This is a genomic window from Microbulbifer mixtoriginis (SeqCode) (assembly GCF_052466865.1).
In genome coordinates, this window is the sequence record NZ_CP174293.1 from 4,003,544 (window position 1) to 4,061,214 (window position 57,671).

The 57,671-nt window shown below is 50.4% G+C and carries 57 protein-coding genes, 3 tRNA genes and 1 pseudogene (2 of these 61 running past the window's edge); 26 read left to right on the forward strand and 35 right to left on the reverse strand.

The features are described 5' to 3' along the window. Positions 1-38, forward strand: the end of a protein-coding gene (gene yjgA / locus ACJJJA_RS18080; protein ID WP_444902961.1) for a ribosome biogenesis factor YjgA. The gene continues 472 nt to the left of window position 1, outside the view; the window shows 38 of its 510 coding nt (coding positions 473-510); its start codon lies beyond the left edge, outside the window; its stop codon occupies positions 36-38. Positions 39-188: 150 nt separating this feature from the next. On the opposite strand, the gene msrB is transcribed toward yjgA, so the two are convergent. The 7 genes from msrB to ACJJJA_RS18115 form a co-directional block, all read right to left on the reverse strand. Then, positions 189-722: a peptide-methionine (R)-S-oxide reductase MsrB gene (msrB, locus tag ACJJJA_RS18085; RefSeq protein ID WP_444886972.1), complete on the reverse strand. Its 534-nt coding sequence runs from the start codon at positions 720-722 to the stop codon at positions 189-191. Between the two features lie 106 nt (positions 723-828). Beyond that, on the reverse strand, positions 829-5,100 hold the full coding sequence (locus ACJJJA_RS18090; protein ID WP_444902962.1) for a YhdP family protein: 4,272 nt from the start codon (positions 5,098-5,100) through the stop codon (positions 829-831). Between the two features lie 78 nt (positions 5,101-5,178). Further along, positions 5,179-6,666 (reverse strand): ribonuclease G, encoded by a 1,488-nt coding sequence (gene rng / locus ACJJJA_RS18095; RefSeq protein ID WP_444886974.1) that lies wholly within the window; start codon positions 6,664-6,666, stop codon positions 5,179-5,181. Then, a complete protein-coding gene (locus ACJJJA_RS18100; RefSeq protein WP_444884023.1) occupies positions 6,663-7,274 on the reverse strand; it encodes a Maf family protein in 612 nt (203 codons plus the stop codon). Before ACJJJA_RS18100 ends, rng begins: the two co-directional genes overlap by 4 nt. Positions 7,275-7,370: 96 nt before the next feature. Next, the gene (gene mreD / locus ACJJJA_RS18105) at positions 7,371-7,850 is read right to left on the reverse strand and encodes a rod shape-determining protein MreD (protein ID WP_252083011.1); all 480 of its coding nucleotides are present in this window, start codon (positions 7,848-7,850) and stop codon (positions 7,371-7,373) included. After that, on the reverse strand, positions 7,837-8,679 hold the full coding sequence (gene mreC, locus ACJJJA_RS18110; RefSeq protein ID WP_444884021.1) for a rod shape-determining protein MreC: 843 nt from the start codon (positions 8,677-8,679) through the stop codon (positions 7,837-7,839). The genes mreD and mreC overlap by 14 nt, the downstream gene beginning before the upstream one ends. A 129-nt stretch (positions 8,680-8,808) precedes the next feature. After that, entirely contained in the window at positions 8,809-9,843 is a 1,035-nt protein-coding gene (locus tag ACJJJA_RS18115) for a rod shape-determining protein (RefSeq protein WP_020412569.1), read from the reverse strand. Positions 9,844-10,198: 355 nt separating this feature from the next. Between ACJJJA_RS18115 and gatC the strand changes: the two genes are divergently transcribed. The 6 genes from gatC (at position 10,199) to ACJJJA_RS18145 (ending at position 15,948) form a co-directional block, all read left to right on the forward strand. Beyond that, the gene (gene gatC, locus ACJJJA_RS18120; protein WP_444884020.1) at positions 10,199-10,486 is read left to right on the forward strand and encodes an Asp-tRNA(Asn)/Glu-tRNA(Gln) amidotransferase subunit GatC; all 288 of its coding nucleotides are present in this window, start codon (positions 10,199-10,201) and stop codon (positions 10,484-10,486) included. 71 nt (positions 10,487-10,557) lie between these two features. Further along, entirely contained in the window at positions 10,558-12,003 is a 1,446-nt protein-coding gene (gatA, locus tag ACJJJA_RS18125; protein WP_444902963.1) for an Asp-tRNA(Asn)/Glu-tRNA(Gln) amidotransferase subunit GatA, read from the forward strand. An 11-nt stretch (positions 12,004-12,014) separates the two neighbouring features. Further along, a complete protein-coding gene (gatB, locus tag ACJJJA_RS18130) occupies positions 12,015-13,466 on the forward strand; it encodes an Asp-tRNA(Asn)/Glu-tRNA(Gln) amidotransferase subunit GatB (RefSeq protein ID WP_444902964.1) in 1,452 nt (483 codons plus the stop codon). 64 nt (positions 13,467-13,530) lie between these two features. Next, positions 13,531-13,830, forward strand: coding sequence for a PA4642 family protein (locus tag ACJJJA_RS18135; RefSeq protein WP_252083016.1), 300 nt, complete (start codon positions 13,531-13,533; stop codon positions 13,828-13,830). 32 nt (positions 13,831-13,862) lie between these two features. Then, positions 13,863-14,696 carry a sulfate transporter CysZ gene (cysZ, locus tag ACJJJA_RS18140; RefSeq protein WP_252083017.1) on the forward strand — a complete coding sequence of 278 codons (834 nt, stop codon included), beginning with the start codon at positions 13,863-13,865 and terminating at the stop codon, positions 14,694-14,696. 160 nt (positions 14,697-14,856) lie between these two features. Beyond that, positions 14,857-15,948 (forward strand): glycosyltransferase family 4 protein, encoded by a 1,092-nt coding sequence (locus tag ACJJJA_RS18145; protein WP_444902965.1) that lies wholly within the window; start codon positions 14,857-14,859, stop codon positions 15,946-15,948. Positions 15,949-15,985: 37 nt separating this feature from the next. Here the strand turns inward: ACJJJA_RS18145 and ACJJJA_RS18150 are convergent, their stop codons facing one another. The 3 genes from ACJJJA_RS18150 to ACJJJA_RS18160 all read right to left on the reverse strand — a co-directional run bounded on the left by ACJJJA_RS18150 (position 15,986) and on the right by ACJJJA_RS18160 (position 19,581). Continuing rightward, positions 15,986-17,116 (reverse strand): hypothetical protein, encoded by a 1,131-nt coding sequence (locus ACJJJA_RS18150; protein WP_444902966.1) that lies wholly within the window; start codon positions 17,114-17,116, stop codon positions 15,986-15,988. Between the two features lie 265 nt (positions 17,117-17,381). Beyond that, entirely contained in the window at positions 17,382-18,914 is a 1,533-nt protein-coding gene (gene rhlB / locus ACJJJA_RS18155) for an ATP-dependent RNA helicase RhlB (RefSeq protein WP_444902967.1), read from the reverse strand. 49 nt (positions 18,915-18,963) lie between these two features. Further along, positions 18,964-19,581 (reverse strand): HvfX family Cu-binding RiPP maturation protein, encoded by a 618-nt coding sequence (locus tag ACJJJA_RS18160; RefSeq protein ID WP_252083021.1) that lies wholly within the window; start codon positions 19,579-19,581, stop codon positions 18,964-18,966. A 126-nt stretch (positions 19,582-19,707) separates the two neighbouring features. Here ACJJJA_RS18160 and ACJJJA_RS18165 point away from each other — a divergent pair, with 126 nt between their 5' ends. The 3 genes from ACJJJA_RS18165 to ACJJJA_RS18175 all read left to right on the forward strand — a co-directional run bounded on the left by ACJJJA_RS18165 (position 19,708) and on the right by ACJJJA_RS18175 (position 23,618). Beyond that, entirely contained in the window at positions 19,708-20,421 is a 714-nt protein-coding gene (locus ACJJJA_RS18165; RefSeq protein WP_444900045.1) for an alpha/beta fold hydrolase, read from the forward strand. 216 nt (positions 20,422-20,637) lie between these two features. Continuing rightward, a complete protein-coding gene (locus ACJJJA_RS18170; RefSeq protein ID WP_252083023.1) occupies positions 20,638-22,029 on the forward strand; it encodes an MATE family efflux transporter in 1,392 nt (463 codons plus the stop codon). Between the two features lie 86 nt (positions 22,030-22,115). After that, positions 22,116-23,618, forward strand: coding sequence for a succinylglutamate desuccinylase/aspartoacylase family protein (locus ACJJJA_RS18175; RefSeq protein ID WP_444886983.1), 1,503 nt, complete (start codon positions 22,116-22,118; stop codon positions 23,616-23,618). Positions 23,619-23,622: 4 nt separating this feature from the next. Here ACJJJA_RS18175 and ACJJJA_RS18180 read toward each other — a convergent pair whose 3' ends face one another. From ACJJJA_RS18180 to hemA, 4 genes are read right to left on the reverse strand one after another with little or no spacing between them, the layout of a single operon-like run. Then, positions 23,623-24,528, reverse strand: a complete 906-nt coding sequence (locus ACJJJA_RS18180) for a cation diffusion facilitator family transporter (RefSeq protein ID WP_444886984.1) — start codon at positions 24,526-24,528, stop codon at positions 23,623-23,625. 39 nt (positions 24,529-24,567) lie between these two features. Next, positions 24,568-25,398 carry a peptide chain release factor N(5)-glutamine methyltransferase gene (gene prmC, locus ACJJJA_RS18185; protein ID WP_444902968.1) on the reverse strand — a complete coding sequence of 277 codons (831 nt, stop codon included), beginning with the start codon at positions 25,396-25,398 and terminating at the stop codon, positions 24,568-24,570. A 38-nt stretch (positions 25,399-25,436) separates the two neighbouring features. Next, the gene (gene prfA / locus ACJJJA_RS18190) at positions 25,437-26,519 is read right to left on the reverse strand and encodes a peptide chain release factor 1 (RefSeq protein ID WP_252083027.1); all 1,083 of its coding nucleotides are present in this window, start codon (positions 26,517-26,519) and stop codon (positions 25,437-25,439) included. After that, on the reverse strand, positions 26,516-27,793 hold the full coding sequence (gene hemA, locus ACJJJA_RS18195; protein WP_444884013.1) for a glutamyl-tRNA reductase: 1,278 nt from the start codon (positions 27,791-27,793) through the stop codon (positions 26,516-26,518). The genes prfA and hemA overlap by 4 nt, the downstream gene beginning before the upstream one ends. 234 nt (positions 27,794-28,027) lie before the next feature. Between hemA and ACJJJA_RS18200 the strand changes: the two genes are divergently transcribed. The 11 genes from ACJJJA_RS18200 (at position 28,028) to ACJJJA_RS18250 (ending at position 36,813) form a co-directional block, all read left to right on the forward strand. Next, on the forward strand, positions 28,028-29,836 hold the full coding sequence (locus ACJJJA_RS18200; RefSeq protein WP_444886986.1) for a tetratricopeptide repeat protein: 1,809 nt from the start codon (positions 28,028-28,030) through the stop codon (positions 29,834-29,836). Next, a complete protein-coding gene (gene lolB, locus ACJJJA_RS18205) occupies positions 29,820-30,458 on the forward strand; it encodes a lipoprotein insertase outer membrane protein LolB (RefSeq protein WP_252083030.1) in 639 nt (212 codons plus the stop codon). Before ACJJJA_RS18200 ends, lolB begins: the two co-directional genes overlap by 17 nt. A 64-nt stretch (positions 30,459-30,522) precedes the next feature. Beyond that, complete coding sequence (gene ispE / locus ACJJJA_RS18210) at positions 30,523-31,425, forward strand: 4-(cytidine 5'-diphospho)-2-C-methyl-D-erythritol kinase (protein WP_444886987.1); 903 nt, start codon at positions 30,523-30,525, stop codon at positions 31,423-31,425. A 10-nt stretch (positions 31,426-31,435) separates the two neighbouring features. Continuing rightward, positions 31,436-31,510, forward strand: a tRNA-Gln gene (locus ACJJJA_RS18215). Positions 31,511-31,873: 363 nt separating this feature from the next. After that, positions 31,874-32,803 (forward strand): ribose-phosphate pyrophosphokinase, encoded by a 930-nt coding sequence (locus ACJJJA_RS18220; RefSeq protein ID WP_286037025.1) that lies wholly within the window; start codon positions 31,874-31,876, stop codon positions 32,801-32,803. Positions 32,804-32,993: 190 nt separating this feature from the next. After that, entirely contained in the window at positions 32,994-33,617 is a 624-nt protein-coding gene (locus ACJJJA_RS18225) for a 50S ribosomal protein L25/general stress protein Ctc (RefSeq protein ID WP_252083033.1), read from the forward strand. 5 nt (positions 33,618-33,622) lie between these two features. Then, positions 33,623-34,219: an aminoacyl-tRNA hydrolase gene (gene pth, locus ACJJJA_RS18230; RefSeq protein ID WP_444884009.1), complete on the forward strand. Its 597-nt coding sequence runs from the start codon at positions 33,623-33,625 to the stop codon at positions 34,217-34,219. Between the two features lie 203 nt (positions 34,220-34,422). After that, the gene (ychF, locus tag ACJJJA_RS18235; RefSeq protein ID WP_252083035.1) at positions 34,423-35,514 is read left to right on the forward strand and encodes a redox-regulated ATPase YchF; all 1,092 of its coding nucleotides are present in this window, start codon (positions 34,423-34,425) and stop codon (positions 35,512-35,514) included. 63 nt (positions 35,515-35,577) lie between these two features. Beyond that, positions 35,578-36,531: a DMT family transporter gene (locus tag ACJJJA_RS18240; RefSeq protein WP_444902969.1), complete on the forward strand. Its 954-nt coding sequence runs from the start codon at positions 35,578-35,580 to the stop codon at positions 36,529-36,531. Between the two features lie 91 nt (positions 36,532-36,622). After that, positions 36,623-36,699 (forward strand) — tRNA-Met (locus ACJJJA_RS18245). Positions 36,700-36,738: 39 nt separating this feature from the next. Further along, positions 36,739-36,813 (forward strand) — tRNA-Gln (locus ACJJJA_RS18250). A 138-nt stretch (positions 36,814-36,951) separates the two neighbouring features. Here the strand turns inward: ACJJJA_RS18250 and ACJJJA_RS18255 are convergent. The 5 genes from ACJJJA_RS18255 to ACJJJA_RS18275 all read right to left on the reverse strand — a co-directional run bounded on the left by ACJJJA_RS18255 (position 36,952) and on the right by ACJJJA_RS18275 (position 42,849). After that, a complete protein-coding gene (locus ACJJJA_RS18255) occupies positions 36,952-38,019 on the reverse strand; it encodes a sulfite exporter TauE/SafE family protein (protein WP_444902970.1) in 1,068 nt (355 codons plus the stop codon). A 151-nt stretch (positions 38,020-38,170) separates the two neighbouring features. Beyond that, complete coding sequence (locus tag ACJJJA_RS18260) at positions 38,171-38,878, reverse strand: SapC family protein (protein ID WP_444884007.1); 708 nt, start codon at positions 38,876-38,878, stop codon at positions 38,171-38,173. A 414-nt stretch (positions 38,879-39,292) separates the two neighbouring features. Beyond that, complete coding sequence (locus tag ACJJJA_RS18265) at positions 39,293-40,675, reverse strand: S41 family peptidase (RefSeq protein ID WP_444902971.1); 1,383 nt, start codon at positions 40,673-40,675, stop codon at positions 39,293-39,295. A 126-nt stretch (positions 40,676-40,801) separates the two neighbouring features. Then, the gene (locus tag ACJJJA_RS18270; protein ID WP_444902972.1) at positions 40,802-41,614 is read right to left on the reverse strand and encodes an alpha/beta fold hydrolase; all 813 of its coding nucleotides are present in this window, start codon (positions 41,612-41,614) and stop codon (positions 40,802-40,804) included. 53 nt (positions 41,615-41,667) lie between these two features. Then, positions 41,668-42,849, reverse strand: a complete 1,182-nt coding sequence (locus ACJJJA_RS18275) for an MFS transporter (protein WP_444886992.1) — start codon at positions 42,847-42,849, stop codon at positions 41,668-41,670. Between the two features lie 406 nt (positions 42,850-43,255). On the opposite strand from ACJJJA_RS18275, the gene ACJJJA_RS18280 reads away from it, so the two are divergent. Next, positions 43,256-44,275: a Vgb family protein gene (locus ACJJJA_RS18280; protein ID WP_444902973.1), complete on the forward strand. Its 1,020-nt coding sequence runs from the start codon at positions 43,256-43,258 to the stop codon at positions 44,273-44,275. A gap of 988 nt (positions 44,276-45,263) precedes the next feature. Here the strand turns inward: ACJJJA_RS18280 and ACJJJA_RS18285 are convergent. Next, positions 45,264-46,013 (reverse strand): zinc metalloprotease, encoded by a 750-nt coding sequence (locus ACJJJA_RS18285; protein ID WP_252083044.1) that lies wholly within the window; start codon positions 46,011-46,013, stop codon positions 45,264-45,266. Positions 46,014-46,041: 28 nt separating this feature from the next. Between ACJJJA_RS18285 and ACJJJA_RS18290 the strand changes: the two genes are divergently transcribed. Continuing rightward, the gene (locus tag ACJJJA_RS18290; RefSeq protein ID WP_252083045.1) at positions 46,042-46,188 is read left to right on the forward strand and encodes a hypothetical protein; all 147 of its coding nucleotides are present in this window, start codon (positions 46,042-46,044) and stop codon (positions 46,186-46,188) included. Between the two features lie 737 nt (positions 46,189-46,925). On the opposite strand, the gene ACJJJA_RS18295 is transcribed toward ACJJJA_RS18290, so the two are convergent. The 7 genes from ACJJJA_RS18295 to ACJJJA_RS18325 all read right to left on the reverse strand — a co-directional run bounded on the left by ACJJJA_RS18295 (position 46,926) and on the right by ACJJJA_RS18325 (position 51,367). Continuing rightward, positions 46,926-47,243 carry a hypothetical protein gene (locus ACJJJA_RS18295; protein ID WP_444902974.1) on the reverse strand — a complete coding sequence of 106 codons (318 nt, stop codon included), beginning with the start codon at positions 47,241-47,243 and terminating at the stop codon, positions 46,926-46,928. A gap of 1 nt (position 47,244) precedes the next feature. Further along, positions 47,245-48,099, reverse strand: a complete 855-nt coding sequence (locus ACJJJA_RS18300) for a zeta toxin family protein (RefSeq protein ID WP_444902975.1) — start codon at positions 48,097-48,099, stop codon at positions 47,245-47,247. Between the two features lie 209 nt (positions 48,100-48,308). Beyond that, positions 48,309-48,485 (reverse strand): RHS repeat-associated core domain-containing protein, encoded by a 177-nt coding sequence (locus ACJJJA_RS18305; RefSeq protein ID WP_444902976.1) that lies wholly within the window; start codon positions 48,483-48,485, stop codon positions 48,309-48,311. A 55-nt stretch (positions 48,486-48,540) separates the two neighbouring features. Beyond that, a complete protein-coding gene (locus tag ACJJJA_RS18310) occupies positions 48,541-49,005 on the reverse strand; it encodes a hypothetical protein (RefSeq protein WP_444902977.1) in 465 nt (154 codons plus the stop codon). Positions 49,006-49,586: 581 nt separating this feature from the next. Continuing rightward, a complete protein-coding gene (tnpA, locus tag ACJJJA_RS18315; RefSeq protein ID WP_444902978.1) occupies positions 49,587-50,021 on the reverse strand; it encodes an IS200/IS605 family transposase in 435 nt (144 codons plus the stop codon). Between the two features lie 220 nt (positions 50,022-50,241). Next, positions 50,242-50,544, reverse strand: coding sequence for an ADP-ribosylglycohydrolase family protein (locus tag ACJJJA_RS18320; protein WP_444905262.1), 303 nt, complete (start codon positions 50,542-50,544; stop codon positions 50,242-50,244). Positions 50,545-50,689: 145 nt separating this feature from the next. Then, positions 50,690-51,367 (reverse strand): ADP-ribosylglycohydrolase family protein, encoded by a 678-nt coding sequence (locus ACJJJA_RS18325; RefSeq protein WP_507021854.1) that lies wholly within the window; start codon positions 51,365-51,367, stop codon positions 50,690-50,692. A gap of 120 nt (positions 51,368-51,487) precedes the next feature. Here ACJJJA_RS18325 and ACJJJA_RS18330 point away from each other — a divergent pair, with 120 nt between their 5' ends. Further along, positions 51,488-51,694 carry a hypothetical protein gene (locus ACJJJA_RS18330; protein ID WP_444902979.1) on the forward strand — a complete coding sequence of 69 codons (207 nt, stop codon included), beginning with the start codon at positions 51,488-51,490 and terminating at the stop codon, positions 51,692-51,694. A gap of 447 nt (positions 51,695-52,141) precedes the next feature. On the opposite strand, the gene ACJJJA_RS18335 is transcribed toward ACJJJA_RS18330, so the two are convergent. The 3 genes and pseudogenes from ACJJJA_RS18335 to ACJJJA_RS18345 form a co-directional block, all read right to left on the reverse strand. Continuing rightward, positions 52,142-52,816: a pentapeptide repeat-containing protein gene (locus tag ACJJJA_RS18335; RefSeq protein WP_444902980.1), complete on the reverse strand. Its 675-nt coding sequence runs from the start codon at positions 52,814-52,816 to the stop codon at positions 52,142-52,144. 248 nt (positions 52,817-53,064) lie between these two features. Then, on the reverse strand, positions 53,065-53,472 hold the full coding sequence (locus tag ACJJJA_RS18340; protein WP_444902981.1) for a hypothetical protein: 408 nt from the start codon (positions 53,470-53,472) through the stop codon (positions 53,065-53,067). Positions 53,473-53,529: 57 nt separating this feature from the next. Continuing rightward, positions 53,530-53,574, reverse strand: a pseudogene (locus ACJJJA_RS18345) (hypothetical protein); the annotation flags it as partial. A gap of 192 nt (positions 53,575-53,766) precedes the next feature. Between ACJJJA_RS18345 and ACJJJA_RS18350 the strand changes: the two are divergent. Beyond that, positions 53,767-53,973 carry a hypothetical protein gene (locus ACJJJA_RS18350; RefSeq protein ID WP_444902982.1) on the forward strand — a complete coding sequence of 69 codons (207 nt, stop codon included), beginning with the start codon at positions 53,767-53,769 and terminating at the stop codon, positions 53,971-53,973. 92 nt (positions 53,974-54,065) lie between these two features. On the opposite strand, the gene ACJJJA_RS18355 is transcribed toward ACJJJA_RS18350, so the two are convergent. From ACJJJA_RS18355 to ACJJJA_RS18365, 3 genes are all read right to left on the reverse strand, one after another. Further along, positions 54,066-54,317: a hypothetical protein gene (locus ACJJJA_RS18355; protein ID WP_444902983.1), complete on the reverse strand. Its 252-nt coding sequence runs from the start codon at positions 54,315-54,317 to the stop codon at positions 54,066-54,068. A 161-nt stretch (positions 54,318-54,478) separates the two neighbouring features. Then, positions 54,479-54,646, reverse strand: a complete 168-nt coding sequence (locus tag ACJJJA_RS18360) for a hypothetical protein (protein ID WP_444902984.1) — start codon at positions 54,644-54,646, stop codon at positions 54,479-54,481. 570 nt (positions 54,647-55,216) lie between these two features. Further along, positions 55,217-55,441 (reverse strand): hypothetical protein, encoded by a 225-nt coding sequence (locus ACJJJA_RS18365; RefSeq protein ID WP_444902985.1) that lies wholly within the window; start codon positions 55,439-55,441, stop codon positions 55,217-55,219. Positions 55,442-55,710: 269 nt separating this feature from the next. Between ACJJJA_RS18365 and ACJJJA_RS18370 the strand changes: the two genes are divergently transcribed. Further along, positions 55,711-55,848, forward strand: a complete 138-nt coding sequence (locus ACJJJA_RS18370) for a hypothetical protein (RefSeq protein ID WP_444902986.1) — start codon at positions 55,711-55,713, stop codon at positions 55,846-55,848. A gap of 410 nt (positions 55,849-56,258) precedes the next feature. Here ACJJJA_RS18370 and ACJJJA_RS18375 read toward each other — a convergent pair whose 3' ends face one another. Both ACJJJA_RS18375 and ACJJJA_RS18380 read right to left on the reverse strand, forming a co-directional pair. Next, positions 56,259-56,582: a hypothetical protein gene (locus ACJJJA_RS18375; protein WP_444902987.1), complete on the reverse strand. Its 324-nt coding sequence runs from the start codon at positions 56,580-56,582 to the stop codon at positions 56,259-56,261. Next, a protein-coding gene (locus ACJJJA_RS18380; RefSeq protein WP_444902988.1) for an RHS repeat-associated core domain-containing protein crosses the window boundary here: on the reverse strand, positions 56,560-57,671 show its 3' end. The gene runs 4,003 nt beyond the window's last position; 1,112 of the gene's 5,115 nt are visible here — the last part of the coding sequence; the start codon falls outside the window, past its right edge; its stop codon occupies positions 56,560-56,562. Before ACJJJA_RS18380 ends, ACJJJA_RS18375 begins: the two co-directional genes overlap by 23 nt.

Here is a 57,671-nt window from a genome sequence, read left to right on the forward strand (position 1 = left end):
GCTACCTGCGTGATTTCTTTATTCAGGCATCACAGTAGTTCTCATTCACCCACCGCATGTCACACGGGCGGCCCTGCTCCGCCCATAAACTCCATTGACTTATACCAAAGCCAAATTGCATTAACTAAAACTACAAAAGAGTCTCGCTCAAACCAAAAATCAGACAAAGATAGTATGAGATCTAGCGATTATTGTTTGACATCCCCGGCCGGCTCAAAATCTAAAGCCAGCGAGTTCAAGCAATACCGCAGGTTTGTCGGTGGTGGACCATCCTTAAACACATGCCCCAAGTGCTCTCCGCATTTGGATAATACCTCTGTGCGCCTGAGCCCCCAGCTGAAATCATCCTTTAATACGATATTCTGCGGATAGGCCACATCCCAAAAGCTGGGCCAACCAGTACCTGATTTAAACTTGTGCTTTGAACTAAAAACCGGCAGACGGCAGCCTGCGGTGACATAAACACCTTCTTTTTCGTTGTATAACAATTTGCCACTAAAAGCCCGCTCCGTATCTCCCTGCCAGAGAACCTTGTAACGGTCCTCGGGGAGTAGCTGCTTCCATACCGACTTGGGGATCTGCTCTAGCCCTCTGCCTTCGGCTATACGTGATTTGGCTTCCGCCACTGTCATATTCTGGATTCTTTGGTCATCAGCCTCAGAGCAGGCCGATAGAATCAGGGCAAACACCAACAGGGGCCATAAGGCCGGGGACCTCACCATCTTGCAAACTCCTGTCCTCACTCAGTTATACCTACCTAATAGGATAGAGAACTAGATGCACATGCAGTTGAGCTCTTTCTGGAAGTGTATCCTCCCAATAAGCAGGCTAAGAGCCCGCTTCATCCGCCAAAGGAGGCGTTGGTGCACGGCTGATTCCCTGATCCGGTTTTGCCTGTTTCCCTGCAGCCTCAGAGGCGGCCCCCTGACGCTCTGCACCATCTCCATCAAAGAGTCTCTCGAAACGCATTTGGGGGTCAGCCCAGTCACCGCTGATGCGATAACTTACACTGGCCATCTTCTTCACCTGCTTTTTAAACGCTTTACTAATGAGATAAACCCCTGCCGCGGCCGGCAATCCCCCGGCAAGAGCAGCAACCAGGGCTAGGTTGTTACTTACTGGCAAAGTCGCCACCAGGGTCAAATCCAAATCTTCCCGCAATAAATTGACCCTTCCCGCCATCTGCAGCTCACTGGTTGGCCCCTCAACCTGAATAGGCACTGCAATCAACAACTGCCCATCCCCTTCGAACACGACCTCTCCACGCACCCGGTCGAATGCCATACCACTCTTATAAAGGTCGGAGAAATCCAATCGCAAGCGGCGCGCCCAGGTATCGAAATTAAACAGCGATAACAACCGCAAGACCGTTGAGCCAGCAGTACCGGTGGAACGAAGGAAGCGGCCATCACGAATATCTATTTTCAAATCTCCGGAGAGCAAACTACCCTTGGCCATGGCCGGAGACCCATCCCAGCGCAAGGCTGTATCAAAGGTCGCAGACTTACTTTCAATAAGCGGTTCATGCCCCATCTCACGCTGAATATCAGCGAGATCATCGGCTGCCAGGCGCCCAATAAATTGAGAGGAATTATTGCCCTCCGCATCGCGCATCCACATCAATTGCGCTCCCAAGGCTTTTTCACCACCACCACGTCCCTGCAGATGAAACCCACGGACACTACCGCGAATATCGCTTAGAACCAGGCGGTCTTCGGATGGCCGAACTTCAAATGACCAGCGCCCGAGCTCCTCCCCCCCCACTCGCAGACTTTCCGTGCTGAAATCCAGAGCTGGCAGCGTCTGAAAATTAAAATCTGCCCAGGGGTCCAACAACTCTTCCGCAAAGGGCTGCTCAGCCAATGTAGCGCCGGAAATAGTCTGCCTTTCTTCAGGAGCAGGAAGGCGTAAATGCGCCAACTTTAAACGCAGAGGTTTTTGCCCACCGAGCGTTCCCGAAAGTCTTCCCGCCGCCATTTCACTATCAAAATCTAACTGCCACTTTGAACCCACTCCTCCACCAGTGACATGAATATGCTCAATAGCCACTGTTCCCAATTGCAGGCTATCTGTGCTTAGGTCGAGACTAATCGGCAGTGGACTGGAAACATTGTCAGTTGTCTGTCCACTTTGGGGAAGTGCAGTCAGGCCATCCAGGTTGCTTGCTTGCACCTTATGAATCAGTGATGGTGCTTGTTCGGGCCGAGAGGATGACTCTTCGACAACCGATGAGTCATCTTGGTAAACGCCCAATAGCTTTTCCCAGCGGGGTAAATCAACATTGGAAATGTCACCAAGGATACTCACCCCTCTTTCTTCAGGTAATTTTGCCTCGGCATTGAGCGCAATAGCCGCTCGTTCAAGAGCTCCGTTCACCAGCCAAAACTGCCCTTGCAGGTGCTCACCGTAGTTCAGGTGAAATAAGCTGCCCTGATCACCAATGGGAGCTCGCAATACAAAATTCGTTTTACTTTCAGAGGGCTTAGCCAGGGGCTCCGGAAGATTTACCGCCACACCAGCAAGATTTGAGGTCAGCTCGAAAACTGCAGCATAAGGAGCCTCTTTGGATTTTGCTGGGATAGTAATAAGTGCCTGGTAACCCATGGTACCTTCAAGCCATCTCAGCTCAGGACGCTGGCTCCAGCTATAGATCGACTCAGTTCTGGCACTGCCATCCACGACCACCTGCGTATCGCGCGCATCGGCATCACCTATATGACGTATGCTCGCATTTATTGGCCGCCCCCAGAGCTGACCTTTCAGCTTAGTACCTTCGAGGCCAGTATCGCTGTCAAAAATGACATCACCAGCCAGAGCCTCAGCATGCAAGCGCAGATTTTGCAGCTGTAAATCACCACGACTCAACTGCAATTCAACTCTTTGAGCTGGTGATACTGAAGCGCCACCCAGGGGCTGAGTGAGGTTCAGCTGCCCGCGAATATCTCCCGACAACAACCACTCATCAAAAGCATTGCCGAGCTGTTTGCGCAAAGGGGATTCGCGCAACAAGCGCAAACCATCAGCAGCCGGCCCCTGAAGCTGGGCGGTCACATCCAGACGTGAGCCTTTATCTTTTTGTGGGGTTACTTCCACTAAAACTTTATTCGCATCCACTCCCCAAACACGGGCCTTGTCTGCACTGACAGAAACATTGCCATCATCCAGCCTGAGTAGGCCATCAACAGACTGAACCTTAGGCCATTCGTCGGCATACTTAAGATTGGCGCCAGAAAAGTCTGCAGCCAACTGTACTGTTTGACGCTTATTGTGAGCCCCCAGCGCACGTAGAGACTCATCCTTGCCATTATTGCGATAACTGCTGCCACGGTAAATAAATGCGGCAGTCTCAACTCGACCAGGATTTCCGTTGCCCAGCCCCTCATTCAACCAACTGCGCAAGTCTTCACTGACATTTGTCGGCACCAGCTTCTCTTGAACGCCAACATCCGCATCACGCAGAGAAAGCGACAGGAGTAAATCCGTTGGACGGCTCTGAGGATGGAAAGGCAGGGACAACAAAAACTGCCCGCGAACTTCGCCCAAATTTCCATCTAATAGCAAAGGGCCAGAGAAGACATTGATTTCATTCGAATCCTTACTAAGGCTCCAGGCCAAAGTTCCGCTGGCTTGCTCAAAAGAGAATGCCTCGGAGTAAAGATTTGGAAATCCGGCTTGCAAGTTCGAGCCATCCAATTCCACCCAGCCATCGTTACCGGCAAACTCCATGTAGCCACTCAAGCCGGCCACTGATGGCGCACCGCGGAATGCCTGCGTGCTGATATTGTGCAAATTGGCACTCAGGCTCACCGCACCTTGCGCTTCTTTGCGCAGCTGCACGCGTCGCAACTGGCCAGAAGGCTTCAGGGACGTCAACCACTCGCCTGCAGCACCCTGCAAAACATCCAGCCGAGTGAGAATATCGCTCCATCCCGCTAAATCGATCACATCTGCGGACAGTGCTACTCCCTGAAGGTCGTTACTAACCTGCAGGTTTAGCGGCGGCATCTGCAAGCCCTGCCAATCGATTTGGGTATCCTGTAAAGCCAGACGCCAATGTTCACCAGGCAACCAGCGACCGGAAATATCTCCAGAAAGCGCTCGTAAGGGCGCCATTGTGTGATCTCTGTTTTGTACCAGATCACTACTTTCACGCTGACTTTTGCCCTGCCTGCCTTTCTCTGGCGCCTCTTCTGGCTGATCCAAGTTTGATACCTGAGCAAGGTCTACTCGTCCGACCAACCGATAGCCACTGCTCGCATCGCTGTGCAGCCACAGGCGTCCATCCGCCCACTTACGCCCATTCCAATGAAAACGGTCGGGTAGCGGGGTCAACTGATGGAGTAGTGACACAATATCCTGGTCCAACAGCAGCTCATTGAGCTGCATATAACCTCGCAGTGAAAATTGTTTTTTATTGCGCGGGTTACCACGCCCCTCGAGCACCAGGCGGAGAGTCTCAGTGTTACTAGCCTGCTCTTCGCCTTCGCGGGAGATAAAAGCGCGGGCCGTAAGACGATGAAAATCACCTCGGTTTTCCAGAGAAATTTGTGGCAAGTTGAGCTCGGCAACCTGCTCATCAGGCAGCCTGACAGTGATTGCCGCATCGCTGATCCAGACCTTGGGGCTCAACTGGAAAAGTCGTGCCGGGTCCGCTGCCTTGGGGTTGGACACAACCCTGCCGTCAGGCTTTAGGGAGATATCGGGGAAGCCGTCCAGACGCCACTCGCCCTGCTCATCTCGGCTGAGTCCAGCAGTAAAGGCGTGCATTTGCAGGTCTTTCCACACCAGCTCACGATTCCATAGGCTGGCGAGCAAATCCAGTTGGAACAGGCCGTGCCCCATACGCAACTCGCCCTTCTGCCCAAGGCGCAGGCCGTCGAGCTGTAATGAGACTTGCAGTGCTTCCCAGCGCAGGGAGATACGGTCCATCTGTACCGGAACCCCCAGCTGACCACTGAGCCAGCGGCTGATCTGCGGGCGATATTCCTCAACTTGAGGCGATAGCAGGCGCCCGGTTTGAACAAGGATTGCCAGGGCAATCACCAAGCTTACCGATAACAGCCAAAACTTTCGCGCAAGCCAGCGCAATAAGATCATCATCACCCCCACTCTTCCACGGTGCTGTCGCAGGCATCGCAACGACCAGCATCGAAAAACTGCGAGGAGGCTAATAATGATTTACACAAGAACAATGTCGTACTGCTCCTGGTTGTAAATGGGCTCTACTTGGAACTGTATGGGCCTGCGAATAAATTCCTCCAGATCGGCGACATTCGCCGACTCTTCATCCAGCAGCAGATCGATTACCACCTGACTGGCCAAAACCATGATTTTTTCACTATCGTAGGCGCGCGCCTCACGGATAATTTCCCGGAAGATCTCAAAGCAAACTGTTTCCGCACTCTTTAAGGTGCCGCGCCCCTCACACACAGGGCAGGGCTCGCACAGGATTTGTCCTAGAGATTCCCGCGTACGTTTGCGGGTCATCTCTACCAAACCGAGTTCGGAAACCCCGGTAATACTCGACTTAGCGTGATCCCGCTCGAGGGCCTTCTCCAGGGTGCGCAATACCTGACGTTGGTGCTCAGGATCTTTCATATCGATAAAATCGATAATGATGATTCCCCCGAGGTTGCGCAGGCGCAGCTGGCGGGCAATTGCCGTTGCCGCCTCCAAATTCGTCTTGAAGATAGTCTCTTCCAGGTTACGGTGACCTACAAATGCGCCGGTATTGACGTCAATAGTACTCATCGCCTCGGTTTGCTCGACAATTAAATACCCCCCGGACTTTAGCGTCACCTTATGCTGTAGGGCGCGGCGAATTTCCTCCTCAACCCCATACAGATCAAACAGGGGACGCTCACCGGGGTAGTGCTCGAGTCGTCCAGCTATTTCTGGTGCATACTTGCCTGCAAATTCTGCCGCGCGACCGTGCGCCTCGCGGGAGTCTATACGAATCTTCTCGGTATAAGGGCGCGCAAGATCACGTAGGGCACGCATAAATAGCGGCAAATCCTCGTAAATTACAGAGGGCACTACCCGCTCCTTGATGCGCTGCTCCAACTCCCCCCAAAGTTTGTAAAGAAAGGGGATATCCCGTAGTAACTCCTCCTCGCTAACACCCTCAGCCACGGTGCGCAAAATAAAGCCTCCATCAGCGGAAAGGCCATCTTCGGCGAGACGTGACGAGGCGGCCTCCACCAGCTTACGCAAGCGCTCGCGCTCTCCCTCATCCTCGATACGATTGGAGATCCCGATATGACGGGTTTGCGGCATATAGACGAGATAGCGGGCAGATACTGACAAGTGGGTGGTCAGTCTCGCGCCTTTACTGCTAATAGGATCTTTTACTACCTGAACGACCAGGGGCTGCCCCTCCCGCACAAGAGCGCGAATATCAGCAACTTCAGCATCCCTGGACTCCATCCCATCATCATCCAGGGGGGCGATATCAGAGGCATGGATAAACCCGGCGCGCTCCAGGCCAATATCCACAAAAGCCGCCTGCATCCCCGGCAATACCCGAATCACCTTGCCCTTATAGATATTGCCAACAATGCCCCGACGCGCACTGCGCTCCAGGTAGACCTCCTGTAGCACACCATTTTCTACCAGTGCCACTCGGGTCTCTGTTGGGGCAACATTGATCAGCAATTCTTCACTCAAGACTTGGCCTCCTGCCAGTAAGAAATCCCGGCCTGTTCCAGCATCGGAACTAACGCCTCCAAGGGCAGGCCAACCACATTGCTATAACTGCCGCTGATAGACTCCACTAACGCGGCTCCCATTCCCTGAATACCATATCCTCCAGCTTTATCGGCAGGCTCACCGGTGTGCCAGTAGTCTTGAATACTCTGGACTGATAACTGGCGAAAGCGCACCCGGGTTTCCACCAGACAGCTGAATTGCCTGTGCTGACTGCGAAGACAAATCGCAGTCAGCACAGAATGCTCTCTGCCCGATAGGGCCGACATCATGGACTCAAAGTCAGTAAAATCCCGCGGTTTCTCCAGGAGACGCTCACCACAAAGTACGACTGTATCGGCCCCCAGGGCCCAGAGCCCGGCCTGTTCTGGTGTCGCCAATAACCCAGCCACAGATTTTTCCTGCGCCAAGCGCTGAATATATTCTTGGGGAGTCTCTGAAGCTTCTTTCTGCTCAGGCACCGAGGGCGGGCATTGGGAAAACACAACGCCTATTTGCTCCAGCAATTCGGCTCGACGTGGCGACCCCGAAGCAAGAAGAAGACGGTTCGAAGAGGTGATATTTGTCACTGTACTACATATTCCCTGTGGGCCAGCGGCTGATTATAGCGATACTGATCGAAAAATGATCAGAATTTTACATTGATTTACAGACTGACGAGACGCTCAACGAACCTGCAGCCGACTGCAGAGGCGATGCAATAGCGGAGCAACCCAAGGCCATAGCAGGGCCGTGGTGAGTGCCGGCCATAAGAAAGTCAGGCCGGGAACGGTTTTTCCCTCCAAACCATGTACCCAGTTACCCACAACCTGGTGGATACCCACCAAAACGAACACCCATAGAAGCTGCTGAGCTGGATTAAAGGCCCTGGTACGCTGGTAGGTTAACAGGCTGAAATAGGCCAAAACTGCCAGAGCCAATGCATGGGTACCGAGACTGGCTCCGCTGATCAGATCTTCCAGGATACCCACCAGCCAGGCAAAACCAACGCCCAAGGCCTGAGGCATACGAGTAACCCAGAAAATAACCAATAGGGCCGGAAACGCGGGGCGGAACCACAGCCACTGCTGTGGCAAGGGCATAACCACAAGTAACATCGAGAGAAAGAGCGTGAGCGTGATAAACCAGCGATTATTCGCTTGCAAGGCCCTGCCCCCCACTCCCGATTACCGCCAGAACAAAGCGGCTGCGACTCATACGCCCGCGCGGGAGCACTTCCGCCTCGGCAAATGGTTGGCCCGGATCTCGGGAGATCGACATAACCTCGCCCACTGGGTAGCCTGCGGGAAAACGTCCACCGAGACCGGAACTGAGTAGCAGATCACCTTCGCGGATATCGCTGGTATTCGCAAGATGCCTGAGCTTAAGGCGATAGAGGTCACCGGTGCCCTCAACGACGGCACGCATACTGTTGCGTAACACTTGGACAGGAATTGCGTGGCTGGAATCAGTGATCAGGAGAATCCGGCTGAACGCATCCCCAGCCTCAATCACCTGCCCGAGCAAACCACTCGCATCCATCACCGGTGTGCCCACATCAATACCATGATCGCGCCCTTTATCGATCAACAGCACATGCTCAAGGGGGTCCGGTGAGACACCGATAACCTGGGCCACTAGCACCCGGTCATCAACCATTTCTGCCGAATTCATCAGCTCCTTCAAACGCGTATTTTCCGCCTTGACCGCAGCCAATAATTGGCTGCGCTGCTCCAACAGCAATACTTGACGCTTGAGACGGTCATTTTCTTCAAGCAGCTCCTCGCGAGAGCGAAACTGCTCTCCAGCCCAATCGCCAACACGCTCTGGAGCACCAGTGATCCAGTAAAGAGGCGCTGTAACACCAGAAAGACGCTCGCGAGTAGACTGGAACCAATTGGTGTAGTGGTCTGCAACAATCAAGGCGATTGCTAGCGGCACCAATAATAGAAGGCGGAACTCAGGGGAGGGGCCGCGGGTAAAAAGCGGTTTCAAGGGCAGCCACCTTTGTACAGGTCAATGATTATTGATCTCACAATATATCGGATGTCACTGAAACGTGAAACTAACTGCCGGCAGGGCTACCTCACTAATTGTTAGGAAAACCCGCCAGCTTCAATCCACTCAGTTGGACATCAGATACAAACGGCTGCGATCCAACATATCCAGGGCCTTACCGCCACCGCGGGCAACACAGGTAAGGGGGTCATCAGCAACGATCACTGGCAGACCTGACTCTTCCATCAGCAGGCGATCCAGGTCCCGCAGCAAGGCTCCACCGCCGGTTAATACCATGCCGCGCTCAGCGATATCCGAAGCCAGCTCGGGGGGAGATTGCTCAAGGGCACTTTTCACCGCTTGTACAATACCAGTTAGCGGCTCTTGTAAGGCCTCAAGAATTTCATCGGAATTCAGGGTAAAACTACGGGGCACCCCTTCCGCCAAGTTGCGGCCGCGTACATCGATCTCACGAACTTCACTGCCCGCGTACGCACAGCCTATTTCTTCTTTAATACGCTCAGCAGTGGCATCACCGATTACGCTGCCGTAGTTGCGGCGTACATAGTTGACGATGGCTTCATCAAAGCGGTCGCCACCGATACGCACAGAGTCGGAGTAGACCACGCCATTGAGGGAGATAATGGCAATTTCAGTCGTACCACCACCGATATCCACCACCATGGAGCCGCTGGCCTCCTCCACGTTCAGGCCAGCACCAATCGCCGCCGCCATCGGCTCTTCAATCAGAGATACTTCGCGGGCGCCGGCACCCAGAGCAGATTCACGAATCGCACGACGCTCCACCTCGGTGGACTGACAGGGTACGCATACCAGCACACGGGGACTTGGGCGCATCCAGCTGTTTTCATGCACTTTCTTGATAAAGTGCTGCAACATTTTTTCAGTCACTTGGAAATCGGCAATCACCCCGTCCTTCAGTGGGCGAATCGCTGTGATATTACCGGGGGTGCGGCCGAGCATACGTTTGGCTTCCACTCCAACTGCCTCAACGATTTTCTGGCCATTGTAGTGACGGATTGCGACGACAGAGGGCTCGTCGAGTACTACGCCGCGATCGCGAACGTAAATCAGCGTATTGGCGGTTCCCAGGTCAATGGAGAGGTCACTGGAGAACATGCCCCGCAAACGTTTAAACATGGAATTCGATTACCTTGTACTAATTGTCAGCCCCCAGATCGGGCACTGCGGGCGCGGCTTATTTTATGGATACAAATCCTAGTTAGTCCGCGCAAATAATTCTGAGTTCCGAGCCGCATTTCGAATCGGAATTTACGCAATACACCGGAGTCTCTGAGCGCCCGGCAGGATTGGGCAAACTCTAACAACGGCACCGGTTCAGGGCAAGGCTGAAGCCAGGCTAATCGATTGCAGATTTCCCCCTACAGCTGAGCCGGTGAGAATAGCGGCCTATTGTGCTAAATTTGCCGGCCCTGCCCCGTCCTTATACGGAGCAACCCAGATTCGCAACTGAAGCCGGAGGAGCTCTATTGCCATGGCTGTGGATACGCAAACCGTAGAGAAGCTGGCGGAACTCGCTCGCATCGCCATATCCGAAGAAACCATTGAGGAAGTCAGCGGCCGCCTCGGCGATATTCTTCAACTGGTGGACCAGTTACAGGCCGTCAACACCGATGGGGTCGCACCCATGGCGCACCCACTTGATGAAGTGCAGACCCTGCGAGCCGACAAAGTAACAGAAACTGACCAGCACCAGAGTTTCCTGAACTTGGCCCCCCAATCTGAAGAAGGGCTTTATCTAGTCCCCAAAGTCATCGACTGAACAGGCCCCCAGGCAAGCACCCAATTATTCGATTTCGCCCTGAGCCCGCCCAAAGCCTTTAAGGGAATAACATGCACCAGCTTACTATCGCCGAGATGATCCGCGGCCTGCAGAGCAAGGCATTCTCCAGTATGGAGTTAACTCGCCATCTACTTGCACGAATTCAACAACTAGACAGCAGCTATAACAGCTTTATTACCGTAACCGAAGAACTCGCCATATCGCAGGCCGAAGCCGCCGATCAACGTATTGCCAAAGGCGAAGCACCCACCCTGTGCGGAGTGCCAGTTGCTCATAAAGACATCATCTGCACCAATGGCATACGCACCAGTTGTGCTTCAAAGATGTTGGACAATTTTATTCCGCCTTACGATGCCACCATAGTGGAAAACCTCAACGGCGCCGGCACCGTAACTCTGGGCAAAACCAATATGGATGAGTTCGCCATGGGCTCCTCCAACGAAAGCAGCTATTACGGCCCAGTAAAAAACCCCTGGAATACCCGTTGTGTACCGGGCGGCTCATCCGGAGGTTCCGCTGCAGCAGTAGCGGCGCTGCTAGTACCTGGAGCCACGGCCACAGATACCGGCGGCTCCATTCGACAACCCGCCGCGTTGACCAATACCACCGGCCTTAAACCTACATACGGCCGTGTATCCCGCTGGGGTATTGTCGCCTATGCTTCCAGCTTGGATCAGGCAGGCCCTATTGCGCGCAATGCTGAGGATGCCGCTTATCTGTTGTCTGCTATGGTCAGCCACGACCCAAAAGATTCCACCAGCCTGAACCGTCCGCATGAAGACTTCACCGCGGGACTGAGCGACTCTATCGCCGGCCTCAAAATCGGAGTCCCTAAAGAATACTTTGGGGAAGGCTTGAATGCTGAAACAGCCGCCCGCGTACAAGATGCCCTTAAGGAGTTTGAAAAACTCGGGGCCGAGCTGGTGGATATCAGTCTGCCACATACTGAGTTGGCTATTCCCGCTTACTACGTCATAGCCCCAGCCGAGGCCTCCGCCAACCTATCCCGCTTCGACGGGGTGCGCTATGGCCATCGCTGTGAAAACCCCAAAGATTTGCGAGATTTATATATGCGCTCCCGCGGTGAGGGATTTGGCGAAGAAGTCCAGCGCCGCATTCTGGTTGGCTCCTACGCGCTATCCGCTGGCTATTACGATGCTTATTACAATAAGGCCCAGCAGGTGCGCCGACTGATCAAGCAGGATTTTGTACAGGCCTTTGAAAAAGTCGACGTAATTATGGGGCCCACCACACCCTCCCCAGCGTTTGAGTTGGGAGCCAAGGGGGCTGATCCGGTAGCCATGTACCTGGAAGATATCTATACCATCGCGACCAATTTGGCGGGCCTACCAGGCATGTCTATCCCCTGTGGATTGGTAAACAATTTGCCTGTAGGGCTTCAGATTACCGGTAACTATCTGGACGAATCCCGCATGCTCAATGTTGCGCATCAATACCAAGGGGTTACCGACTGGCACCAAGCCAGCGCCGTATAAGGAGATCGACTGTGGAATGGGAAATCGTTATCGGGCTGGAAATTCACGTGCAGTTATCCACCCAATCCAAACTTTTTTCTGGTGCTAGTACCCGTTTCGGTGCGGCACCGAATAGCCAGGCCTGCGCCGTAGACTTGGCCATGCCCGGCACCCTGCCTGTCCCCAATGAGGAAGCCTTTCGCTACGCGGTTATGTTTGGCCTGGCGATGAATGCGGACATTGGTAAACGCTCTGTTTTTGAGCGTAAAAACTATTTTTACCCAGATCTCCCCAAAGGCTACCAGACAACCCAGTTGGAACAACCTATCGTTGGGGCTGGCGAAGTTGAAATTCATCTAGAGGATGGCAGTAGTAAAAAAGTACGCTTGCACCACGCCCATCTAGAAGAAGATGCGGGCAAATCCTTGCATGAAGACTTCCACGGCATGTCTGGTATCGATTTAAACCGCGCGGGCACACCTCTGATAGAAATTGTCTCAGAACCCGATATGCGCAGCGCCGCCGAAGCGGTTGCCTACCTGAAAAAAATCCACAGTATCGTCACCTATTTGGGCATCTCCGATGGAGATATGTCTCAAGGCTCTCTCCGCTGTGATGCCAACGTCTCCGTGCGATTAAAGGGAGAGGAAAAGCTGGGCACTCGCACCGAGCTTAAAAACATCAACTCCTTCCGCTTTGTTGAGCGAGCTATCAAAGTTGAAGCCGAGCGTCAGATCGATATTCTCGAAGATGGTGGCAGCATAGTGCAGGAAACCCGACTGTACGACGCGGATAAAAATGAAACCCGCTCCATGCGCAGTAAAGAAGTTGCCAATGACTATCGCTATTTTCCCTGCCCAGACCTACTACCTGTAGTGCTCACCGATAACTATGTCGAGCAACTGCGTGAACTACTTCCTGAGCTGCCCGATACCAAAGCCGAGCGCTTCCAGTCAGAGTACGGCTTATCTGCCTACGACGCTGACCAACTCACTCAGGAGCGCGCCAGCGCCGACTACTTTGAAACAGTATGCAAATCCTGCGGAGAACCAAAACTCACCGCTAACTGGATTACCGGTGAGTTAGCCGCACTGCTGAACCGTCAGGAAATCTCTATACAGAATTCCCCAGTTAGCGCCCAGCAACTCGCCGGCTTAATCATGCGTATCAAAGACAACACCATCTCCAGCAAGATTGCCAAACAGGTTTTTGAAGCTATGGCACAGGGAGAGGCTAGTGCGGATGAAGTTATCGAAAAGCGTGGTCTCAAGCAGGTATCTGATACCGGTGCCATTGAAGAGATGGTAGAGACAGTTATTGCTGCCAGCAGCGCACAAGTAGATAACTACTGCAAAGCCGACGAATCCAAGCGGCCCAAGATGATGGGCTATTTTGTCGGCCAAATCATGAAAGCCTCGAAGGGTCAGGCGAATCCACAGATGATCAACAAGATCCTCAAGGATAAGCTCGACGCTCTCCTTTAAACCTTTTTAACCTGCGGCCAGGTTCAATCTACCTGGCTTCTTTCACAGAACTAAGGAAAAGATTTTGAGCCTAAAAAAAGACAAACAAAAAGTCCTCGGTGAAGTATTTGACGAGGAGCGAATTGCCGGCTTCCTGGTGGGGGAAGCACCAAAAAATACCAACCGGGATTTCCATTTGCTTGAGCGCGCCTACCGCAGTATGAAAGCGGAGAGTTTTGCCACTTTTGTACAACTATTTCTCGCCGAAGGTCACGACCTCAATAGTATGGATCCGGATGGAAAAACCTTATTAACCCGTATTAGTGAACACCGCCAGAGCAGCGAGTACATAGAAATACTAAAAGCCGCCGGTGCTAAACACTGATTGGCCGCCGCGCACCTGCGAGAGGTAACTTTATGACTTCAAATCCAGTCCATGGTATTGACGCGCTAATGCGCGGCGCCCGCCTATTAACCAAGCGTGAACTACGCCCCTTTATCCTGGTCCCCTTGCTGATCAACCTAGTGTTATTTATCGTGATCAGCGGCATCATGATTACCCAACTCGGTGGTCTCAGTGAGTTTATCAGCAGCCTGCTGTCACACACCCCAGTGGACACTACCAATATGTCCTGGTGGGAAGCCGTGATGGCCAAAGGTGCCGCCTGGACCGCCAGCGTTTTTCGTTGGCTCGCCTGGATCATTGCAATTCTGGTGTTGTTTTTATTTTTCCTCGCCTATGGCTATTTGTTTGGGATAATCACCAATATTATTGCGGCCCCTTTTAATGGCCTCCTGGCCGAGAAAGTTGAGGAACTTCTCACCGGTAAAGCACCTCCTGCTGAACCAATGATACAGATGGTATGGCGCACACTGGGACGGGAACTGCGCAAGTTAGGTTATTTTATTTTCTGGGGAGTGATCATTTTTCTGATATCCACAGTAACCAGCTGGACCATAATTATCCCTGCCGTATTAGCTGCAGTTTGGGGTGCCTGGTGTATGGCAATACAATATGTTGACTACCCTCTCGATAACCACCAGCGTCCTTTTGACGAACTAAAGAGCGTACTACGCAGGCGCAAACTAACCAGCCTCGCCTTTGGTGGAAGCGTAATGCTGGCCAAGATGGTGCCTATTTTGAATATCTTCGTAATGCCTGCGGCAGTGGCAGGGGGTACCGCACTCTGGGTAGAGCGACTGCGCAGGGAGGGAGATCCTGGCACAAACTCTCACCAATACCCGGCCTAGATAGGAACAAGGTAATTGTCTGTCTCTTGATCTCTAGATGAATGTTTCTTTAACTCCAGTGAGTGGCAGAATGAGTCTGCTTCTCACTAAAAATGCATCACACTGGCTAGGCAGTTACTCACCCACCTAATTATTAGTACAAGCGTTAATGAATATCCTAATGATTACCAATGAATTCCCACCCTCCATCGGTGGGGTTCAGACTCATGTGCTCGAACTCTCTAGAGCGCTTGCCAAGCTTAATCACTCAGTACACGTACTGACCAGAAAGCCTTATGAGAACACTCCCGAAACTGACTGTTTTGACGATGTAACTGTTGAGCGCCTGAAGTTGCCAGACAGTCACCTACTCTACGACTGGCTATTACGCAGAAAAATTCGCCAACAAGTACGTGAACGTAAAGTTGACATTGTGCATGTGCACGGCATGCGTCCTTTAAATGCCTGCAAGGGGCTAGATGTTCCCGTTATTTTCACCAATCACACCTCCTCATTTGTCAAAAGAGCACAAAAAGGGAAGAAAGCGCTCAAGAAGATGCGCAAACAATTGGATATTACTTCTAGCATACTTGCTGTCAGTGAAACCCTTATTGCCAACACTAGAGAAACGGGTTACCAAAAACCGATAAGCTTTACCTGTAATGGTGTAGATACTTCTGTATTTCATCCGGGAGAATCCTCCCTCAGAGAACAATTATCGATTCCAGAAAGTGCTTATGTTATTGCTATCGGCTGCCGACTCGAACGGGTAAAAGGTGTGCGTTTTTTGGCTGCGGCAGTTGCAGCGATTGATGACCCTCAACTGTATCTGGTTGTTGCTGGTGAAGGTAAAGAGTCAGCAGAAATTAAAGAGTTACTAAAAGATAAAATAAGCTCAGGACACGCACACTTTCTCGGTAATGTCAGCAACAAGGAGATGTCAAACATTTACCGCGCCGCAAACGCCTCTTCGCTACCTTCTTTTATGGAGGGAATGAGTATCGCCGGCCTGGAGGCAATGGCCTCGGGACTCCCCCTGATAGCCTCAAATGTTGGCGGCACGCCTTATATTGTCAACGATGGCATTACAGGCATTTTGACAAGGCCTGGCTCTGTGGAGGATCTACAAGGAGCCATTAAGCAACTAATGAATGACCGAAATTTGAGTAATCGCATGGGGAATGCCGCACTTGCCGTGGTACAAGAGAAATTCAGCTGGGAGAAAGTTGCCAACCAAGTACTCACTCACTACAAACAGTTGACTCGCAAATAGAAAACCAGCTGGTACAAGAAAGCACTTTTAGTAGAAATCAGCTGCGAAGAGACCACAACCGCGGCACATCAACTGGCTTATCCTTAATTACGGGGGACAAGCATCTCATAATTCCTTCAAGCTCACGTAATAACAATGGGTTTTCGAGGTACTCTCCCATCAGGCTTTGCAGAGATTCTCTTAACAGAGCATCGCGCAACTGTTGGGGATGCCTCACACCGACAGATAGAATCTGCGGTAACCAAGAGGATAAATCCTGCAGGGTTAAATAGTCATTTCCCTCTTCGGGATATCCAGAAAAATCATCACTAAATGCCAAACCCGAAGAATGTTTCAGGAAATGACTGTTAAGCGATTTATTACAGCACTCAAATCGTCTAAAGAAGCGCTCTGCCTCAACTTTTGCAGGGAAAGGCTCCGAAACTTCCAACCTCATCATCGGCTTGATTTTTTTTATCTCCGACTTAGAAACGCCAAGCTCTATTAGCTTATTAGTTAACAGAAATTCCTTTCGACCGACTCCCTCATTCACACGAACAGATGGGATGCAAAAATTCACTCCAAGCAATGAGCAAAAATCACTAACCACATCGCCTTCACGCAAGAACTCAGCAGAGAAATCCCGCACATTCAGGGCAGTTTCCCCAAAAACTGCAGCCCATATTTTTAACTTTGAAAAATAGTCAAAATACATCATTAAGTCAGTATTGAGATATGGGAAAGCACCTTCGCAATGCCCAAATAACAAGCTGGAGGGACTGACATCAGGTGCTGCCGCCCGTGCAGCCTGTCTTTTAAATGAGAATGCCTGTAAATCCTGCCGTCGCAAATAAACAACGACTTGGCAGCGGTCGAAAAATCTTCGACACTCCTTGTAGAGACTATCAATATCTTCAAAAGTATGCAGAAAACACAGGTGCTCCGCAGACACAACGACATTATCACCGCGACTTGATGCCAGTAAGTCACTAAGCCGCCGGTTCAGACGATAGGACATTCGACCATTTTTTTTCTGGAAATCGACAGTACGAGAGGAACTCCCCTTTTTCCCCAAGGAAAGAAACTCTATACCTTTTGAACTTAATAATTTGGTGGATTGTTTTAGAGCAAGCTGCAGTGCACTAGAGCCAGTTTTATGAAAACCGATATGTAGGAAGAGAGTTCGCATTCGAATACTTTTTGATTTTACATAGGTAAAAAAACATCCGAATTCAAGGCTGTATCAAACACCTGAACAAATGGGGCAGCCCACGGAGTGAAAATCCCAACAACAGGAAAAATCTATACCAGTGTAGTTCAAGGAGAGAAAAGGGAGGTCAGAAGAGGGAAAAAGGCAAAAACTGATGCACTCATTACTTATTAAGTAGATAAGGTATGTTTCCAATTACTAGAAACGCCAATAGGCCTTTAGCGGCCTATTAGCTTAGATGGAGTCAATGACGAGAACGCCCCCGGCCACCACCGCGACGGTTACCGTGCCCTCCACGATGGTCCCTATCACCACCACTGCGACGCACTTCGACTCTCGGGGGTTCCTGTAGTAGCTCTTCCGGTGGGACTTCACATTTGAGCTTCTGCCCCAGTAACTGCTCGATCGGCTCCAGACGCATAGCATCATCCTCACAGGCAAAGCTGATCGATGTTCCAGTCTTGCCAGCACGACCGGTGCGGCCGATGCGATGAACGTAATCCTCAGGCTCTTCGGGAAGCGTGAAGTTCACCACATGACTAATGCCGTCGATATGAATACCGCGCCCGGCCACATCCGTGGCTACCAACACCTTGGTTTTACCCGACTTGAAGTCGTCGAGAGTGCGTACACGCTTGTTCTGTGCCACTTCGCCGGAGAGTAGACCGGCGGAAATGCCGTGGGCGAGCAGGTGTTCATGCAAGCGGCGACACTGGTCACGGCGGTTGGCGAAAACAATCAGACTGTCCACCTCATCTCGCTGTAAAATATTGTAGAGGAGTGCGTACTTCTCCTCACTAGCGGCCAGATAGACATGCTGCTCGACGGAATCGGTGGCCACTCGTTCAGGTTCGATTTCTACCACTACCGGCTCTTCGGTCCATTGCTCCACTAAGTCATCAACTTCGGGGGTGAAGGTGGCAGAGAAAAACATGGTTTGGCGATGAGTCTTGCGAGGTGTCTGGCGTACAATCCTACGAACCTGGGGAATAAAGCCCATATCCAGCATGCGGTCGGCCTCGTCGATCACCAGCACTTCCACTTGATCCAGGAAGCAATCGCGGTTGCCGACAAAATCCAATAGGCGCCCCGGTGTCGCCACTAGAATATCCACTAATCGCTCATTCAGATTGCGCTGTTGCTTATCGTAATCCATCCCCCCCACCAGGGTATGGATTTCCAAGTCGGTGTATTTGCACAACGCCTTGGCATCATCGGCGATCTGCATTACCAACTCGCGAGTGGGAGCGATGATCAGGGCGCGGGCTTCACCGGCGTAACGCTCACCATCAAAGGGATGACGCAACAGATCATCAATAACGGTAATTAGGAAAGCTGCGGTCTTGCCAGTGCCTGTCTGGGCCTTGCCCACCAGGTCGTGGCCATTCAGGGTGTGAGGTAGAGAATGGCCCTGGATTGGCGAGCAGTACTGGAAACCCAGGTCGTGAATACCGCGCATTAACTCCGGCGGCAGGCCCAGGTCATGGAAGCGGACCTTACCCTCTTGCTCTGGAACCTTGAAATCACCCAAGGACCAGGGCGTTGCCGGGGCCTCCGGCTTAGGAGAGCGAGAACGCTGACGTCCCCTCTGGGAACTTTTGCCGCCGCTCCGGCGCGAACCTCCCTCGCTCTGGCCAGATTTCCCCTCGGCTTTTTGGCCTCCACGAGGCTTTTTAGAGGGATTCTGGCCACTTTTACGCTGCTGGGAGTGCTCGTCTCCCTGGTGGGGAGTCTTCTCCTCAGAGGAGGAGGAACGGCGGAACAACTTTCCTATCAAGTGAAATACTCGCTCAAATGTTCAAATAATCGGCGAGTATACCACCACTCTAGGTGGATTCTCGCCCACTACAGTGGCGGCACAGCCAATAATCAATACTAAAGAAGCGCCCCGCCCCACTACATAACAGTGCCAACAGCATAATGAAGTAGGTCGCAGAAAACTCTATGCCGTTCTTCAGAACAGTAAAACTACCCTTCTCGGATAACCACTCATAGTTGCCGTGCTCTTTTAGGAGTTCTATAGCCTTCTCTTTGCGAGTGATGGCTTCATCAATCAGGTCCTCGCGCCACTCCCAAGGAGCAACCAGAGTTTTATCAGGCAGGGCTGACCACCCATTCTCCCAGTGTGCGGTAAACGCCGCCACTGCCATCACAAACATTAAGGGGATCGCCACCAACCTAGTGGCAAACCCCAGTAGGATGGCAATACCGCCAAAAAACTCCGTCAATGCCGCTGCCCAAGCCATAAACAGTGGTGCCGGCAGGCCAAGACCCCAGTCGGGGTTACCAAACCAAGCGGCCACACTATTGATATCCCCCATTTTATTGAGGCCCGCCAAAATAAAAATCGGCGCCAAATAAATCCGCAGTGCCAGAGGCCCGAGCCAGTCGATTTTCTGCACCCAATGCACAAAGCAGCCATACCAACGACCCAGGGTATTCATAACAGAACCATCCTTTTCACTCTCTTTTCAGTATATGTGTTCACTTTAGTCGAGCGGCCCAGGCATCTCTTACACTGCCTCCAACTAAGCTTGTTCTTCCGAATCGCGGAATGGAGTAAATGCATAGTGAATACCTACGTACTGGTTCATGGCCTATTTCTCGGGGGATGGTGCTGGGGCCCCGTAGCCAGGCTGCTGACTGCCAACGGACACCGGGTATTCACCCCCACCCAGACAGGCCTGGGAGAGAGACGTCATTTACTTTCACCCACAATAGGTATGGATACTTTTATCCAAGACCTGGTGAACGTAATCGAATTTGAGGAATTAAACCGGGTGATTTTAGTGGGGCACAGCTTTGGGGGCATGGCGGCCGCCGGCACCGCTGACGCACTTCCCGAGCGCATTCGCCATCTCGTTTACCTGGATGGTGCCATTCCCAATCCCGATCACGCTTTTGCCGAACAACTACCGCAAGATATCCTCGCACAACGCCTGGCAGAGGCAAAAGAAATTCACGGCACCCGCTGTTTTTTACCGATGGATCCAGCACAAATGGGGATTAAGAGTCAGGATGTTCAAAATTGGCTGCGCCGGCATATGACCCCTCACCCCGTGAAAACTTATTTGGATCCCATCCAAATGAGACTCCCACCCGAGCAAGGACCGGCCTGCACTTTTATTCGCTGCACCAAGCCCTACTACCCCCCAGCCAATGTAAGCGGTGAACGCGCGCAAAAGATTCCCGGCTGGCACTACCGAGAAGTTGCCGTCAGCCACGGTTGTATCTTTCTCACACCGCACAAAGTCGCCAGATTATTGCAGGAAATTCCTCTGTAGCCGCTGGGAGAAAACTTGATTTAGCCGTAGAATATTCCGCCTTTATGGCGACGGGAAATTCTTGCTGTCAGCTCCCATCCAGCTCCCCCGCTCTGCTTTAAAGATCATTTGGCACAACCGACTGCCTCAATAACATTTTCTGCCCAGCCCCGGCTGAACTTGGCTGATATACCAAAATCATCGACAGGCTCTGCCTTAATAAACTTGGTTTTTCCCTTGCTCAAGATTTACCGACGCGCCATCTCCACCGAACTCTCCCACCTCACCACACTGGGGGGCCCCTTAGTAGTCAGTAACTTGGCAGTGGTGAGCATGGGCGTTGTGGATACCATTGTCGCCGGTAACGCCGGGGAGGTAGACCTGGCCGGCTTGGCGCTGGGCTCAAGTATTTGGGCTGTATGCGCAGTCACCCTGATCGGCCTGCTCGCTGCAGTATCCCCGGTTGTTGCCCACTTGCGCGGAAGTCGCGATGAGGAAGGTTGTGCAGCCCAGTTACACCAAGCTCTCTGGATTGGCTTGATCGGCGGCATATTAGTGCTACTTGCCCTACTCGCCGTGCCTGTGTGGAGCCAGTGGATCAAAACCGAGGAGCCTGTTCGACAGGTTTTACAAGGTTATATCCTGGCACTCACGGTAGGCACCCTACCCTTTGCCCTCGGAACCGCCCTGCGCGGCTATTGTGAGGGTATGGGACAGGTGCGCCCAGTCATGCGTATATATCTGGCCGCCGCCCTGCTTAATATCCCCCTGGATATTCTCTTTGTATTTGGCGCCGGCCCTATACCTGCTATGGGCGGTGCCGGCTGCGGCTGGGCAACCGCAGCGGTAAGTACTCTGATTGCTATCGCCCTGTTTTGGCACGCCGCCACAGATCCGGTATACCACCAACTCAAGCTAAAATTGATACCGCCCAGGCCCAACTGGCCCATTTTGAAGCATCTTTTGGCTGTAGGACTGCCGGTATGTGTCGGCGCTGCCAGTGAGGTCACATTTTTTGCCAGCTTGACGATTCTGCTCGCACCCTATGGTGCAGCCATAGTGGCAGCGCATCAAATCGGCATGAGTATCGGCTCGATTTTTTACCTGGTAGCCCTGGCGCTAGCCCAGGCCCTGAGCATCCGTACGGCACACTTACTCGGCCAGAAGCGCCCCAAGCGGGCACTGTTTGCCGGTAAAGTGGGGATTGGTAGTGGCGTCGTGTATGCCCTCGGAACAGGTGTACTACTGATCACCTTTCGCCACCTGTTTGTACAGGCTTATACCAACAATGCGGAAATTATTGCAGTGGCAACCAACCTACTACTGCTCTGTGCCGCCTACCAATTGGTAGACGCCGCTCAAGCCATGGCCTGGGGAGCACTGCGAGGTTACAAAGACACCCGCGTTCCCATGTATATACAGCTGTTCTCTTACTGGCTGGTAGGGCTCTCCAGCGCCTATTGGCTGGGTGAAAACTTCTGGGGCGTTTATGGCTACTGGACTGGTGTCTGTATCGGCCTGGGCACCGCCTCAATCCTATTAGCGCTTCGACTGCGACGAACCAGCCGCAAAGCCATTGCCAAAACCTGGGGAATACAGGTTGGTTCACATTCCCAGGGAACGCTTTGACTATACTGGCGCTCCAAGTCCCCAAGCGTGCCGGGCAACAACAATAACCGGCACCGCCCGCACAAGCAGTTAACCGGAGTTACCCAATGATCCCGCGCCTTTTTCCCAACGGGCCCCGGCGCCTGTTGAGCCTTGCCCTGATTTTGGCCTCAGCCCAGACCTGGGCAGTGAGTGCCACCACCGGCGAACAAGAAAAACCCAGCGTGAAGGCACAGGAAAAAGAGCAGGAAGGCGTCATCTCAAAGGCGGAAAACTTGCAATTGGACCAGCCGGTGATTACCGAGCTGGGCCCACCCAGTGGCGCCGCGGAACCAATTATTGATACGCAGGCCAATGGGGAAGCCCCCCCTCAGAAATCACTGCCCCAGGCGGAAAATCTGCAGTTAGACCAACCCATCAATGAACTGGAAGCACCGCCTTCAAATAAAGAGCCGCAAACCAGGCCCACAGTAGATACACCCACTCAGCCAGAATCATCCCCTACCGGAAATACTTCTATGGAAGTAGAAAAGGCCAAGCCCCTGCGCTTGCTCGGTGCCGAGGTAACCCCGGCAACCTCCACCCGCCTGGCCTGGTCTCCCAGTCAACACTTTGAGGGTGTCTACAGCCCCACCGCCGTCCTGGTTGTCAACGGTGCCAAACCGGGACCGGTACTCTGCCTGACCGCAGCGGTCCATGGAGATGAATTAAACGGCGTAGAAACGGTGCGCAGGGTCATGTACGACCTCGATGCTGAACAGTTAAGTGGCGCGGTAATCGGCGTGCCTATCGTTAATCTGCAGGGCTTCCACCGCAGCTCACGCTACCTCACCGACCGCCGCGACCTGAACAGGCACTTCCCCGGAGACCCTAATGGCTCTTCTGCCTCACGGATTGCCAACTCCTTTTTCCACGAAGTCATCAGCCGCTGCAATGCAGTGGTAGACCTGCACACAGGCTCTTTTTACCGCACCAACCTGCCGCAGTTACGCGGCGACCTCACCAACCCCAGAATCGTGAAAATGACCAAAGGTTTCGGCTCCACTGTGGTACTCCACAGCGCCGGGGCCAAAGGCACCCTGCGTCGCGCCGCGGTGGATGCGGGTATCCCCACTGTAACTCTGGAGGCTGGCGCGCCGATGGTGCTGGACGAGCGCTCCGTTAGCCACAGTGTGAAAGGGATTCGCACCCTGCTTAACCAACTGGGTATGGTGAGCAAGTTCCGCCTATGGGGTGATCCCGAGCCCGTGTACTACAACTCCACCTGGCAGCGGGCTTCCACTGGCGGCATTATTTTTAGTGAGGTTCAGTTGGGAGAGTTTGTGCGCAAGGGAGATCTACTGGGCACAGTGACCAATCCCATCACCAATGTGCGCACAGAAATTCGCTCGCAGCACAACGGCCGTATTCTCGGCATGGCGCTGGATCAGGTGGTGCAACCTGGCTTCGCCGCCTACCACATCGGTATCCAGGCTCCGCAGGAACAAATCAGCCCGCCCGAAGAGGTCATCCCAGAAGAGGCGGCTGCACAAAAACCCCAATCTCCAGATGCCCAAAAAACAAGAGTATCCGACAATAGCGCCGCGGACCTCCAAGGGGACGAGGACTAGCCCGCTACTGCGGGCCACTCACTTTATCGATAATCCTGGGGCTGGGCTGCTCCAAGGGCTCCGGTTGCAAAGTGATATGCTCGATATCAAAGCGCTTGGTCAGGGTCCTCCTCAAGCGCTCCAACACCGCGGGCCAAGCACTTAAATCATCCACCACAATGTGTGCCGACAGAGAGATGGTGCTGGAATCCAGACGCCAAATATGCAGGTCGTGTACTGAGCGCACACCTACCTCCGCGGCCAGGGCTTCCCCCACAACTGGCAGGCTCAATTCCCGAGGAACACGCTCCATTAGCACATCCACCGCATCACGCAGCAGACGCACACAAGAAATCAAAATCAGAAAACAGATCAACAGCGATAACAGCGGATCAATCGGCACCCAGCCAGTAAAGTAAATCACCGCACCCGAAGCCAGGGCGGCTACTGAGCCGAGCATATCCCCCATCACATGAAGCAATGCGCCGCGAATATTGAGCGTGCGCTCGCCACGCAGTAGCACCCAAGCCGCCAGAATATTGATCAACAGGCCCGCTGCAGCTATCAACATCACCGTACTGCCGTGCACCGGTTGGGGACTGCGCAGGCGGTTGATCGCCATAAAGGAGATTCCCACAACAATCAGCAACATAATCAGGCCATTCGTCACTGCTGCCAATACTTCCGCACGCCCCCAGCCAAACGACAATTCACGGTCTGCGGGCTTTTTTGCCAGCACCGCAGCAATAGCACCCAGTGCCAGGGCAAAAGTATCCGTGAGCATGTGGGCGGCATCCCCGAGTAGCGCCAGGGAGCCCGACAGCCATCCACCGATGGCCTCAACAATTGAAAAACTAAGCGTCAGAATCAGAGCAATAATTAGCGGGCGGAGGGCGCCATTTCCATTGCGATGGTGAACGTGATCGTGCATGAGCTCCCTCCCTTTTAAATCCTAGTAATACCCGCCCGGCTAGTTTTTTCGCCCCAGGGTTATGCGCTCCCAGCCGGAATAGTCTTTGCGACTCTCCACCTCTCTGTAACCGGCAGCAATAAAAATTTCCCGTACGGATTCTGCCTGCTGCCAACCGTGCTCTACCATCAGCCAGCCGCCGTCTTGCAGAAAATTTCCCGCGCGATTGGCGATTTCTTCAATATCCGCCAGCCCATGGCGCTCAGCCACCAGCGCAGAGTGTGGCTCGAAACGCACATCGCCCTGGGCCAGATGAGGATCCGCTGCATCGATATAGGGGGGATTACTGACGATCAGGCCAAATTGCTGGGGCGGCAACTGGGCAAACCAATCACTTTCCAGGATCTGCACATTGGTGAAACCGAGGCGCCTGCGGTTATCCTCCGCTAACGCCAGGGCAGCGGGAGACTTCTCCGCCGCAATAATCTGCCATCCCGGTTTTTCCGAGGCCAATGCCAGGGCAATTGCCCCACTACCAGTTCCCAGGTCGAGTGCGCGCAATTTCTCTTGAGGGCAGAGTTCCAGCGCGGCTTCCACCAGCAGTTCAGTATCCGGGCGGGGAATTAATGTAGAGGCATCGACCCTCAAGGTGAGAGACCAGAACTCCCGCTCACCGGTCAAGTGAGCCACAGGTTCACCCTCTTTACGACGCGTCAGCAGTCCATCGAACTCACTCTGCTCACTCGTGCTCAGCTCGTACTCCGGCCAGGTATACAGCCAGCTGCGCTCACGGCCGAGAATATGTGCCAACAGGACCTCTACGTCGAGTCGCGCTGACTCGCTGTCGATAAGCTCAATACTGCGGGCGAGATTATCCTTCACACTGCTCATAGGAAAACTCTACCCAATATCGCCACACAACACGGCAACTACTGCCCCATCGCCGCCAGCTGATCCGCCTGGTGTTCGGTACGCAGCGGCTCAATCACCTCTTCCAGGGCACCCTGCATCACTTCATCGAGCTTGTACAAGGTCAGACCGATACGGTGATCGGTTACACGCCCCTGGGGGTAGTTGTAGGTGCGAATGCGCTCGGAACGATCGCCGCTACCCACCAGGCTACGACGGGCATCAGAGATCTCCTGTGCAGCAGCCGCCTCTTGCTCGCTGGAAAGCTTGGCCTGTAATAGTGCCATCGCCTTGGCCTTGTTTTTATGCTGGGACCGCTCGTCCTGACACTCCACCACGATGCCGGTGGGTAGGTGCGTCAGGCGCACAGCGGAGTCGGTTTTGTTGACGTGCTGACCACCAGCTCCCGAAGCGCGGTAGGTATCCACACGCAGATCGGCCTTATTGATCTCGATCGCATCGCGCTCGTCTGGCTCCGGCATTACCGCCACGGTACAGGCGGAAGTGTGAATACGCCCCTGGGATTCGGTTTCCGGCACTCGTTGCACACGGTGTGCACCGGATTCAAACTTCAGCCTGGCGTAAACATCTTCACCGGCCACACGGGTGATAATCTCTTTGTAACCGCCGTGCTCGCCAGCATTCTCACTGACAATTTCAATACGCCAGCCCTGTTTTTCTGCGTAACGCGAGTACATACGGAAAAGATCGCCGGAAAAGATCGCCGCTTCGTCACCGCCGGTGCCAGCGCGAATTTCCAGGAAGACATTCTTGCGGTCATTGGGGTCCCGGGGCAGCAGCAGGGTTTGCAGCTCGCGCTCCATGGGCTCCACCTGGACCTCTGCCTCACGCAGCTCCTCCTGGGCCATTTCACGCATCTCGGGGTCGCTCTCGCCAAGCATTTCCCGCGCCGCAGCCATATCCTCTTTCAGCTGTTTGTAACGGCCGTAACACTTGACCACTTCTTCCAGCTCGGAGTACTCCCGCGATAGCTCACGGAACTGATCCTGATCGGAAATTATGCTGGCGTCACCAAGCAGCGCGGAAACTTCTTCGTGGCGCTCCTGCAGATTCTCCAGCTTGTTCAATAGGGATTCTTTCATTTCTGTTTTTTCTCTAATTCGGTATCGGCGAGATCATCGAGCCCCACCACTTCGCGGGCGATACGCAGCCGCTCCAGATCGCCATCCGCAGTCGCTTTTTTCAGGCTGATCGTGGGAGCATGGATCAATTTATTGGTCAGTGAACGGGCCAGCTGCTCCAGCAGACGCCTGGGGTCATCGCCCTTATCGAGCTGCAGCAGTACCCGCTCAAGTTCGGTGCCACTTATCTGCTGTGCGCGCTGGCGGTAGCTGCGAATCGTGTCCACCGCTCCGAGAGCACGCCCCTCTTTGGTAAATTCCGCCGCAGCGCTATCTACAATTTCCCCGGCGGCCTCGGCGGCGCGTTCGCGGGAGCGCATCCCCTCATCGATCACGCCGCGCAGATCGTCAACACTGTACAGGTAGACATCGTCCAGCTCGCCGACCTCGGTTTCAATATCCCGTGGCACAGCGATATCCACCATAAACATGGGGCTGTGACGGCGCTTGCGCAGCGCGGATTCCACCGCCCCCTTCCCTAAAATCGGCAGCTGACTGGCGGTGGAGCTAATCACGATATCGGCGCGGGACAAGTGCTCGGGAATATCTGCCAACAGTATTGCTTCAGCACCAAAATTTTCCGCCAAAGACTGCGCGCGACTCAGAGTCCGATTAGCCACAATCAGCTGCTTAATGCCCTGATCTAACAGGTGGCGCGCCACCAGTTCCACCGTCTCACCGGCACCGATCAGCAGCGCAGTTTGTTGCTTCAGGTCGGTAAAAATACGCGAAGCCAAGGATACTGCCGCATAGGCAACAGAGACGGGGTTTTCACCAATCGCCGTCTCTGTGCGCACCTTTTTCGCCACGGTAAATACCCGTTGGAAAACCCGGTGCAACTCACTGCCGACACTGCCAGACTCCCGCGCCACCGCATAGGCGGACTTGATCTGACCAAGAATTTGCGGCTCCCCAAGGACCAGTGAATCGAGCCCACAGGCGACGCGCATCATATGGCGCACCGCCGCCTCACCACTGTGGATATAGCTGCAACCTCGCAGCTGCTCCAGCGGTACCTGATGATACTCGGCCAGCCACTGCAGCAGCGGCTCCGCCTCCACATTGCCGTAGATTTCGGTGCGATTACAGGTGGAAAGAATGGCGAGTTCCCGGCAGTCGAGCGCCTTACGCGCATCCCCCAGGGCACCGGACATCACCTCGGGTGCAAAAGCGACCCGTTCGCGCACCTCGATTGGCGCACTGTCGTGGTTGATCCCCAGGGTAACAATTGGCATAGAATTCCGTCGGCTAAATCTAGAGGCGCGTCATCCGCATTCGGGGCGCATTTTCACGGGCCACCGCTTTGCTTGCAAGCTGATGAGGCGGTTTAATTATGCGCTGATTTGAATAACCGGCCCAGGGCCCGCGCTCCAGAAGCGGATTCACGGCTAGAATTATATGGCGATAAACGTTTAAAACACGCCACTCTGACACTGCATCCCAGTAGCAGCCATGTATGGATACGATCTATGCTTCCACCCCGTCGTCCGCTCCCCCTCCTCAAAAACCAAACTCTATCACTCGGTGCGCTCTGCCTATCCCTCGTCTACCTACTGAGTGCCTGCGCCCAAATGCCGCCTGAAACGACAACCAATGAGGAAACCGAGCCTTCAGCTCGGGAACAGCATCGCGATGAAGGGACGGCCGCTGCCGGGGAGGATACAGCGCGCAGCTTCCCCATAGATACGTTTTACACACTGCTGGTAGCCGAAGTCGCCGGTATACGCGAACAGTACGATGTGGCCCTGGCCAACTACTACCACCAGGCTGAAGTTACTAAAGATGCAGGCGTGGCAGCGCGTGCAACCCGCATCGCACGCTTTCTCAATGCGCGTCAGGCCGCACTGCGTTCGGCACAGTTGTGGGCTGAGCTGGAGCCGGACAATGCGGATGCCCAACTGGCACTGACCGCAGAGCTCACCTTGTCTGGAGAGTTTTTAGAGGCCATGAAACACGCTGAGAGAGCGCTCGCTCTCGGCGGCAAAGCACCGATGCAATCTCTCGCCGCCACCGCCATCGGCCATCAACAACTCGATAAACAACTTCGTGCTGAATTTGCCCGGCTGGCTGAGGTTTACCCCAATAACGATGAAGTCGTTATGGCCTATGCCATGGTATTGCGTGATGCGAAGCAGTACAGGCGCGCCCTCGCACTGGTACGCCACATTCAGGAACAACACCCCGAACAAATCGATGCACCGCTGCTACAAAGCCATCTTTTGGTGGACTTGGATAGACGCAACGAAGCCATTCAATTATTGGAAAATTTAGTCAAAATTTATCCAGAGGAAACCCGCCTGCGCCTACAATACGCGCGCCTGCTTATTCGCGAAGACCTCAATCTTGCTCGCCAACAATTCGCCGAATTAGTTAAACAGCGTCCAGAGGACGGCAACCTGATTTTATCCCTGGCGTTGATTCACTATGAAACCAACCAGCTCGGTGAAGCCAAACCCCTGCTCGACCGTCTACTGGAACTAAAACAACACGAATCGGCGGCACACTTTTACCTGGGCGGACTCGCGCAGAAGCGGGGTGACAACGACACTGCCGCCGCACACTTCCAACAAGTGCAACCCGGCAACGATTACGTGGAGGCCATTACCAAGGGCACCAAGCTACTCGCAGTCAGTGGTAAACACCGTGAAAACAGCCTGTGGTTTGCCAAGTTGCGAGAGCGGCACCCCGGACAGGTAGAACATTTTTTCCTGATGGAGGTCGAACTGCTGCGCAGGAATGGTGAGCCACAGATGGCCCTACAAGTGGCAGACCAGGCCATTTCTAAACTGAGTAACAGCGGCCGCCTGATGTATAGCCGCGCCCTGCTCAACGATCAGTTGGGCAATGCCGCAGCGTTTGAGAAGGACCTACGTACACTACTGGAACGCGACCCGGATAACGCCACGGTATTAAATGCACTGGGCTACAAACTGATCGACGATGAGACCCGCCGCCAGGAAGCCCTGCAACTTATCAGCCGGGCTCTGGAGCTGGAACCGGAGGATCCAGCCATTATCGACAGTATGGGCTGGGTGCAGTACCGTCTGGGGAATTATCGCGACGCGGAAAAATATTTGCGCAAAGCCCTGGAAAAACTGCCGGATCACGAAATCTCTGCCCACTTGGGTGAGGTGCTCTGGGTCCAGGGGGATCGCGAAGCGGCCCTCAAAGTCTGGAACGATGGGCTGGCCGCCAATCCAGAGAGCAAAATTATTCCGGCTGCGATGAAACGACTGCAAATCAAAGAAACACTGGAACAACATGTATCCGACAACTGACGCCGCTACCCGTAAGTTTTATTTACTCCTGGCAACAGCATTGACTCTGCTGATCTCCGCCTGTGCTGGCCAAAAGACCAAAGAGCCCGTTGCTCAGGAGCCCCCCGGCGAAACTGCAGCTCCCACCTCGGTAGCCCAACTCAAGCAGTGGACTATCAAAGGAAAACTCGGAGTGCGCTCTCCGGCAGATAACGGCAGTGCCAATTTGACCTGGCAACAGAGTGGCCCGCAAAATTTTCGTATTCACCTAAGCGGCCCCTTGGGTGCTGGTACCACGATAATTTCCGGTTCCGCTGGCGGTGTCAGTCTGGTGCGCGGCAATGAAGCGCCGGTAGTCGCCCGCGATGCCGCCCAACTCACCCAGCAAACTCTGGGCTGGCCGCTGCCGGCTAGGGAAATGTTCTACTGGGTACGCGGTCTTCCCGCGCCTGGGCCAAGAGGCGCTGAAAAACACAACGGCCAGGGCGAGCTACAGAGCCTGCAACAATCCGGCTGGTCCTTGCGGTTCAGCGATTATCGCCAAAACGGCCCTTACTTACTTCCCACACGTATTAAAGCCCAGACCAACGGTGCCGCCGGGCCGGTACAAGTCACTCTGGTAATTAAGGACTGGGCTTTTTAAATGCCGAAGCCCCGGCATGCGGGTATGATGCGCCCAACAGAATTAACCGGCCCAACATTCCCGCATGCTGACCTTACCCGCCCCCGCAAAACTCAACCTGATTCTGCGTATACTCGGCCGTCGCCCCGACGGTTACCATGAACTACAAACTCTCTTTCAAATACTCGATTATGGCGACAGTCTTGAGTTCTCCCTGCGGGACGACGGCATTATCCGTGTGGATGCAGGCGCTTTGGATGTTCCCGAGCAGGACAACCTGGTCTATCGCGCAGCTCTGCTGCTGCGTCAAAATATGCAGTGGCAGAATAAATCGCTTCCCGGTGCAGATATCCGCCTGAGTAAAAAGTTGCCACACGGTGGCGGTATCGGCGGCGGCAGTAGCGACGCAGCCACTACTCTGCTCGGTCTCAACTATCTGTGGCAGTGCAATCTATCCATCGATACCCTCGCAGAGCTTGGCCGGCAACTCGGCGCAGATATTCCAGTATTTGTGCGAGGGCACACCGCCTGGGCCGAAGGTGTTGGAGAAAAACTCACACCACTTTGCACAGAAAAACGCCACTATTTAGTCCTTGCTCCCGGTTGCCAGGTGAGTACCGCAAAAATTTTTTCCGATTCCCGTTTGACAAGAGATTCCGACGCAATTACATTAGCGGCCCTTCGCGAGGGGCAGCTCAATGAAACGCCACTCAGCAGTAAAAAGCTGGAAGCTTTTTCCGGTAACGACTGCCAGGAACTTGTTGAGAGTCTCTACCCTGAAGTTCGCGATGCCCGAGAGTGGCTGCAGCAATTTGCGCCAGCACAACTCACCGGCACCGGAGGTTGCGTTTTTGCCGCCTTCGGAACTGAGCAAGCAGCCCGATCGGCACTTGCCAGGCTACCGCGAAAATGGCAGGGTTTTGTTGCGGCCGGTGTACAGACTTCACCGACACATCAGCAGCTCGCGAAATTAACCTCAAGCAATTGAGGAAAGATACTGGGGCGTAGCCAAGCGGTAAGGCAGCGGGTTTTGATCCCGTCATGCGAAGGTTCGAATCCTTCCGCCCCAGCCATTTTCCTTTTATACAGTGGCACCAGCAAAAACCGGTTCCGACATGTTTCAGTCGACACTGACCCAACCGGCCGAGGCCACTCGTAGCGGGCTACAAAAAGCCTACCCCCGAATTCTAAAGAATAATGTCGAAGGCAGTTTTGCATGCAACTCCCTGCCGTCGACCCGGAGGCTTTCCGAATATCAAAGCAACCACCTGGGTGACCAGGAGCCACGGCCAGCACATTTAACAGCTTCGCTATCCGCTCTATCGCCCCCTATAAAAAGTGGTGCTATCGCATCCTAACTGCTAGCAAATTATGCCGGCATCTACACTTCAACTCACTTCAAGACAGAATTAAAGGAACTCGCAGTGGCTGACTTAATGGTCTTCACCGGCAACGCAAACCCGGAACTGGCGCAGAAAATTGTCGACCATATGGCGATCCCCCTGGGCGAAGCCACGGTCAAGCGCTTCTCCGACGGCGAGATTGCAGTTGAAATTACCGACAACGTACGCGGTCGCGACGTTTTCGTAGTGCAATCCACCTGCCAGCCCACCAATCGAAACCTGATGGAGCTAATCCTACTGGTTGACGCCCTGCGCCGCGCCTCAGCCGGCCGCGTTACCGCAGTGGTTCCCTACTTCGGCTACGCCCGCCAGGACCGTCGCGTGCGCTCCCAGCGTGTACCAATTTCCGCAAAAGTGGTTGCCGATATGATGGTGAGCGTGGGTATCGACCGCGTACTGACTGTCGATCTGCACGCCGAGCAGATTCAGGGCTTCTTCGATGTGCCTGTGGATAACGTTTACGGCTCTTCCGTGTTGCTCGACGATATCGAGCGCCAGAAGTACCAGAACCTGGTTGTGGTATCCCCCGATATTGGCGGTGTTGTTCGTGCCCGCGCCGTGGCCAAGAGCCTCGACTGCGACCTAGCCATCATCGACAAACGCCGCCCCGCCGCCAACGTTGCCGAAGTGATGAACATCATCGGTGAAGTTAGTGGCCGCACCTGCCTACTGGTAGACGATATGGTCGACACCGCTGGCACTTTGTGCAACGCCGCCAACGCCCTGAAAGAGCACGGCGCCGAGAAAGTTGTCGCCTACTGTACCCACCCAGTACTTTCCGGCAATGCCATCAGCAACCTGAACAACTCCGTTCTGGATGAGCTGGTGGTTACCGACTCCATCCCGCTGGGTGACAAAATGGAAAAGGCTCCAAAAATTCGCCAGCTGACCTTATCTGCCATGCTGGCCGAGTCCATGCGCCGTATCAGCAATGAGGAATCCCTCTCTGCGATGTTCCGCTAAGGACTCCTTATCGGCAAATAGAAAAGTGCCCCGCAGCAGCGGGGCACTTTGCGTTTGGGACTGATTCCCGTAGAATACGCGCCCGCCCGGCACTGCCGGGCTATTACTTCTGGGCAAGCGCCCAATTTACACTAACGCCAGAGCGGTCCGGTCGCAGGTCTCTCTGGACAGACAACCCGAGGTTTTACCCATGTCTGATATCAAACTGAACGCCATTGCCCGCAGCGATGAAGGGAAAGGTGCGAGCCGCCGCCTGCGTCGCCTGGAAGGCCGTGTACCCGGCATCGTTTACGGTGGCGAAGTTGAGCCGCAGTCCGTATCCCTGCTGCAAAAGGACCTGTTCAAGGCCCTGGAAAACGAAGCTTTCTTCTCCTCCATGCTGACCATCGACGTCGACGGCAAAGAAGAGAAAGTTATTCTGCGCGATCTGCAACGTCACCCTGCAAAGCAGCTGCTTCTGCACATTGACTTCCAGCGCGTTTCCGCCAGCACCAAAGTACACGTGAAAGTGCCCCTGCACTTCCTCAACGAAGAAACCTGTAAAGGCGTTAAGGCCGGCGGCATCGTTTCTCACACCCTTACCGAGCTGGAAGTCAATGCTCCTGCCGGAAAACTGCCCGAGTTCATCGAAGTAGACCTGGCGGACCTGGAACTGGATGGCATCCTGCACATCTCCGACCTGAAACTGCCGGAAGGTGTTGAGTCTGCGGATCTGAGCCACGGCGAAGACCACAACCTGGTTGTAGCTTCTATTCACAAGCCTCGCGGCGCTGTTGAAGCTGAAGCCGAAGAAGCTGGCGAAGGCGAAGAGTAATCACCTTGGCTGCGGCACCGGATACTCCGATCCAGTTGATTGTCGGCCTGGGCAACCCCGGGCCGGAATACGACCGGACAAGACATAACGCCGGTGCCGACTTTGTTGTCGAGCTGGCACGCCGCCACGGCACTCAGCTCAGCTCCGACAGCAAATACCACGGCCTCACCGGCCGTGTGCGAATCGGCAACCGGGAAGTCCGGCTGCTGATTCCCACCACCTATATGAATCGCAGTGGCCAGGCTGTAGGCCCGCTGGCGAACTTCTTCAAAATTCCCCCGGAAGCCATATTGGTCGCTCACGACGAGCTGGATCTGGCCCCCGGTATCGCGCGCCTGAAAGCTGGCGGCGGTCACGGCGGACACAATGGCTTGCGGGATATTATTGCCGCTCTGGGCAACAACCGGGACTTTATGCGCCTGCGACTCGGCATCGGCCACCCCGGTAGCGCCAGCGAAGTGGCGCGCTTTGTCCTTCAGCGCGCCCCCAGGGCGGAACAGGAAACTCTGGCTGACGCCATCGATCACTCGATCGACGTGCTGCCCACCGCCGCCAGCGGCGACTGGGGCGCAGCCATGAAAACGCTGCACACCGCCAAATAGATCCCACCGGGCGGCTTGCCTTTTGCCCCGGAAATCTCGATAGTGTGCTGCGCCAAATTGCCGGTATTTTCCCGGCTGGCCCGGATCATTCGGAGGCCGCGCTACCCAGCCCGCCCAGACTCCCGCCAGCGCAATCACTACCGGACTTCAAACGCAATTAGCAGAGAGCGCTTCGCGCCTCAGGCAAACGGAAAAATATCACCATGGGTTTTACTTGCGGTATTGTCGGCCTGCCTAACGTGGGCAAATCCACCCTCTTCAATGCATTGACCAAGGCGGGAATCGACGCAGAAAACTTCCCCTTCTGCACCATTGAGCCGAATGCCGGCGTAGTGCCAGTGCCGGACCCCCGCCTCGACAAGCTGGCGGAGATCGTCAAGCCTCAAAAGGTGATTCCAACCACCATGGAGTTCACCGATATCGCCGGACTGGTTGCAGGCGCTTCCAAGGGTGAAGGCCTGGGAAACAAATTCCTCGCCAATATCCGCGAGACCGATGCCATCGCTCACGTTGTACGCTGTTTCGAAGACGACAATGTCATCCACGTGGCCAATCAGGTGCACCCGGTATCCGATATCGAAGTGATCAACACCGAGCTGGCACTCGCCGACCTGGACACTGTGGAGAAAGCCCTGCAGCGCTTTACCCGCGCCGCCAAGGGGCAGGACAAGCACGCCATCAAGATGAAAGCGCTGCTGGAAAAAATCCTGCCACACCTGAACGAAGCCAAGCCGCTGCGCTCCTTTGGCCTGTCCGAAGATGAACTGACGGACCTGCGTGAACTGAGCCTGCTCACGGTGAAGCCCACCATGTACATTGCCAACGTGCACGAAGACGGCTTCGAAAATAATCCGCACCTGGACGCCGTTGCCGCCATTGCCGCTGAAGAGAACGCTGTACTAGTACCCATCTGCAACAAGCTTGAAGCGGAAATCGCTGAACTGGACGACGATGAGAAGCAAGAATTCCTGGAAGAACTGGGTATGGAAGAGCCCGGCCTGAACCGGGTAATCCGCGCCGGTTACCAGCTGCTGGGCCTGCACACCTACTTCACCGCCGGAGTGAAGGAAGTGCGTGCCTGGACCATTCCGCTGGGAGCCACCGCTCCGAATGCCGCCGGCAAGATCCATACGGACTTTGAGAAAGGCTTTATCCGCGCCGAAGTGATTAGCTACAGTGACTTTGTCGATCACAATGGCGAGGCTGGGGCAAAAGACGCAGGCAAGTGGCGCCTGGAGGGTAAAGATTATGTTGTCGCTGATGGTGACGTAATTCACTTCCGCTTCAACGTCTAATCCCCCTGCTATCTATCCTTCGCCTCCCCACCCCGGGGAGGCTGTCTCTGCGGCGTAAGATCCATGGCGCAATCAAACTGGAAAGTCGGCCTGCCTTTGGCATTGACCACCGTCTTTATGTGGGCAGCCCTACCCATCGCCCTCAAAGGCCTTTTGGAACACATCAGCCCTGAGACCGCCACCTGGTATCGTTTTGCTGGCGCGGCGTTGTTGGCGGGACTCTACTACGGGCGTGCACGGCAATTGAAATTAAAGGCACTGTTCAGCCGCAGCCTGCTGCTGTTCACCCTACTCGCCGTGGCCGGGCTGCTGTTGAATTACCTCACCTATGCCAGCGGCCTAAATCACATCACCCCTGGTGCGGCACAGATCGTGATCCAGCTAGCCCCGCTACTACTGCTGATCTCCAGTGTTCTGTGGCTTAATGAACGCTTTTCTCCGAGACAGTGGGCCGGTGTGGCCCTAGTGGTGATGGGGCTACTGTTATTTTTCAACCAGCGCCTCGCCGAGCTGGGGAGCGGCGCCGATAGTGATTACCTGCTGGGGCTCGGATTGATCCTGATCGCCGCGGTATCCTGGGCGGTATATGGCTTTTTCCAGAAGAAAATCCTCAGCCGCGCCACGCCTCAAGACTTGTTGGTATTGATTTATATTGCTGGCACCCTGTGCTTCCTGCCCATGGCAGATCCACTGGATGTCGCCCATCTGGGCTGGCTGGACTGGCTGCTACTTGCCTTTCTTACCGCCAATACACTGATCGCCTATGGCGCCTTTAGCAAGGCCCTGGCGCACTGGGAAGCCTCCAGTGTCAGTGCCACTCTGTCACTAGTACCAGTAATCACGCTGCTGTTCAGCACCCTGGTGAGCAGTATCTGGCCCGATTACATCGCGGTGGAGCCGCTTAACTGGATCAGCTGGAGTGGTGCCGCTGCGGTGGTGTTGGGTTCCGCCCTCGCCGCTATCCGTTCCGGGCATCGCGCCAAGGGCTCTGCGGCTCCAGATGAAAAAAATCGCTAACTAACTGAAAAGAATACAAAAAAGTGTTGACACACCCAGCCCATCGATTAATAATGCGCGCCCTCGGGACAGCCGAGACAACAAAAGAAATGGCAAGGTAGCTCAGCCGGTTAGAGCGCAGCACTCATAATGCTGAGGTCGGGAGTTCGAGTCTCCCCCTTGCTACCATTTCAAATCACAGAGACTATTCTTTGTGAACCTTGAAACTGGGGCGTAGCCAAGCGGTAAGGCAGCGGGTTTTGATCCCGTCATGCGAAGGTTCGAATCCTTCCGCCCCAGCCATCTTCCAGAATTTATCCCGCAGGCCCGAATCAGGGCAGCACTCAAAGCCAGATTACTTAGCAGCTGATATTTTTTATCGCAAAACATCTAGTCTTTGCCGCCGGCGCGCAGTCGCGCGCCAGCACTCGCCAAGCACTCTTATTTAACCCCCGGTATCAAACTCTCCTCTACGGCAACGGCCTTAATCTCTGCACCAGACCCAATTGCTGCCGCGCCACGGCTGCGCTCTCGGCGCAACCCCAATACTCGCAGCCACTCGAATCCCAGTAAGCACAGCAATAACGCCAATAGCACTAGAGGTCCTCCCAGGCCGCTTAGGGCTTGCCGTTCCGACGCACAGGTCCACACAAGCTGTACAACACACAGTAGAGCCACAATTAGCAGGGTGGGTTTGCGCCCCAGCAAGCTCACAACAAAAACACCAAGGGGCGCCCCCAAGGCCACCACCGGCGCCGCTGCCAGCCAGTTACCAAAAACCCCTGGCTGCCAGTCGCCGGCCAGCGACTTCACCAGCACACCGAGTACAGAGCAGAAGGCCATGATCACTACCGAGGTGGGAATCGCTACCTTCAGGTCCACACGGCTCAGCAGCACCAAAGCCGCGTACACCAGCATATCCACACCAACCCCGGTTACCGAGACCACACAGAAGCCTGCAAAAGCCCCAAGCAGAAGACCTACACGAAAATCCGTTGGGCACTGCGGATCACCCTTGTGCTCACAGTCGGTGATCTCGGAGAGCCGATACAAATGAAATATCCCAAAGCTGCCCCAAAGCACCGCGAAAGAGAGCTTCACCCACAGCTCGGAAATCATCGGCGCAAACAGCAATATGCCCGCAGGAGTGGCCAATAAAGAACCGAGCAAGGCGCCGCGTAGCATCGACCAGGCTAACGGCTGCTGCCGACAAAGAATAAACAAGCTGGCACTAACCATACCGATCGACTGCACCGCAAAACTGAAGTCGCGGCCGAGACTGGCAGGCATATCAAATAAGAGCACCAACACGGGGAAGCCCACCGTGCCTCCACCCATGGGCGTGGAACCGGCGGCATAGCTGCCGAGCGCCATTGCAAGCGCCATGGACCAATGCTCCAGTGCCAGGGCCAAGTTATCGCCCTGCATAACGAGAAACAGCCAGACTCCGTAAAATAACGCCAACCAGGCAAACCAGTAGCGGAGAGAGAGCCGCGCTAGGTATTTCATTTTATTATTCGCGAACTTAAACGTCAGAGGGGCTAATAGTGGTACGAGTGCAAGGCGGGATCAAGGAGGGATAATGACTGCTGATAACTGCATCTCGTAATACTGATGCGCGCAGGCAGCCCGGCAACCGCAATTGCCGAGCTGTACAGGATTAGTTCAGACGCTTCTTGCGAATCAGATTCTGAACCTGCATGGAGGACATCATGGAAGCGTAGATCGCCGGCAGAGCGCCACGCTTGCGCAGTTCCAGGAAGTCTTCATCGGACAGCTTGTTCAGCTTCTCTTCGTCAATCACGTAGAAACCAGTCAGATCGTAGGGCTTATCTTCTTCGGTAATACGCAGAGTCAGCTTCTTCTGGGTCAGCAGGTCTTTGGATACCAGGAATTCGATAAACGACTCGGTAACAGATACGCGCTGGGCAGTTTCTACCACCGCCTGAGCGCGGTTTTTCAGGTAGTCAGTCTGCTCGCCCTCACCGTCAAACAGAGCCTCGCCTGCGGACTCACTCAACATACTGGAGTCTTCATCGATACACAGTACCGCCTGATCAGTGTTCTCTGGGTTCTTCACCAGCACGAATGGGTAGGTGCGAACCTGCAGAGGAATGTAGCTGCCATTCCAGCCCTCAGCGCCAGAGAACAGGTTTTCACCGGGACGCAGGCCCGTAAGAGCCACCACTTTAAACTGCTCAGTATTCTGGTCTTTTACGAACAGGATCGGATAGCTCTGGGCCGCCTGAACAATTTCCTGAACCACCAGCGGCAAAATATGATTGCTGCTCACATGGTCAAAAGTGATGTCCTGGGTGAGTTTCAGGTTGGCGTGTGCCTTTTTATCCAAAGCTTTGATCTGTGCCATAAGTACAACTCCTAGCTACTTTTATAGTTACTTAATTTTCAGAGATACCCTAACGTACCACTTAATTGGCTTATAAACGATGACAAGCGCTTTCCTGTAGTCGCCGGAAACCAAAGTCAGCATTAAACAGGTAAGCGGGCCAACAGGCAAACAAAGCCTGTTGTAAATGCCAAAAACCAAATTTAGTGGATTATAAGGAAGACTTTCAAGCAGGCCGCAACAACTTGTTTGAAAGAAAGTCATTGAGGAGATACGAAAGGACCCAGTGACGCGTTTAGATAAATATTGCAACCCCACTAACGAATAACTTCCAGGCACGCTAATGATAAGGTGCTACCAAGTTATATAAGCATAGGCCGACAACTTGTTATTAATTTCCCATAGCACAAGTTGCCGACGGGACTGCAGCTCTACCTACAGGTTTAACTTAGCTTTCAGCTCACTGACCGCTCTACTGAGTACAATATCCGTACCGCTACGGACACCATCCACTGTACGCTCGACTAAAATATCCGGTTTAACTCCATAGCCAACAAATTCACGCCCATCTGGATAGGTATCCCGCTTGGTACAAACCCTAAAAGAACCACCTCCAGGAAGATCGAAAAATATTGGCTGACCTGTACTACCATTTGTTGGCTCACCAACAATGGTAAAGTGCTCAAGTGAGTCAGCATAAATCAAGAAGTCTTCCGCTGCCGATGCCGTGTTTCTTCCAGTTAGCACATAAGTAGGCACTATGTGATTATTATCCAGTTTAGCCTTAAGCTTTTCTGAAGGGTCCCCACCGACTTCCCATGCATTCCCCTCCCCATAAGGGCGATATTTTTCCATCTCCTCAAACTGGTCAGCAAAAGCGCCCCAGGCTTTATAGGCTGCGATATGCTTGGGAGTCTTCCAGACAGAGCCTGGTAAATCTCGGTCAGCCAAATAAGAGATAATCTCTCCTGCGTGACTGGTATTGCCGCCACCATTAAAGCGTAAATCTATTATCAACCCTTTTGATTTGGCAATATCTTCATAATGAGATTTAAACTGCTCAACAACCGCCTGTTTCCCAAAAGTATTTAAAGCTACATAGGCTATATCATCATCAAGCCACTTAAACTCAAATGGCTCACCATTCGACTGAGGTTGTGCAATAGAGGTGTAATCAATCTTCCTCCCACGCGCATCCCGCTCAACCTGTACTTTCTTAATTTCACCTTTAGGGGTTTCTATAGTGAGCTCAACTTTGGAACCCGGAACGCCGTCCAACAGATCTCGCACAGCTATACCCCATAAAACGTGTTTGGTAGAGCTGGCGATATAAGGGATCACCTGTTCCTTCATGTATTCCTGCACACCCTGGCCATCTACAGTAACAATGGTTGACCCCAAAGGAATTTCAGGTGCTAAGCTCCTCTCCACCCCGATTATCACCGGCTGCTGGTCAGCTTCCTTTAGGCGAATAGGCGGCCATCCGACATACTTAGCAGGCATATCTTTGGGGAAATAAACATTGGTGTGACCATCCTCAAGCAATGCGTTAAAGCGACTTAACTCACGATAGTATTCATAGCTGTTTTCTGTAGCTAAAACTCGAGGAATAAATTCGCGATACTTCGCATCAAAGTCAAGATCTGGAACCTGATCGAAGAAAGCAAAATTGTAACTGACCTCTTTCCAAAACAAAGAAAGACCGTATAACTTTTCTTCATCAGATAAGTTATCGGGCACTACATCAATGCTATCTGCATAGGTAGTGCTCGCTGAGGCAGCCACAATAGAAAATGCTAGAATTATTTTTTTTAACATAATATACGTCCTAAAACCAAGGTGCCTCATGCTACAGATTTAAATGAGGTAGATAGCTCAGCTCACCTTAAAAAAAGAACATTTCATCGTGAAAAGTAGATAGCCTAAAGCGTAGCTTCTTTACTTTCATTCTTGTGGATAAGCCTTTAACGTGAGTGCCAAAATCTCTTTCACCACCATTTCTGGCTCATCATTTTGAGGATAGTGATAGCTCTTCTCAGTCAAAACAACCCGCCCCTGTGGAAATGCATGGGCCCAATTTGAATGTAACTCCCCCCATCTATCCCGGGCCTCATCAGTAAAGAAAAGAAGAGGAGGATTGTCATACTTTTTAATTGAAGCAATTACTGTGACGGGTATATCTGGGATTTGAGGATAGTCAGGTAAAGGGCGTTTAGACCAAAAATCCAGGTACTGATTCGACATGCCGTTCTTCATATCATCCAGTTTTACCTGAGCAATTTGCTCTTCGGCCAATTCCAAATTCAGAGATCGCATAATATCCACATCATGCTCAGAAGAAGGCTCTATCAGCATCAACGCTGCCATTCTTTCAGGGTACTGGGCGGCAAACGTTCGGGCTACATGAGCGCCATAGGAGTGCGCAATATAAGTAATTTTCTCTTTAACCCCCAAAGCCTCCAATAAGGCCTTGGCCCCTTGAGCATAATCCTCAGAGCTAAAATGTTTCTTGATGGCTGTAGAATTACCATTGCCAACACGCGAGTAACGTATAACTCGTGCATGCTCTGCTAACCTATCATAGATTGGATTCCAGTCAGACATGCCAGCCGAGCCCCCCGCTTCTAAAAACAGGATAGCCTTACCAGATCCTTTGATCTCATATTCAATACGGTACTCACCCACATGAATCTGTTCCGGCGACGCAAAAGCATATAGCGGAAGTGCAAGCACTATGAGTAGGAGGATTTGATGCATATACAACCCATAATAACGATCAAAGAATCCAAACTTAAAAAATAATAGAGCCACTATGTGGCAGCAACACCCTGCCCTAAGCGCGCTTCATTGCCTGGTCCGGGGTGTTCCGGTACCAGCTGAGCCAATCCCAAAGAAACCAAAGCCATCAAAGATCCAGCAAAGAAAACCATCGCTGGAGAGGTGAGCCATAGCAAACCAAACAAAACGGGGATAATAACCGCCGCGATATGATTAATGGTAAAGCTGACACCTGCAGAGGCTGCGATGTCACGTTCATCCACGATCTTTTGGAAATAGGTCTTGATGGCAATGGCCATAGAGAAAAACAGATGATCGATAATATAAAGCGCAGCTGCCATCATCGCGCTCTCCACCAATGCATAACCAGCAAAGACTAGTGCTAAACCAATATACTCCAGAGTGAGGATTCGGCGCTCACCAAAGCGAACAATAAACTGGCCAATTTTCGGGGCAATATATAAATTCAACAGGTGGTTTACGGTATAAAGTGCAGCAACTTCTCCTACGCTATAACCAAACTTCTCAACCATCAAAAAACCAGCAAAAACAATAAAGATCTGCCGACGTGCACCGCTCATCATTGTCAGAGCGTAGTAAAGCCAATAACGTTTGCGTACAACCAACTGCTTTCTCTGGCTATGGGGCTGGGGAAATTGAGGAAAAAGTATCCAGGCCACCAGGGCAATAATAACTGTGCTCCCTCCTCCAATCAGGTAAACCCAGGAATAGTCCAACCCGCCAAAATCCATCAAGCCCCAAACTAGCCCATAGGCCAATAATGCGGCAAAAGAGCCAGCTGCAGCCATTCGCCCCATCCAGATTGCCGAAGTCTTCTTTGGAAACCACTGCAAAGCCAGAGAGGTTTGCAGGGTTTCATAGAAGTGAAAACCGATCGACATCAATAATGTCGTGAGTAATAAACCTGTGAGAGATGGAAAAAAACCGGTCAGCATCACACCAATCCCGGTTGCTACAAGTGAGAGAAGCGCCAACCGCTGCTCACGAATAAGCAGCAAAACAAAGATCACTGTAAAGGCAAGGAAACCTGGGATTTCCCGCACACTTTGCAGCAAGCCAATATCAGCCCCAGTAAATGAAGCTTTGGCTATCACAAAGTTATTAAGGAGGGTATTCCAGACAGAAAAAGAAAGTGGCATTGAGGCTGCAAGGATCAACAGCAGAATTTCCGGTCGACGGAGGCGTTGTAACATAGCGGGACTCCTACACTGAGGACAGCAATATACGCTATACAACGCTGGCGTGTAAATTGAGCTTAAGATGACTGCCAATCACCACCAAACCGGCTATTAATTCTGCCTTGTAGTAAAGACAAGGCTCTTCTCATTTAAACCCCACTGGGTCACTTAGAACTTACACAAATAGAGTTCTGAGACTTCAGTGTCTCTCTCGTAAATATGATCAAGTGCCCCAATGAGATTCTTAATCGCTACATAGCAGTTTGCAATCACTCTTCGGCGAAACATTGACCCTGTAAACCATTTTCAATATGCATCAATTATCACCTATGCTTTGACCAGGACTCAGATCACCCATTTTCCCACACTACGGCATATACGTATAAATTCTCCTTGACGGCTTAATCACTGGAATTGGCAAATGAACATCTCCCCAAAACTTCCTGCGCTGTCACTAAAACTCACTATCTGCGTCATATATTTCTTATCGACGTCATTAAATACTGCTGCACAAGAAAATAAACTGCCAGACGGACTCAAATTAAACGAATGGAAGGTCCCCTGGCAGGGACTGCCCAGAGACCCCCATGTGGATAACAGGCAGCAAGTTTGGTTCTGTGGGCAGGCCGGCAACTACATCGGTCGATTTTCTCCGTCTGATCAGACGTTTAAAAAATTTGAGGTCCCTGAAGGAACCCACCCTCACAACTTGATAGTAGATAAGCAGAGCATGGTTTGGTATGCGGGCAACCGCAATGCTCATATTGGGCGTATGGATGCTGAGACCGGTAAAATCACTCAATACACAATGCCTAAAGGTGTAAATGATCCACATACACTGGTATTCAACCGTGAGGGCAATATTTGGTTTACAGCCCAACAGAGCAATCGCATAGGTATTTTGGATGTAAATAATGGAGAGGTGAAAGTAGCTACACCACAAACTGCCAACGCACGCCCTTATGGAATCAAGGTAGACTCACAAGATCGCCCCTGGGTTGCTCTATTTGGCACGAATAAACTAGCTTGGGTAGACCCTAAAACCATGGTGGTAAACGAAATCTCAATTCCCCGACCAAACGCTCGGCCTCGCAGGCTGGAAATCGATACATCTAACAATATCTGGTATGTGGACTATCCAGAGGGCTATCTTGGCAGATATACGCCCAGTACAAAAGAATTCAAAGAGTGGAAGCTCCCCACTGAAAACCCTCGCCCTTACGGAACCGCAATGGATAACAAAGGCCGGCTATGGGTAGCAGACACCGGTGATATTCCTAACATCATCTTTGCTTTTGATACAGAAGCACAAAAGTTTGTCAGTCAAACGACTGTACCCAGCGGAGGCAACATTCGATATATGTATTTTAACAATAAAGATGGAAGCTTTTGGTTCGGTGTCGATTCTGGATTTCTAGATCAGGGAATACCAAAAAAATGATTCTTTTAAAAAATTACAGATAAATTTATAAAAGTAACTCCCAGCAGGAAACACCAAGGGCAGCCTGCTAAAACTGGAGTCTATCTAACGACCTCAACACAGTGTTTTAGCCCAAGCGATGCTCACATCCTTCTTTTTTCTCCGAAGGAAGTATACAGATAGTAATAGCCACATGTTCATTTTTATATTCAAGCAAGGGGTTGAACTTGAGGACTACTCAGTTAGCTCCAGCAACCCAATCGAGAATACATTTACAAGGTAGATGTAGATCTTAGCGCAAATATAAATGCAGAAAATTCTGCACGAAGAAAGAAATCAATTAATTGATGAGAACTCCAGCAATAGAATCCTCTTAAATATCCCCCCCAACAAACGCCTCTCAATATAGGAGCAGGCTTCCGAAACTTATTGAGGGGTTACTTTTCCACGACTTGTAACCTTTAATTTAAAAAACACCAACCATTAGAGAAGATTTCTTTGACTTAATTAGGGTGGCACTAAAAATTTAGTTAAATCTTGATTACATATAAAGTAAGAATGCAGGCACCTACTCTGGCCGAGGCTGCCAATTGATCACAGCGGGATAGGCCTTATTCTCGCACAACCAAATTACTGCTCGAATCCCAGGCCTAAGTCCTGCTTGTGGATCAGTAACCTTTCCCCAGTCACTCTCCAGAAACTCTTTCCCTTGTAAACGGAACTGACCGAGAAGTGCTTTCCAACTAGGCATCGTCAATTCTAATGATTCTTTGGTGTCGTAATCGGTGGAAATCCATACTTTAACGCTGTTTCCTGTCCGCACTAATTTTATCACCTCTCCCTGCCAGGAAGTCAGCTGGTTCCTATTACAAGCAACATAGCCTGGCACAGCGAGCCTCTGGGCAGTTACGTTAGCCGTATTCATAGATATCAAAGCAAATAGGATAAAAAATCGGATACTTTTCATAATTATCAGTGTATTGGGGGGAGTAATCCCCCCAAAATATTATTATAGACCGCGGTAGGTACTGCTTTGCTCATCTGCGCGAGTAGCCTGCCCCTCTGTGAATTCGTACATACAGCTATCGTCAGTGTAATCCATAAAATTTGTAATCGGATCAAGACCGGCTGCGTTCCGCCCCCTAGTACAGGAATCCCTACCTACTGGACACCCGTAAGCCGGCGACCTCTCGGCAGGAGTATCGGAAACATAATCCCCATTTCCACCACAGCCGCCCTGGAAGGTATGATACAAACCTAACCAGTGGCCAACCTCATGAGTAAGAGTATCGCCCTCGTTGTAAGGTGCTGCATCGCCACCAGGCACAGAACCGGTTAAAATAACTACCCCGTCATCCAGCGGATCTGAAGAATAGCTGCTTGGGAAAGTTGCCCACCCAAGTAGACCACCGCCGATATCAGCCACATAGATATTCAGGTCTCCCGCATCACCAACACGCAATGAACTTTTCATAGCGCGCTCTGCGGAGGAACCATATCCAACGTTATACCAAGAATTATTAGCCGTTACTGAAGTTGAAACCAGATTGAAAGTAAATGGTGTACTCGCATAAGCATCATTAAGTACTGCCATTTGCGCATTAATTACATTGCTGGGTAGCGACCCATTATTGGCGTTATCAGTAATAACATGGAAATATACATCAATAGTTACAGAACCCGCTGGACGTAGCGTATGAGTTCCACTGCTTATACTACGAGACTGTCCGCGCAGCGCAGTAAAATGCTGCTCTTTCAAAGCAGCCTCCTGAATAGAGGGGTGATTAGTGCCACAACGTTTAAATTTAGCGTTGTCATTAGCACGCTCAAGTGAAGAATCACTTTCAGCAAAACTGATAGCAGGTGATATTAGCAAACATAAAGATAATGCAGTTTTTATTGAAGTTGAAAGATTAGCTTTTCTCATAACTTGAACCTTAATTTTTTTATTAAATTGACAACCCCAGACAGCCCGCTCACCTTCCATGCTGAAGACAACTACTGTCAATAGTACCAACTCTCAAAAAAGGAATAATGACATTGGTTTCTTTAATGAGGCGGCAAGCTCAACCAAATGGCATAAAAAGAATTAAATTCAAGGACCACTTCAAATGAAGTTTCCACACCAGAAACACAATAAAGACAGGAAAAATAGTTTCACAAGTAATTATCCCTGGGCAAAACACGATTAAAAAATTAATCGCAATTTAAAGCCCCAGCTGCTACAGGTACCAATCGACACAATTTCGCTTTTAAAAAGACAATTATCACCTACCGCTGCACCCAACTATATTTACTACCATTTCACAAGTGATATAAATCCATGGGATACATCCTATAAGCCATTTTATAACTCCCTTTTTTATATTGCCTGTATGTTAATTACATTAAGGAAGTTATAAAACAGCTTCTAGCGTTACTCACCATCTAGGCAATCGGTAACACTCTTACCATCGTTACCCAATTCGGAGTAAACCGATATTTAAATTAACCACTTAATAAAGTACTGGCAATACTTATATTGCCCATACCTAAATCTCAGCTCTTCAATTTATGACCATTCTAAGCTGCCTCTTTAGCACGCCATAGATCACAAGTAATAGGAACTATAAGATACGGACACATACAGAGAGCCCTCCAGACACCATAAAAATTTCTGGCTAATAGACAATCAATCAAAAGCTCCCCAATTTCTCAACTCACACATTTTCTCACCAAACTCTTTTATAGTCATGATGTCTGGAAAGCTAACATAGTAACGCTCCTCTAAAGCCTCTATTTTTTGCTGCATTACTTTTGGATTTTCCATATCCTCTTTATCATGTTCATAAACTGGAAAATACTTAAAAACCAAATCAATATCAAAAGGTTCTTTACCATCTAATTTTGCTTTTTGCTTAGCCTTTTCCAGCCTTTCCTGCCTTTCTTTTTTGTGTCGTCGCCTTAATTCAGCAACAAATTGCTTTGCAGCGTCACCTTTAAGCCTCATATCAATCTCCAAACCCACCATGCTCTTCAATAGCTTTACCCCAAGTTCTCCCCTTATACTTGGATAAGGTTGAAACCACATCCTCTTTCCAAGCTCCGTCAGGTAAAGGGTCGGTTATTCTTGCTATCTCAGCATCATCAACTTCAGTATGTTTCAACTCATTCATTTCAAAAGTTGGATCACTTGTAAGTTTAACGTATTCAGATTGATCAAGAATATCCAACTCACCTTGCTCAACTCTAGCGACCAGCTTTTTATCTCCTGAATGGGATGTACCATAAAGCTCGTAAACCCCAAGCTCCGGATTATCCTCAAAAAATTTTATTGTCTTCTCTCTGTTTTCTCTTGCTGGTTTGAAACCAGTCTCTCCCACAACTTGAAAAGGGACTATAGGGTCCTCACCACCAGGCTTTCGCATTAGAACACCGATTAAAGAGATTTCGAGCGGAGCATCCATATCAGAGACATTAAGTTTTCTTCCTGTGTTTTGCGCCGCATCAACTAACTTTTGAATATCTTCAACATCACCTAAACGCTTATCTACCATAAAGCTTACAGGCTTTCCTAATACATCCTTTTGTTTTAACAATTCGGCTTGTACTCGTTTAGCAAGCATTGAATTCTCAGCATGTACCTGGTCATATGTGACAGGAAATTTTGTGTTATCAATCAGTAATTTCTTGAACTCATCAGGGTTAATTACTGCAATGTCATTCATACTTTCGACCCCTTCCACTCCGCCAGAGTTAACAAAACGCGACTTACCACTACCAGAATTGCCTCGCATAGCGAATATTGTTGGTTCATCAACTGATTGGCCTAGACCTGTAATACGATTTAATTTTTCTTGAACCAAGTCATGATGTAAAACTTGACGCTCCTCATCCCATACCCCGTTTACTTCATAAACTTCTTGTGTTTTCTTACCTTCCGAAAGTTCTCTTGCTGCTTTTTTAGGACAAATTGAAACTACTTCGCTAGAAGTAAGCCCAAGAGGATCAACCCAATGTATCGGATTAGAGCAATAGCGGTATAAATTGATTCCCCTACTAAACCAATAGGATCCTACTGAGTAAACTCCCCTACCTGTGATTCATAGTATCTAAACCGGTTGTAGTGCAGCCCGGTTTCTTCATCGAAGTGCTGCCCTTGGAAGCGAATCGGCTGTTCAATTTGGTTTTCGAGAGCCACGGCGATATTGCCATAGCTCTTGTAGGCAACGCCTCCACACCACTTCACCATCTTGGTTGGTGAGGGTATCCGGGATTTCGAGGTGGTCTAGGTGGTAGTAATAGACCTACTTATCTTCATTAAGTGCAACAGGTTTGAAAGTCTTCGGTTCGAAGTAGTATGTACGGCTATTAAGATCCTGCTGAGTTTGGAGATCTCTTTTGATTTCTTGCAGGAGGACATCACCATCCCAAAGAAAGCCAGTTTGATCATCGCTAGAAGCCTTACTAATAAGGCGCCTTAGAGGGTCATATTGGTAGTGAATCTCTAGTTGAAGCCGCTCTGCCTCATCTTCTACCTTAAGCTTTTCTACCCGCACCAGCTGCTGGCGACTGTTGTAATGGTAGCGGGCTTGCAATTTTTGGCCATTACCGCGTAGCTCGGCAATACGGTTGCCGTGGATATCGTAGCGGTAGTGGGTATCACCACGAAAAGCGAGGCAGTTGCCTTTGACTTGAGTGGCGCTGGCCTGTTGATTTGCTTCGCCTTTCGGGTTGGGGGCGACAAGAATATTGTGTAGGAACGTGGACAAGGCATTCGGGGTTGGGTCAGGCGGACCAGGGCATCGTAATAATAACTGTACTCAGGGATTGAGCCCTGAGTCGGATCTTATTCCAGGCCGTTGACCTTGCCCAGACATTGTTTTTCTTGGTATTGCTAATCAGCCGATCAGTATCGCTGCCTAAGTAGGTTTTGGAATTTACTGGCAGGATTGAAGGCGAAGTTAAGCACTTCATACTCATCCAATATAGTAGCTAAAGCCCCCTAGCCGGTATTCCTCTCAAGCCAATCACAGGCTGGCTAGCCAGAGATCAAGAGAACATTGGCAACACATGTTTCACTCCTTAATTACCATTTCGATCAGACCTAAATCGACCCATTTTCTTTCTATGTAATTTTCAACAAGAAATGGAAAAAACTATATGTAAGTTCGCACTCAAAACAGCCTCTTCACTTATTGAAGAATTAATATTACACCTAGCTCACGAAGTGATCCCCACTAAAATTTAACGCTACAAAATTATATACAACCAACTTATCAAAGACTTAATGGAGCAATCAACAACCACTTGCATAGCGGGTGGTATGGTGAAAGCCCCCAGAGGGGGCTAGTTACAACCCCGCTAGTTGAATCTGTTCTTGCCGGCGTTCTTCGACCTCTTGATTCTTGATGCACTCTCGAATCATCTGCTCATCAAGCCCCACTGTACTCACGCAGTAACCCCGAGCCCAAAAGTGTCTTCCTGTGAAATTTCTTTGTACATGTTTGTACTTCCGAAATATCTGGATCGCAGATTTCCCTTTCAGAAACCCAATCGTATTGGAAACACTAAACTTCGGAGGAATCATTAACAGCATATGAATGTGATCCCTCATTCCGTACCCCTCGACTAACTCAATGCCTTTTTGACGACATAAGTCTCGGAATATTGCTCCAATCTCCCGCCTCAATGTCCCAAATAACGCTTTCTTTCGATACTTGGGCACAAATACCACGTGGTACCTGCAATAATGTTTCACGTGAGTTTGGCACTGCCAATCTCGCATATGGCCTCCTTCTAGAACTTGCCCGTTCATGGAGGCCATATTTTTACTCTGCACGCCGGAACGGCTGAGCCTTGTCAAGTCTCACCGCCAGAGGCGGTGGTTTACCTGTGTGTTAATTAAAACTAACCTATCATTAGAGGAATAATTTCAAATAGGTGCATATGTCGAAATATTATTCCGGCAACTAAGAGGCTTCATACACATTCAAAACATAGCAAAACTAGACTTTTTGTAAATTAACAATATTACACTCTTCAAAAACTGGACTCCCTGCATAATATGCAACCAACTCATCTGCAAAATAATAAAACAGATGAGGCTTATGTATCTTTTTTATAAAGTGAAATGGGATCTTCGATTCTCCATAGAAGGCTCCAGCCAATTGACCATATATAGCACCAATAGTATCACTATCACTTCCAAGGTTTACGGCTTTCACAAGGCCATCTTCAAAATTTGAAGTGTTATAAAAATCCCATAAAGCCGCCTCTAAAGAATCAATGACATAACCGGATGAGAGTATTTCATCTCTTGTTTTTTCTTATATGATCCCAGTGCTATTTTGTTTACCTTCTCGCAAAGAGGATGAAATCCCCAATAGCCGTTAACTGGAGCATATCCTTCGCTCAAAAGTACATCTTTTGTCTCGCCATACAAAGCACCAAGAATCAGAGCTGAAAAATACCTACATGAATCCACACATTCAATTGCGGGATGAGTTGTTTTTGAACTTTCTCCAGCCATTCGGATACCATCCTGTGGCAGGCTAGCAAAAAAAGGGGGACCGGAGCCAGCCTCATTAGGGAACCATTACCTGCGGATCTTTCATGGTTAGAACCGGAAAACTCTTGCCCTGTTTCAGAGAACTTACTGGGGGCTCTCGCAGTAGCATTCCCTATATCAAAACAACTACCAGTGGAACTAAAAAGACCATCCTTCCACCACGCTAGATAAAGCTCCATTTGATTTCTTGCATCGAAAGATTTCTTATCAAGCAAGCTATAGGCTAGACAAAGAGCCATACTAGTATCATCAGTCCATTGACCAGGCTTCAACTTAAATGGTCCTCCCCCTACAATTTCTGTTAGATCCTCTTTATCTGGTCTCGCACCAAATTCCAGGGTTGTACCTAGGGCATCTCCAATAGCCAGACCTAACAAGCAACCTCTATATCGATCAGCTAGAATACTAGAGTTCTTCCCAATTGATCTTGCAAAGTTGAATAAGTCTGCCTGTGATCGAGAAGATTCTCGATAGAGAAAGTAGTTTAGTAGCCATTGATTTTTAGTCTGACTTTCCTCACAAAACTTATTAGACAATGGGGGAACACTCACTTCAATAACCATTATTCCTCCTCCAAATCAATACGCCAAATACCATCTTCATCTTTTTCTTTCTTAGTTATTTTAAATTCTGTCCTCGCACAGAACAAAATCTCATCTATCGTAATTAATACTGGTGATCAGTTGGTCTATATCATAGACGACCGGGCGACGGTGCAGGCTCTAGAATTAACCGGCAGGGTTGAAGGCAGTATTATATTGGTGACTGAGTTTATCTTTGCCCTGCCAATCCACAGTCCCGCGGCCACTGGCATCGTATTCCCAGCACAGCTTGTGGTGGGTGTTTTCCGCATCTCATTGAAAAACTACGTCTTATCTGCTTTTTCATAGGCATCAGCTATATTTTAGTTAAGTTTACTCACCAAGTGAAAGGCTTACTTAGTACTACACCGACATTAATCAATACAAACTCCCGAGAAATCCTTTCGAATTCAGACACTCCCATTAGGCCATTCCTTGATTTAAAATGTGAATGGATTGTCGTTAAACTTGATTGCAGAAATAAAAAAATCTCTCTTTCTATACACTTCCAAAAGCTGTTTTAATATTGGTTAAAAACTATTCTAAAGCAGGTTTATTATGAATGAATGCCATCTCTTCTCATGGGAACAAAATCAGAATCAAGGACCAGCTTCCTATTTCCAATTTTCTGGCGCTGTAGTTTGTAGTGAACGCATTAAATGGCTTAGGATATATGTTTTAACCGACCCCCAGGAAAAGCATATTTCAAAAACACTTGGGCACTAAAGCCACCCCCTACCATATATAATCACCCAGCTAAAATAGACTTAAAAAATCAAAAAGCCGTGAGGCCTCAAATGGGTCTTTAGCCACCTTACCTTTTGAGTTAAGCCACTCAACAGAATTCAAATTTATTGTTTTTTTATTTTCACTAACAGCCATTATAAAGCTCTTAGTGGGCGCAATTCTTGCCCAAGAAAAGTCACTATTCTTGACTGCACTCCCCCTAAAATCGGGCAAGACTAGCCTCGAAGAAGAAAAATCACAATCTAAAATAGTAGATTTAACTATTTCCGAATTAATAAAATAACTTGAGCTAAAGCTAGACAAACCCCATTTAACATGATCGAACTTAGCACTATTACCATACAAAGACTCTAGCTCGCACGAAACAAATTCACATTTTTTAAAGTAAGATTCATGCACTCTGCTGTTAAACATATTAACTCTAGAGAAATTGCAGTTAATAAACGTGCAATAGCTCAAATTCAAATAACTTAAACTACAATCCGAAAAGTTTTCCCCTTCTATCTCCAGTCCTCTAAGATCAAAAAGCTGATCAAAATCACGATCATTGACACTGTATTTATCTGTCAAATAGTCTTCAAAAAGATATTCATCCAAAGGTTTATCTGACTGTAAAGCTGTTACTACCTGTATTGCTTTCTTAGCTCCGTTATCAGTTTTCCACCTCGAATTAAATTCATTCATTCCTCTAGACCTTTCCCAAAGTTAGGGTTTTCAACCCATTCTTCAAGTTCCAATCTCCCTCGGGCATTTTCTTTAACCTTTGCCACGGCTTTAATATGCTCAGTTTTTATGTCAGCAAAAACAGCACTCTCTGACTCTGCTATATACTTATCCCCCCGAATCTCCCAAATGCATTCTCAACTCTTCTTTCTAGAAGTTCGTTAACGTTAAACATTGGAGCTCCCTCAATCTTAACAACTATCCCTACTTCATCTGCCCAATCTATCGGCCCCTCCATGCTCGGCCATAGGGCTCTTAATGAAAGGTGATGTCCCCCTGAATGCACTATCATCTCCACCATTAGCGTAATTTATAAGATCAATATTATCACCTTTTGCATGTAATCCATTTGCAAACAAATCATCAATAGATATGCCTTCAGGTATTCTCATACCATGGCAACCCTTTCCATGCATTACTGTAGGCTCAAATGCCTTACCGTTGATAATTGCTACTGGAGTACCTTGATCAACTTGTTTGATCGTGTCGTTAGGGGGTTGAGTGTCATTCCTATCTCTCTCATTTTTTCCAGTAAATAGAGCTTTAATTTTACTAAAGAGGCTAGGTTTACTACTTCTCTCAGGATCTGCTTTAGGAGGACAATCTTTGGATGACAAACCTAAAGGGGCAGTCCAGATTAAAGGGTTGGGAGCATACCGATAATTATTCGATCTACCTAATAACCCAATCGGTTCCTGCTGAGTAAACTCCCCAACCTGTGGATCATAGCACCTAAACCGGTTGTAATGCTGTCCAGTCTCTTCATTAAAGTACTGCCCCTAGAAGCGTATCGGTTGCTCTACTTGGTTTTCATGGTCTAAAGCGATATTACCGTAGCGCTTATAAGCAACACTCTATATAACTTCACCGTCTTGGTTGGTAAGAGTATCTGGAGTTCCTAGGTGATCTAAATGGTAATGATAAACCTGCCCACCTTCTTTTTGTGCAGCCGGTTTGAAAGTACCCGGTTCGAAATGGTAGATGTAGGTATTCAGATCCTGCTTAGCTTGGATATCGGTTATGTTTTACCGCAGGGGGACATCGCCATCCCAGAGGAAATGGGTTTGTTCACTATCTGTTGCTTTACCAATACGACGCCCCAGGCGGCGTATTGGTAGTGTATGACCTGCTGGAACTGTTCTGCGCCCTTCTCTACATTTAGCTTTTCTATCCGAACCAGTTGTTGGCGGCTGTTGTAGTGGTGGCGGGTTTACAGTTTTTGTCCTTTACTGCGCAGCTTGGCGATACGATTTCCTTGGATATCATAGTGATAGTGGATATCACCCCGAAAAGCGAGACGGTTACCTTTGACCTGGGTGGCGCAGGCCTGCTGTTTAACTTCATCTTTCGAATTAGCGGCGGCGATAATATTGTGCGCGGGGTCGTGCACAAAGTATTCAGGGTTGGGGCCGTCTACCTGGGTAAAGCCATTGAGGGCGTCGTAGTGGTTGCTGCGCTCCAAGATTGAGTCTGACTGAGTCGGATTTGATACCGGACCATTTGACTTGCCCAGACGCAGCTTTTGCAGGCGGCCTTGAGGATCGTAGTTTCTCTGGCTTTCCAGCCCATTGCCGTATCGGCGCTGGCTTTCCCTGCCCTGTTCATCGTGGCTGATGCTGGTGATCAGTGATCTGTATCACTGCCTATGGGGCGGCGGTGTAGGCTTTGGAATTGGCCGGCGGGATTGAAGGCAAAGTTCAGTACCTCACCATCGGGTAAAGTCGTGACAATACGATTACCGACGGAATCGTATTGGCGGCTCAGTTTGTCTTTGCTCTGCCAGTCGGCCAAAACGCGGCCATTGGCATCGTATTCCCAGTAGCACTCACCGTTTTCGTTAGTAAGGCCAATTAAATTTCACTCGCCGTCGTAGGCGTAACAGGTACTGCGACCTTTGGAGTCGGTGACTTCGGCCAGTAACCCCTGAGAGTTGTAGATGTATTGGGTGCGGGCGCTATCTGGAGTGGTCACCACATGGATACGATCCTGGGCGTCGTATTCGTAGCCAGTGACCAGAAACCCGATTAAAGGTTAATTAATCGTCAATAATTTACTCTGACCCCATTATTTACTGCGGCCTTCAGAGTCGGTAACTTCGGCCAGCAACCCTTGGAGGTTATAGCTGTATTGAGTGCGAGCACCATCTGGCGTAATTACCGCATGGATACGATCCTTTGCATCGTACTCGTAGCCGGTATTTAGAAGCCTGATTAAAGGTTAAAGAAACGTCAATATTTCACTCTGACCCCAATTATTCAATCTTTTGTCGATTTATCTCAACTGAGTTGACTTCCTAGATTGTTGTCCTAGCGAGTTAATTTAAATTTAACAATCTCAAGCGTCTCTTTATCAATCACAGCTTCACCAACTCCCCCCCAAAACAGGAGATTTAAAAGGCCGTGTAAATTTCACGATATAATTTTCTTTATCCTCATCAAACAAAATCAAATATTCTTCTAAATTTAATTTAGTCCCTGAAGACTCAATATGCTTATTCAATTGATTCCATGCAAGCAAATACCCACTATATACTTTTGTTTTAACTCTTTGTTCATTTAGTTCTTCTAAATCAACATTGCTAACCATAGAGACCCCCCGTTAAAAATAAAAAAAATACACAAACAAATAGAGATTTCATAAACCAAAACTACTAAGGTGAACATCTTTTGGCGACGACCAGAATACTGTGCGCGGAGTAGTACACAAAATATTCTGGATTGGGCCATCCACTTGAGTGAGGCAGTCTAGATCGACGTAATAGCGGCTGTGCTTCAGATTCGAATCGAGCCCTGAACTGGGTCGGTAACTAGGTTATTGGTTTTGCCCAGCTGTAGTATTTGGGGATCATAGTCCCAGTGGCTCTCCAGCCCATTTCCATGCTGGTGCTGGCTTTCTCTGCTATGTTCATCGTGGCTAATGGTAGTACTTGGTTGATCGGGGCGTTAGTGGTACAGGCTCTGGAATTGGCCAGCGTGGCTAGAGCACAATTTTGATCCAGTGAATTGGATTGTATAGCTGCCAGAACGACGTTACGCTGTAAAAGCACTCTTCACACTCTCATATGGCTAGACATTTTACCATTACACTAGCTGCATACAAAAATCCTTGAAAGCCGAATTCAAGTTTTAACGAAGTCAGCAGAGGAGGGTAACCAGCCTCTACCAACAAACAAACTCTGGGCGCAAGATTTGTATGATTGCCTACAATTTCTCTCCCCTGTTCCAGATAACCCAAGGCCTCTCTATACCACTAGCTGGCTATCACTTCATCAAAATAAATACAATAGTCAGGGTATAGATCTTATATTTCACTCCTTAGGGCCTTTCCAAATAGAAATCAAGCCCATAGAGATACATATATTGTTTCTCAATCTATGACTTCCTGAACTTTCTCACTTTTAAAGTTAATCTCTACCCGAGCACCCTAGATTTTTTTTTACCCACTCATCTTGATCCATGCCACCAATTATGACATTGATTATAAAAGAAAATACATACCCACGATCAAGATCTTTAGACAACAGATATTTAAGGTATGCTTCAGCTCTCAATTCATCTTCCTGGTGGCAAATTTCTCTAACACGACTTCTCGTCAATTCATCAATTTCTTGGTAGCTAGAAAATTTACCCTCCTCAACCGGGGTGACAGCAACACCAATTACTTTTTCAATTTTCTTTAAGTGCATTCGATGTATTCTTACTTCATTATTTGTTATTTTCTCGCCCACCTTCATAAGCCTCTTTGTACTTTGCTAACGTTTTATCAAGCTTGCTTTTGTCTGTAAGCTTGGCGCTCGTGACTTCAATTCCCTCTGGAACATTTTCCAGCGGGACTTCAAGGAGTTGCGCCTGGGCATCATGAGTAACAGTGGTCACTGTAGGACCATGCAGCACCTCTATGTCTTCATAGCCCATATTTTTCCTATGCTTGCCAAATGATACATTAACTATAGCTTTATTCTTCGCATCATTAGCATCTAATCCCTCATCTAATGCAAGAGAGTATTCTTTTTGATAATTATATTTATTTGATTTTGATAAACCACCGGGCAGACTACTTGGTGGCAAACCATTATTTTTTTCCATGAATTCTAGAATGGAAATTGATAGCAATGCCTCCGTAAGACTAAAACCAATTGGTTTTAGTTTAACTCCGTCATTATCGTTAAATATCGAAAAAGTGATCTTACCCTCACCCTCAGACAACTCAGCCAAACCTAAATCTAATTTGTTTCCATCATCATCTCTGACATAGAACTCGAGATATTCATCACCCCAAATAGATTTAAATTTAATATCATTTAGGGTTATCTCTTTACACTTCAAACCAAGAGGATCAATCCAGGTAATCGGGTTTGGAACATATCGATAGTTATTCACTCCACCAAACAACCCAACTGGATCTTGAGAAATGAATTGTCCAATCACCGAATCATAATAACGGAACCGATTATAATGCAGCCCCGTCTCCTCATCGTAATACTGGCCTTGAAAGCGGATCCGTTGCTCTACCTGGTTTTCATGGGCTAAAGCAATATTTCCATAGCTCTTATAAGCAACACTCCATACCACTTCGCCTTCTTGATTGGTGAGAGTATCTGGGGTTCCCAGATGATCCAGGTGGTAGTGGTATACCTGCTCTTTCTCTTGCTTACTTTCTTTTAAAGCAACCGGTTTGAAAGTGCCCGGCTCGAAGTAGTAAGTACGGGTATTGAGATCCTGCTTGGTCTGGGTATCGACTTTATTTTCCTGCAGGAGTACGTCGCCATCCCAGAGAAAACCGGTTTGCTCGCTTTCACTCACTTTACCAATACGAC

What these genes read in the sequence shown, in the direction of transcription:
- msrB (WP_444886972.1), bottom strand. Translation starts at nt 722, where the DNA reads ATGGTGAGGTCCCCGGCCTTATGGCCCCTGTTGGTGTTTGCCCTGATT.
- ACJJJA_RS18090 (WP_444902962.1), bottom strand. Translation starts at nt 5,100, where the DNA reads ATGATGATCTTATTGCGCTGGCTTGCGCGAAAGTTTTGGCTGTTATCG.
- ACJJJA_RS18115 (WP_020412569.1), bottom strand. Translation starts at nt 9,843, where the DNA reads ATGTTTAAACGTTTGCGGGGCATGTTCTCCAGTGACCTCTCCATTGAC.
- gatC (WP_444884020.1), top strand. Translation starts at nt 10,199, where the DNA reads ATGGCTGTGGATACGCAAACCGTAGAGAAGCTGGCGGAACTCGCTCGC.
- gatA (WP_444902963.1), top strand. Translation starts at nt 10,558, where the DNA reads ATGCACCAGCTTACTATCGCCGAGATGATCCGCGGCCTGCAGAGCAAG.
- cysZ (WP_252083017.1), top strand. Translation starts at nt 13,863, where the DNA reads ATGACTTCAAATCCAGTCCATGGTATTGACGCGCTAATGCGCGGCGCC.
- ACJJJA_RS18145 (WP_444902965.1), top strand. Translation starts at nt 14,857, where the DNA reads ATGATTACCAATGAATTCCCACCCTCCATCGGTGGGGTTCAGACTCAT.
- ACJJJA_RS18150 (WP_444902966.1), bottom strand. Translation starts at nt 17,116, where the DNA reads ATGCGAACTCTCTTCCTACATATCGGTTTTCATAAAACTGGCTCTAGT.
- ACJJJA_RS18160 (WP_252083021.1), bottom strand. Translation starts at nt 19,581, where the DNA reads ATGAATACCCTGGGTCGTTGGTATGGCTGCTTTGTGCATTGGGTGCAG.
- ACJJJA_RS18175 (WP_444886983.1), top strand. Translation starts at nt 22,116, where the DNA reads ATGATCCCGCGCCTTTTTCCCAACGGGCCCCGGCGCCTGTTGAGCCTT.
- ACJJJA_RS18180 (WP_444886984.1), bottom strand. Translation starts at nt 24,528, where the DNA reads ATGCACGATCACGTTCACCATCGCAATGGAAATGGCGCCCTCCGCCCG.
- prmC (WP_444902968.1), bottom strand. Translation starts at nt 25,398, where the DNA reads ATGAGCAGTGTGAAGGATAATCTCGCCCGCAGTATTGAGCTTATCGAC.
- prfA (WP_252083027.1), bottom strand. Translation starts at nt 26,519, where the DNA reads ATGAAAGAATCCCTATTGAACAAGCTGGAGAATCTGCAGGAGCGCCAC.
- hemA (WP_444884013.1), bottom strand. Translation starts at nt 27,793, where the DNA reads ATGCCAATTGTTACCCTGGGGATCAACCACGACAGTGCGCCAATCGAG.
- ACJJJA_RS18200 (WP_444886986.1), top strand. Translation starts at nt 28,028, where the DNA reads ATGCTTCCACCCCGTCGTCCGCTCCCCCTCCTCAAAAACCAAACTCTA.
- lolB (WP_252083030.1), top strand. Translation starts at nt 29,820, where the DNA reads ATGTATCCGACAACTGACGCCGCTACCCGTAAGTTTTATTTACTCCTG.
- ispE (WP_444886987.1), top strand. Translation starts at nt 30,523, where the DNA reads ATGCTGACCTTACCCGCCCCCGCAAAACTCAACCTGATTCTGCGTATA.
- ACJJJA_RS18220 (WP_286037025.1), top strand. Translation starts at nt 31,874, where the DNA reads ATGGTCTTCACCGGCAACGCAAACCCGGAACTGGCGCAGAAAATTGTC.
- ACJJJA_RS18225 (WP_252083033.1), top strand. Translation starts at nt 32,994, where the DNA reads ATGTCTGATATCAAACTGAACGCCATTGCCCGCAGCGATGAAGGGAAA.
- ychF (WP_252083035.1), top strand. Translation starts at nt 34,423, where the DNA reads ATGGGTTTTACTTGCGGTATTGTCGGCCTGCCTAACGTGGGCAAATCC.
- ACJJJA_RS18240 (WP_444902969.1), top strand. Translation starts at nt 35,578, where the DNA reads ATGGCGCAATCAAACTGGAAAGTCGGCCTGCCTTTGGCATTGACCACC.
- ACJJJA_RS18255 (WP_444902970.1), bottom strand. Translation starts at nt 38,019, where the DNA reads ATGAAATACCTAGCGCGGCTCTCTCTCCGCTACTGGTTTGCCTGGTTG.
- ACJJJA_RS18260 (WP_444884007.1), bottom strand. Translation starts at nt 38,878, where the DNA reads ATGGCACAGATCAAAGCTTTGGATAAAAAGGCACACGCCAACCTGAAA.
- ACJJJA_RS18265 (WP_444902971.1), bottom strand. Translation starts at nt 40,675, where the DNA reads ATGTTAAAAAAAATAATTCTAGCATTTTCTATTGTGGCTGCCTCAGCG.
- ACJJJA_RS18270 (WP_444902972.1), bottom strand. Translation starts at nt 41,614, where the DNA reads ATGCATCAAATCCTCCTACTCATAGTGCTTGCACTTCCGCTATATGCT.
- ACJJJA_RS18275 (WP_444886992.1), bottom strand. Translation starts at nt 42,849, where the DNA reads ATGTTACAACGCCTCCGTCGACCGGAAATTCTGCTGTTGATCCTTGCA.
- ACJJJA_RS18280 (WP_444902973.1), top strand. Translation starts at nt 43,256, where the DNA reads ATGAACATCTCCCCAAAACTTCCTGCGCTGTCACTAAAACTCACTATC.
- ACJJJA_RS18295 (WP_444902974.1), bottom strand. Translation starts at nt 47,243, where the DNA reads ATGAGGCTTAAAGGTGACGCTGCAAAGCAATTTGTTGCTGAATTAAGG.
- ACJJJA_RS18305 (WP_444902976.1), bottom strand. Translation starts at nt 48,485, where the DNA reads ATGGTGAAGTGGTGTGGAGGCGTTGCCTACAAGAGCTATGGCAATATC.
- tnpA (WP_444902978.1), bottom strand. Translation starts at nt 50,021, where the DNA reads ATGCGAGATTGGCAGTGCCAAACTCACGTGAAACATTATTGCAGGTAC.
- ACJJJA_RS18325 (WP_507021854.1), bottom strand. Translation starts at nt 51,367, where the DNA reads ATGGTTATTGAAGTGAGTGTTCCCCCATTGTCTAATAAGTTTTGTGAG.
- ACJJJA_RS18335 (WP_444902980.1), bottom strand. Translation starts at nt 52,816, where the DNA reads ATGAATGAATTTAATTCGAGGTGGAAAACTGATAACGGAGCTAAGAAA.
- ACJJJA_RS18350 (WP_444902982.1), top strand. Translation starts at nt 53,767, where the DNA reads ATGGTAATGATAAACCTGCCCACCTTCTTTTTGTGCAGCCGGTTTGAA.
- ACJJJA_RS18365 (WP_444902985.1), bottom strand. Translation starts at nt 55,441, where the DNA reads ATGGTTAGCAATGTTGATTTAGAAGAACTAAATGAACAAAGAGTTAAA.